Here is a 56,025-nt window from a genome sequence, read left to right as displayed (position 1 = left end):
GCCGAAACCCGCCATCATGATTGCTTCAGGCAGCGCGGCTTCGCCGGGCCCGAACACATAGCCGCCGCCATGGACGTGGACCAAAAGCCGTTGCCGGTTCTCGGACGGAATCTTGTTCGGCGTGACGATGAAGCAATGCACGCCGGCGATTTTGGTCTCCTCGACCTTGACGCCGAGCTTTTCCTTCATCGCCGGAATGCCTGATATCGACAGTTTTGCGCGGCGATCGATCAGCTCCTTCCACTCGACAGGGGTCTTCGGATCAGCATTGAAGTGCGGCGGAAACGGCGCGCCGATCATGGCCTGCATGTCGGAGCTGACGTCACCAGAGGGATTGGCGATCGACTTGACTGGCGCGACCCGCTTGCCGTTTTCGGCATTGGCGGCCGCCTCGTTCCTGGCGAGTTCGTCATAGGATAGCGCGGCCTGGGCGCCGGCGGCGGCGGGTAGCGTAATGGCGGCAAGTGTGATGATTGCGATCGAAACGATCGCATGATGCGGTTTGCGCATGCGTTCTTCCCTTGGATCCGTTTCGTTATTGTTGGACCGGGATCCTGCGGTGTGCCGCTAGGCTAGACCAGCGTGCAGAGCGCGTGAAGTGCCACCTGCGACGCGAGGGGGCGCCGCTATTCCTCGGCCTTGAACGGCCGTGTCAGCAGCCCTTCGATCGCGGCGTCAATCGTCAACCTGCCATCCAGGATGGCCGCCACCGCCTGCGAGACCGGCATGTCGACATTCCCGGCGGCTGCGATCTCGACCAGCACCGGTGCAGTGAATGCACCTTCCGCAAGCTTGCCGGCCGGTGCGGCCTCGCCGCGACCGAGCGCGATCCCGAGCGCAAAATTGCGCGATTGCGCGGTCGAGCAGCTCAGGAGAAGGTCGCCGAGGCCGGAGAGACCTGAGAGTGTCTCCGTGCGCGCGCCGCTGGCTCGGCCGAACCGTGCCAGCTCACTGAAGCCGCGTGTGGTCAGCGCGGCGAGCGCGGAAGCGCCGAGATTGCGGCCGACCACGATGCCGGCGGCGATCGCCAGCACGTTCTTGGCCGCGCCGCCGATCTCGACGCCGCGGACATCCGTCGTGTGATAGGGCCGGAAGGTCGCCGAGCCCAGCGCCTGCACCAGTTGGCTCGCCAGCGCTTCTTCCCTCGCCGCCAGCGTTACCGCAGTCGGCAGGCCACGCGCGACATCGTCGGCAAAGCTTGGGCCCGACAGGATCGCCGGCTGCGCGTGAGGCGCGGCCTCGGCGATCACGTCGGTCATGAATTTGTGGGTGCCGTGCTCGATGCCCTTGGCGCAGGCGACGATTGGCATCGTTCCTGTCAGATGCGAGGCCAGCATGTTGACGGCGCCGCGCAGATGCTGCGCCGGCGTTGCGATCAGCAGTACATCCGCGCGTGCCGCCATGGCGAGATCGCTCGTCACCACGATCTCCGGCGCAAGCCGCACACCCGGCAGCCGCGGATTGTCGCGGGTCGATGCGATCCGCGTCGCGTGCTCGGCATTGCGCGCCCACAGCGTCACGTTCCGTCCGGCCCGCGCCGCCACCGTCGCCAGCGCCGTGCCCCAGGCGCCGGCTCCAATCACCGCAACGGATTGGAACGCTGTCATTGCTAGTATCCCGCCCGCGTCTTGCCGTACCCGGCCGGTGCCGTCGCGTTTGCATCGAGCGACCAGCGCGCGCGGGGCTGCGCTTCCATCGTGTCGGTCATGCCGAGCGCGAGACGTTCGGCGCCGGCCCAGGCGATCATCGCGCCGTTGTCGGTGCAGAGCGCCGGCGGAGGCATGATCAGTTGCGTTCCGGCTTTCCTCGCAACGTCATGCAGAGCGCCGCGGATCGCCTGATTGGCAGCCACGCCGCCGGCCGCCACCAGCGCACGCGGCGCACCGAACTGCTCGCGGAAAAGTTTGAGACCGACGCTCAGCCGGTCGGTGGTGGAATCGAGCACGGCGGCCTGAAAGCTCGCGCAGAGATCGCTGACGTCCTGCGGCGTGATCTCAGCTAACCGGCTCGCTTCGTTGCGCACCGCCGTCTTCAATCCCGATAGCGAGAAGTTGGCGTCGGGGCGTCCCTGCATCGGCCGCGGAAACGCAAATCGCGCAGGATCGCCGCTTGCTGCCGCGCGTTCGACCTGCGGCCCGCCCGGATAGGGCAGTCCCAGCATTTTCGCGACCTTGTCGAAGGCCTCGCCGATCGCATCGTCGACGGTGGTGCCGAGCCGTACATACTGGCCGACGCCGGTGACGGCGACGATCTGGGTATGGCCGCCCGAGGCGAGAAACAGGCAATAGGGAAATTCGAGTGCGTCGGTCAGGCGCGGCGTCAGCGCATGCGCTTCCAGATGGTTCACCGCGACCAGCGGCGTATCGTGCACCATCGCGATCGCCTTCGCGGTGGTGAGCCCGACGATGACGCCGCCGATCAGCCCCGGCCCCGCCGCGGCCGCGACACCGTTGAGCTGGGCGAAGTCGATGCCGGCCTCGTGCATGGCGCGGTCGATGATGCCGTCGAGCAGGTCGACATGGGCGCGGGCCGCGATCTCCGGCACCACGCCGCCGAAACGGGCATGCTCCTCGACCTGCGACCGTACGATATTGGACAGGATCTTGCCTGTGCCGTCAGGCGCACGCTCGATCACCGCCGCGGCGGTCTCGTCGCAGGTGGTTTCGATGCCCAGTACCAGCATTGGCGAATTGTTATCCAATTTGCGCCCTTCTCACCCCCCTTGCGCTCATCCGCAAAGCAGAGTTCTGGTACGTCCGGTAGCATTCCGGGGTCGGCTAACGCAATCGTCACGCACGGCCATCCCTCGTGAAAGCGCTACCGCCACGTGGTTCGGGAACACAAGCGATGTCCATTCTTGTCACACGGCCGTATCCCGACAATGAGGCGACGTCGGAAAGCCTGCGTGCACGGGGTCATGTGGTGCTGCTCGCACCGGTGCTCAAGTTCGAGCCGGTCGCTTTCCATGACGAGAGTGAAACAAGCTACAGCGCCGTCATTGTCACGTCCGCCAATGCGATTCGTGCCGTCGAGCCGCAATTGCGGGACCTTGGTCTCCTGGAGCTGCCGTTGTTCGCGGTCGGCGAGCACACGGCCGCCGCCGCGCGCGATGCCGGCTTTGCCGAGGTGATCGTCGCCGGCGGCGATGCCGCGGCCTTGCGCGACAAGGTGATGCAGAGCGCGCGCGACAAGCGGCTGAAGAAAAAGAGCACGTTACTCTATCTCGCGGGCGCGGATTTGTCGCGCGACCTCGGCGGAGAGCTGGGCGCCGAAGGATTTAGCGTCGTCACGCAGACCACCTATCGCATGGCCCCGGTCAAGCTGTTGCCGCGCGATGTCTGTGAGGGCTTTGCCGCCCATGGGATCGAGGCGGTGCTGCATTACTCCCGGCGCAGCGCGCGGGCTTTCCTGGAGGCGGCGCGGGACGAAGGTGTCGAAATCTCGGCTCTGGCGATCCCGCAATGCTGCCTGTCGGAGACGGTCGCAGGCGTGCTGCGCGAGGCCGGTGCCTCGCAGGTTCTGGTGGCCGCGAGGCCGGACGAAAATACCTTATTTGACACCTTGGAGCGTGCTTTGCGCACCCGTTTGGCGTAAGAGGTCGGGCCGAATCCGACGCAATCGGGTCCGTTCGTTTAGGGCATGTAAGTGTGAGGAACCGTCACGATGGCCGACGACAAGCCTGAAGACGCAGGATTGGCTCCCGAGTCCAGCCGTGCCAAGCGCACCCCGCCCACCATCGACCTCGAGGCAACCGAAGTCTCGACCCAGCCGCAGGAGGTGGCAGGCGAGCCTGCGGCTGCGCCAGCGACCGAACAGGCCGCGCATGAGCAGGCCAAGTCCGAAGAGGCCAAGTCCGAAGAGGCCAAGTCTGAAGAGGGCAAGCCTCAAGAGCCCAAGTTCGAACAAGCTAATGCCGGGCCGCAGCCCGAACCTGCCGAGGAGGGGCCTTCCGTTGCGTCCGCGTCGGTATCGCCGTCGATTTCACCTTGGATTATCGCTCCGTTCTCCGGCGCTGTCGCAGCCGCAATTGTGATCGCGGTCGGCTGGATGCTGGGCTGGCCTGCGGTGCAGGCGCCGCCGGCTGCTCCGCAAGTGACAGGCGCAACCGTCGACGCGCTGAGCGGGCGCGTTGCCGCGGTAGAAGCCAAGGCGGGCAAGCCGGCCGCCGATCCGGCCATGGTGGCGCGGATCGATGCGCTGGAGAAATCCGCAACGAGCCTGCGCAGCGACATCGCCAATCTGCGCACGCAGTCCGACAAGACCGCGGGCGCCCTGAACGACGCGAAATCGGCGCCGCGCGCTGCCGCGCCCGATCTTGCCGCTCTCAACGACCGCCTCGCGCAGCTTGAGCGTGCCACCAAGACCGAACGTGCGGAACTCGCGCAGCAGGGCGAGAAGATCGCCGACGCCAGGACCATGGACGACAAGCCGCTGCGCCATGTGGTGGCGGCGGCCCTGCTTGATGTCGCCGTTCGCCACAGCGACGCTTACGCGTCGCAACTTGCCGCAGCGCGGTCGCTGGCAGCAAAGCCGGATATGCTGAAGCCGCTCGATATCTTTGCATCGTCAGGCATTCCGACGCCGGTCGCGTTGAGTCGCGAGCTCCTCAACATCGTGCCAAAATTGTCGCCGCCGGCGGAAGCCCCGGCCAGCGGCACGGGCATCGTCGAGCGCCTTCAGGCGGGGGCGTCAAAACTCGTTCGCATCGAGCGTACCGATGGGGTCGGCAACGATCGCGGCGCCATCGTCGCGCGGGTGACGGCGGCTGCGTTGCGCAACGATTTCGTCGAAGCACGGCGCGAGCTGAAGACGCTGCCCGAGGCCGATCGTGCACCGGCGCAGGCCTGGCTCGACAAGGCCGATGCCCGTGACGCCGCGCTCGCCGCCTCACGCAAATTCGCCGACGACGCCATGGCGGATCTCGTCAAGCCTGGTCAATAAAGGTTCGCGCAATCATCAGCGCGTATAGGGATCGTCATGCTTCGCATCGTCCTCTTCCTCGTCCTGATCGCGCTGGCGGCGGCCGGCGCGGCCTGGGTTGCCGACCAGCCCGGCGACCTCGTCCTGACCGCGGGCGGCTTTCGCGCCACAACGACGCTTCCCAGATTCGTGTTCTTGCTTGGCCTCTTTGCCGCGGCAGTCGTGCTCGTCTGGAGCCTCCTGACGATGACCTGGCGCGCTCCGGGGCGTCTGCGCCGCCGTCGTCACGAAAAGCGTCATGCGCGCGGCCGCCACGCCATCACCCACGGCCTGCTTGCAATCGGCCATGGCGACACCGCGCTTGCTCGTCGCCATGCCGATACCGCGCGGCGGCTGGCCGCAAACGATCCGCTCGCACTTCTCCTGCATGCGCAATCCGCGCAGCTCGAGGGCAATCGCGACGAGGCCCAGCGCGTCTTCCGTGCCATGGCCGAGCGCGAGGACACGCGCCTGCTCGGCCTGCGCGGCCTGTTCATCGAGGCGCAGCGCGCCGACGATGCGGTCGGCGCGGTGATGATCGCTGAGGAAGCGATCAAGCTGTCGCCGTCCTCGACCTGGGCCTCGCATGCAGTGCTCGGCTTCCGCTGCGCGCGCGGTGACTGGAGCGGCGCGCTCGCGATCCTCGATTCGAATCTGTCCGCGGGCCTGATCGACAAGCAGGCCTATCGCCGCCAGCGCGGCGTGCTGCTCGCCGCACGCGCGCTGGAATTGGAAACGATGGACCGCGACGTCGCGCGCGAGAGCGTCATGCAGGCGGTCAAGCTCGCGCCGACCCTGGTTCCGGCCGCGGTGCTCGCTGCAAAATTCGAGAGCGAGGCGCATCAGGTGCGCCGCGCCATGAAGCTGGTGGAAGCCGCCTGGCTCGCCAATCCGCATCCTGATCTTGCGGATGCCTATGCGCATGTGAAGCTCGGCGATTCCGCGCGGCAGCGCTTGCAGCGGGTCGAGACGCTTGCCGCCAAGGTTCCTGCCGACAGGGCCGGCCATGTCGAGGGCCAGCTGGCGATCGCGCGCGCCGCGATCGATGCGTCCGAGTTCGCCCGTGCGCGCGAGGTGCTGTCGCCCTACGTCAACGATCCGACCCAGCGCGTTGCGCTGCTGATGGCTGAAGTCGAGCGCACCGAGCATGGTGACAGCGGCCGGGCCCGCGCCTGGACCTTGCGCGCGGTGCGCGCCCGCCATGATCCGGCCTGGACCGCGGACGGTTATGTCAGCGACCGCTGGCATCCGGTCTCCCCGGTCACCGGCCGTCTTGACGCGTTCCAGTGGCAGACGCCGGTCGCTAACCTTCCTTCCGGCAAGGGCGACATGATCGAATCCTCGGCGTTCGAGGAAGCCATGCTGGCGGCTCCACCGCCGAAGCGGGTGACGGCGGCCCCGATCGAAAGCCCGGCGGAACCGCCCGTAACGGCGCCGGATCCGGTGCCGGCCGCGCAGGACAATTCGCCGCCCCTTGAGGCCAAGGAAATCTTAGGGGAAACCACCAAGGAAACTGTCAAGGAGGCCGTCAAGGAAGAGCCGGTCGACACGCCCGCCGAGCCGATCAAACCGACCTCTGAGATCGCCGAATCATCACCGGCGGCGGCAACGCCGGTGTTCCGGACCCGCGCCGACCTCGGCAAGCCCGCACCAGCACTTATTCCCGCCGTCATCCCGATCGTCCGCGCCCCGGACGATCCCGGGATCGATGACGAGGGTCCGAGCGATGAATTTGCGGAACAAATCGGCACGCCCAGGGACCATGCAAAGGCCCAGGCCGGCGGCTGGCGCGGATTCTGGTCTCGCTGGGGCGGATGAGCGGCATTTCGGAGCCGGCGCCACCTTGCCAATTCGGGCCATGCCCGATATCAGGAGCGCGCGTATCGGGACCGGCCTCGCGCGGGCCCCGGCAGAGTTCGCCGCAATAGCTCAGTTGGTAGAGCACGTCATTCGTAATGACGGGGTCGGGGGTTCGAATCCCTCTTGCGGCACCAGCGCCTTGAACCCAAGCAATGATAGCCCCTGAGACGGCTTGCGCCCGCGATTTCGCTGTACCTCGGGTGCCTCGCTTCGCGCCCGCGTGCCGCGCGCTTTGGTCACTTGCCTTGGATTGACAGTGCGTCCGGACAGCCGCAACTACAGGCAACGCGGCGGCGCGAGGCAGCATGCACGATATCCTGGTGGTTGGGCTCGTCGCGCTGACGTGTGGCGCCATTGGTCTTCCGTTCTCCCTGCTGCTGCCGTCGGACCATTTTGCTGTGCGCTGGGCGCTCGCGCCACCGCTCGGCTTCGGCCTCCTCGCCGCCGGAACCGCGGTCCTGTACCTCGCCGGCGTCGCTCCGTGGGTGACCCTGCCTGCGATGGCAATCGCCGGTCTTGTCATCGCGGCTGCAATGCGCTTCCCGGCACTGCGTCGGCGCTCCAAACCATCGTCCGGACGATGGCTTGCGATGGCGATAGCGGTCGCGGCCATTGCGATGGTTTGTCTTGCTCCCGCCTGGACCGGAGGCGCACGCTTTCGCGTTTTCCAGGCCAACGTCTACGATCACATGTTGTACGTGGGCTCTTCGGTTTCGTATCGCGTACTCGACTACGCGACGCTTGCCGTCCAGGGCGCGGACGAGGCGAAGTCCAATCCAATTTCAGCGATGGCGCTGAAATTCGTCGACTCTCGCGGCGCCGTGTCGATGATACATGCGGCAATCGCCGCCATCAGTCGCGGCGATGTCGTCGACTGCACCTATCCGTATATGGCCGGCATGCAGCTCAACATGCTGTTTGCGGCGCTGTTCGTCTTTGTCAATGCGCTCTCGATGCGGCGCTGGCTGGCGTTTGCGTGCGCCGCCGCGCTTACGATCGGATTCTTCGAACAATACGTATTCGATATCAACGCCTGGTCGCAACTTGCGACGCAGCCAATCTTCCTGCTTCTCCTCGCATTCGTGACGTTCGCCTTCGATCACAATCGCTTTGGGCAGGCGCCCGGTTCGATCATGCGGTTGGGAGCGGTCTTTGCGGCGCTGATGACCGGCGCGTTCTTTCTCTATCCGGAATCGCTGACGATCTACGGTCCCGCCGCGGCCGTCGCGGCCGCGATGGGTTGCTGGCATCGCGCCTCGCGCAAGGCCTTGCCGGTGGCTGCGGCAGGCTTGGCAGCAGGTGTGGGACTATCGCTGCTCGCGTGCATTCTCCTCTGGTCCGGCACGGTTGCCTATGTCGTCCGCCAGTTGAGCCATGCAGCCGCCAACCCGCCCGACTGGTGGAAGTACTATCAGCGTTACCTGTTCGGCAGTGACGCGAACTTTCTCGAGGTCATCGCCAGTCCCGAAAGTCGTTTCGGAGAATTGGCGAACGCCTGGTTCTCATTGCCTGTCGAATCTGCGCTTGCCGGTCTCGGCCTTTATGCGGTGCTGCCGTCCGCGGGTTGGCCTGCCGCGGTGGCGGTCGCATGGAAATTGCTGCTCTATGGCTTTCTATTCGTGCTGTTGAGAGGCATCGCAAGGACGGCGTGGGCGGTCTGGCGCGCGGAGCCGGACGGAAGCGCCGCGCGGCTCGTGGCCGGCAGCCTTGTCGGATGCCTCGTGCCCATTGCCATCCTCGCGGCCGGTCATGGCTGGGCAGCAGGCAAGGGCCAGGCCATGGCGACGCCGATGCTCTTCACCCTTGTCATTGCGCCCTTGGCTCCCTTGGCTGCAAAGCGGTGGAATCCAGGCGCTGTTGCCGCCGTTGTCGTCGTGGCTGTTCACCTCGGCCTTGGCATGTTGCGGCCGCTGCTGGTGATGCAAGCGGTGGGCGCGGGTATTCCGGGTCTTCCGACCGCCGCCGCACAGGTCAACGCGCAAAAGGCGACGTCTCTCGACTGGGACTACAATCGCTTGTCCGCCGACATCAGGAGCTGCAGCGGACTCGTCATCGAGGTTGCCAATCCGATGATGGACAATTTGCTGCGCCGGCTTGCAGCGGATCTTCGGGTGCCCTGGGCGGCGCCGCGAAGCATATCCTGGCCCGACCGGACGGGGCGGCCATATTTTCCCGAAGGCTTTGAAAAGTTCGACTGTCTGGTGGCGTCCGGGCGGCTCACGGCCGATCCGGGGCAGCGGCTGATATCCGTGGCCACAGACCGGTCTTCGCGCGAATTCATGGATGGGCAGCGCAATGTGCTCGAGGTCGGCACGGAAGCCCCGCCAGGGATCGCAACGCGCGGTCTTTTCGGCAGGGAAATCACCCCAGGGGGTGCGCTTCAATGGGCATCACCGAACGCGCGTCTCGAGATTCCGAACAAGCTTGTGATGCCGGCGCGCATGTTGAAGCTCGAATTGTGGCCCATGCCGATCTCCGGCAACGAATTCCTGGTCAGGATCAATGGGCGCGAGATCTACAAAGGTGTCGTGCCTGCGGGCCCCTTGTCATTTCCGTTGGATCAGTTCGCAAGCGACGAGACGCTCGTGGTCGAGTTGGACACCAATGCCGTCACGCATTTCCCGGGCGATCCTCGCGACCTCGGTTTTGCGATCCGGGAGCTGAGCGTTCGCCGGTAGCCAATGAACAGATGCGGGGGGACGCCGCCGGCGTGATTCGCATCACATTACCCGGAGCGCGGTTACCCTAGTGTCCGGCTCACGCCAAACACGGGGAGACTTCATATGCGCAAGATCATTCTGGTGGCCGCCGCCATGGTGCTGGCCTCTGCATCTGCCCAGGCCGACGGCCCGCGCAGCTTGTCGCTGGCCTCGACCAACCAGCAGGCTGCGGCTCCGCAAACGACGGCGACAACGAGCGCGCCGACGCAGGTGAGCGAAGCAGCGCCAGCCGCCGAAGCTCCGAAATATCTCGATCGCCCGCCGGCGGTTTCGCTCACGCCGCCTGCGGCGACTGCTACACCCACGCCCACGACGACCTCAGCGCCGGCGACGACGACCCAACCCGCCGCGAAGACCACCGCCAAGGCGGACAAGCCGAAGCACAAGCGCAGCTGGACCGAAGGCCGCATCATCAGCGAGCTGCATCGCCACGGCATCTATTGGTAAGGACTCGGTGGTCCCAAAAAGCATATGGCCGGGACAGGCCCGGCCATGACGCAAGAGTTTTGGATCGGATCGGGCGCGTTACTGCGAAACCGTCTGCACCACGCTCCCGATTGGACGCGCGCTCGAGGTCGGCACCTTCAGGTCCTTCAGCAGCGCCTCGTCATATTCCGGCAGCGTCTGGAAGGTCGTCTTGGCCTTCATCTGCACGATCTTGTAGCCGCCGGCCTTCAACCGCGCGAGCAGCGCCGGCATGGCTTCGCCTGTGTGCTTCTGGAAGTCGTGCATCAGGATGATGCCCTTGCCGAGCTTGTCGAGCCTGGTCATCACGGTCTCGATGATCTTCTCCGGCGTCGCGCCCTTCCTGAAGTCGAAGGAGTCGATGTCCGTCGAGAACATCGCGACGTTGCGGGTGCCGAAATAGCTCACGATCGCCGGGTTGTGCTGAAGCTGCGGGAAGCGGAAGAACGGTGCGGGATTGGTGCCGAGCGCGAATTTCACTGCGCTGAAGCCCTTCTCGACCTCGTCCTTGGCCATTTGCTCCGTCATCTTCTTGCCGTTCAGGTTGACGTGCGACCAAGTGTGCGCGCCGACCGTATGGCCCTGGGCCAGCACCTGGCGCAGGATTTCCGGATGGTAGGTCGCATGCTTGCCGACCGAGAAGAACAGGCCCTTGGTGCATTCATCCGCGAGCGCCTTCAGCACGGCGGGCGTGTTGACCGGCCAGGGGCCGTCGTCGAAGGTCAGCACGACCTCTTTGTCGGTGAGGAAGTCGAACTGCTTGAAATGATCGAAGCCGAAGCCCGGACCGCCTGTGGTGTCGATCTCGACCACGCGGGAGACTCCCAGCGCATTCGGATTGGCGCAGGTCGATTTCTGCTGAACCGGCATGGGCGCAGGTGCAGGCGCCGCTGCCTGAGCAAGTGCTGCCGGCTTGCCGGCGATGGTCGCGGTGGTCGCGACATCGTCCTTGGCGGCGAGCTTCGCCTGTGCCGGCAATGGATCGGCGGCACGGGCGGCAATTGTCTTGGGAGCGGCCTGGTCGGCGCGCGAGGAATAATAAAACCAACCGCCGGCGGCAATCACGACCGCCGCAAACACACTGGCCAGCATCAGGCCCAACGCATTACGCATCGCTATTCTTTCCAATTACGCAACCAAACCGGCGGAATTTCCCGCTCGCCAAGCCATTAATGCGAAGGAACAGTTAACGTGACACCAACACGACAGCGGATACGGAGGAATTTCAGTGAGGTGCGCCAAAGTGACCGAGGTCACGGAGGGCGGCCCTCCCGTGACCGTCATCACAGTAGAAACTGTTTTGCTGGAGCATCGTAGTTCCCATCAACAACGGGCCCGCTTCCAGCGGTGCCAATGGGAGCTTCAAATGACCAAGTCTCTGAGCAAGTCTTTCTCCGCCAAGTCCCTGACTAGCAAGATCCGCGACACCAGCCTGGCTCTGGGCTTTGCCGCCATCGTCTCGATCGCCTCGACCGGCTCGAGCTTCGCCTTCTCGTCCGAAGCGCAGCAGCAGTGCACCGGCGACGCCTTCCGTCTGTGCTCGTCGGAAATCCCGAATATCCCGAAGATCACGGCGTGCATGATGAAGCATCGTTCGGATCTGAGCGCCGGTTGCCGCGCGGTGATGGACAAGGACCTCGCCAAGGGCGGCGCGTCACGCAAGGTTGCTGACGCCCAGGACAGCCAGTAAGAGACAGCCAGTAAGCGCAACCATCGTTGCGTCGGTTAGCTCCCCTCGCGATGTGCCCCGGCGTCAGGCCGGGGCCACGCGGCGGCGAAGATGCCTCCTGCCAATAAAGCCGTTGCGGCTGAGAGATCGTCGCACTAGCTTCGCCCGCACTTTCTTCCGGGTAAGAGGCATTACGCGATGACCAGATTTCTTTTCATTGTTTCCTTGGTTCTGTGCGCATCGGGCGCGTCCGCGCAACAGCAGCCCGGACACGACGCCTGCGCACGCGACGTCACGCGCTTCTGCCGTCCGGTGATGAACAATGGCGATGGCGCCGTGCTGGCCTGCCTCAAGCAGAACCGTACCCGCCTCAGCAAAGGCTGCGAGAAGGTGCTGACGGATCACGGGCAGTAATCGCCCGCGCCGGGACGACGGCGGAGTGGTTGACAGACCTACGTGCTGCTTCCCGCCGCGCTCGCAACCACGGGCAGCACCTCACTTGCGGCCTGGTCCGGCGTCTCCTCCTTCCAGCGCACCGAGCCGAACGGACGCTCCAGCATGCGGCGGATCCGCACCGGATCGGGGCCGATGTGGAAGGCGATCGCCTCCTGATGCAGCGCGCGTTCGGACTGGGTCGAGCGGTTGCGCTGGCGCAGATAGTCGAGCCAGGTCGGGCAATGATAGCGCTCGGTCCACAATTCGGGATCGGCGATGTCGCGCGCGATCGACCAGCCATAGGCACCGTTGCGCTGGCGAGAGAGCTGCACGTCCTGCATCACGTTGTGAAAGGCGCGCGCGTTCTCCTGGCTGACGCGGTATTCGATCTCGACCACCAGCGGCCCGCTGCGCGCCGTGAGCGACAGCTTGACTTCCGGATCGGCTAGCAAGTCGGCGTCTTCGTTGCGGGCGCCGACGCGCGGCATCGTGAGCCAGATCCCCAGCACCGGCGAGATCAGCATCAGGCCGGCGGCCGTCAGCAGCGCGACCTCGACGCCGGCATAGTCGGTGAGATGGCCCCAGCCCCAGGCGCCGATCGCGATGCCGCCGGAAATCGAGGCCTGGAACGCCGCGAGCGAGCGGCCGGCGACCCAGCGCGGCGCCGAGAGCTGCACGCCGATATTGAACAGGGCGACGGCGGCCATCCAGACCGCGCCTGCGAGCACCAGGGCGGCCGCGGTCAGCACCGGCTCGGTGCTCACCGCGAGAGCAGCCATCGCAAACGCCATCGAGATGGTGCAGGCGCGGATCGCGGCTTCGCCGCTCATGCGCTTGCGCAATTCGTGGATGTTGAGCGCACCGACCACGGCGCCCATGCCGAAGGCGCCGAGCATGATGCCGTAGGTCTGCGCGCCGCCATGCAGCAGATCGCGCGCGACCAGTGGCATCAGCGCCATGATGGCACCGCCAATCAGGCCCATCACCAGCGTGCGCAACAGCACGATCTTGATCGGCGGCGAATTGGTGATGTAGCGGAAGCCCGACACCATGGCGCGGTTGAGCTTCTCCCGCGGCAGGCGCGAGGGCTCGGTGTTGCGCCGCCAGAGCAGCAGCACCACCAGCAACGGCAAATAGAGGATCGCGTTACACGCAAACGCCGCCACCGCGCCGAGCGAGGCGACGATGACGCCGCCAACCGCGGGACCGAAGCTGCGCGCAATGTTGTAGCTGATGCCGTTCAGCGCGACGGCCGACGGCAGCGCATCCGGCGGCACCTGCTCGCTGACCGAGGACTGCCAGGCCGGACCGAACAGTGCGTTGCCGCTGCCGACGACGAAGCAGAAGGCGAGCAGCAATTCCGGGGTGATGAGGTTCAGCCAGGCTAGCACGGTCAGCGCAGTCGCGCCGGTCAGCGCGATCGCGAGCGAGACCAGGGTGACGATGCGGCGGTCGTACATGTCGGCGATGGCGCCCGCCGGCATCGAAATCAGCATGATCGGCAGCATCAGGGCGGTCTGCACCAGCGCCACCTTGTCCGCCGAGGCCGCCATCTGCGTCATTGCCCAGGCGGCGCCCACGCCCTGGATCAGCAGGCCGAGATTGGAGAGCAGGCTGGCGAGCCAGATGCGCCGGAACACGGTGTACCGCAGCGGCGCGGTGATGCCGTCGGCCGCAATTCTCTGACGGTTCGTCTGCTCGGTCATATCCCCTTCCAATTGGGCTGGCAGAAGTGGTCTTGAAGTTATCTTGGAGTGGTTTTTGGGCGATTCCGGCAAGTTCAGTGATGCCCGCGAAAGTCCTTCGCTGTCCAGTGGTTAGGCCGGTATAAGCGGTGCAAAGAGATGGTTTTGCCGGGGAGGAACATATGAAGCTGTCGCGACGGATGATCTTGCAAGGGGCCGGCAGCCTGCCTTTCGCAATTGCGAGCTTGCGGGCGGGCGCGTTGGCCCAACCCGCACCCGCCGCGCCGAGCGAGGTGCCGCCGATCCTGTTCGTCCACGGCAATGGCGATTACGACGCGCTCTGGATGACGACCTTGTGGCGGATGGAATCCAACGGCGTCGCGCGCGACCGCATGGCGGCGATCAATTTCACCGATCCGTTGGCGCGGAGCGATGACAAGGTCGAGCAGGCGGGCCGCTCCTCGACCGAGGACCAGCGCCGCGAGCTCGCCGCCGCCATCGTTGAATTGAAGCGTCGGACCGGGGCATCCCGCGTGGCGCTGGTCGGCAGCTCGCGCGCCGGCTATGCGATCCGCAACGTGATCAAAAGCGGCGGCGCCGGCGATATCAGCCACGCCGTCCTGTGCGGCACGCCCAATCACGGCGTGTTCGCGACCGACGACCAGCCCAACAGCGAGTTCAACGGCCGCGGCGCGTTCCTGCGCGGCCTGAACGCGGGCGAGAGCGAGGTGACGCCGGGTGTCGCCTTCCTCACCTTGCGCAGCGACGGCATGGACAAATACGCGCAGGCCGACGGCCGCTTCATCGGCAAGCCCGGTACGCCGACAGGCGTCAACGTTGAAGGTCCGGAGTTGAAGGGGGCCACCAACCTCGTGCTCGGCACACTCGATCATCGCGAGGTGGCGTTTCACCCTCGAGCCTTCCGCGAGATCTACAGATTCATCGCCGCCCGCGAGCCCGCGCGTATCGCGATTGTGCCGGAACAGAGCGTGAGGTTGAGCGGCCTCGTGACAGGCACACCGGGCGGCTCGCCGACCAATCGGCCGGTGGCCGGCGCAACCGTCGATATCTTTTGCGTCGATCCTGAAACCGGAGAGCGCAAGGGCAGCGCCGTGTACAGCGCGAAGACCGGCGCCGACGGCCGCTGGGGACCGGCGCAGGTCGAGCCTTCCTGGTCGCTCGAATTCGCCCTCGCATCGCCGGATGCGCCGACGACGCACATCTACCGCTCGCCCTTCCCGCGCTCGTCCGAAATGGTGCATCTGCGCGCCGCGCGTCCGCTCGGGCCCGCCGACAAGGACGCCGGGGCTGTTGTGATCATGTCGCGTCCGCGCGGTTATTTCGGCCTGCCGCGGGACGTGGTGCTGCTCGACGGCAAGGAGCCGGCCGACGTCAAATCGGGTGTGCCCACGGATTCGACAGCAACACTGCGCCTTCCGGCCGGCGACGTCGGGCGTAACATCGTGGCTCAATTCAACGAAGAACGAATTGTGGCACGCACCTGGCCTGCCTCCGAGAACAGGATTGCGATTGCCGAGCTGACTTACTAGCTATTTGCCTGCGTCACCTCTGCGGGAGAGAGCCATGAACATCGCCAGCGTGCGTCGGCCCATCGTCCCTCCGACACCGCCGCGTGCGCCCGACGACATGTCGTTCCTCGGCCGGCTTGCAGTGATCAAGCGGAACATGATCGCGACCTGGGGGCAACGCGCCTATGAGGAAGACGTCATCAAGGGCCGCTTCTTCTTCCGCAACAGTTTCATCCTGAACCAGCCGGATGCGATCCGGCATGTCCTGCTCAGCAATTACGAGAATTATTCGCGCACCCCGGCGGGCATCCGCATGCTTCGTCCCGTGCTCGGCGACGGTCTTCTGATTGCGGAGGGCCATTCGTGGACGTTTCAGCGCCGCACCCTCGCGCCGGCGTTCACGCCGCGTGCGACTGCAAATCTCGTCCCGCACATGACGGCGGTGCTCGACGAGACCATCGCGAAGCTCGACGCGCAAACAAGCGAGCCGGTCGATCTGCGCGAGATCATGCAGCGCATGACGCTGGAGATCGCCGGACGCACGATGTTCTCGTTCGGCATGGACCGGCACGGCCCGACCTTGCGCAACTTCGTCATGGAATATGGAGCCCGACTCGGCCGACCCTACTTCCTCGACATGGTGCTGCCCGTGTCCTGGCCGACCCCGATGGACCGTGCCCGGGCGCGCTTCCGCAAGCGCTGGACCGAATTCGTCGCGATGCTGATTGCCGAGCGGCGTGAGATGGGCAAGAAGGACGGCGCGCCGCCGCGCGATCTTTTCGATCTCATGGACGAGGCGCGCGACCCCGAAACCGGCAACGGTTTTTCGGACGAGCAGCTCGTCGACGAGGTCGCAACCATGATCCTCGCCGGTCACGAGACCACCGCAACTGCGTTGTTCTGGGCGCTCTATCTGCTCGCGCTCGATCCGGATACGCAGGAGGAGGTCGCCTCCGAGACCCGCGGCGAGCATCTCGACAGCATGGCCGATATCGATCGCCAGAAGTTCACTCGCGCGGTAATCGAGGAGACCATGCGGCTTTATCCGCCTGCCTTCCTGATCGCCCGGGCCGCGCGCGAGAAGGACAACGCGGCGGGTGTCGCCATCGGCAAGGGCGACATCATCATGATCGCGCCCTGGCTGCTGCATCGGCACGAGAAGCTGTGGGATCAGCCGAACGCGTTCATTCCAAAACGCTTCATGTCGACGGACGCGCCCGATCGGTTTGCCTATCTGCCCTTCGGCGCGGGTCCGCGCGTCTGCATCGGCGCACCATTCGCGCAAGCCGAATCCGTGCTGGCGCTGGCCCGGCTGATAGGTGCATTCCGCGTCGAGCTGACCGATACGACCAATCCCGTGATCCCGCTCGGCGTCGTCACGACCCAGCCGGACCGTTCACCACTGTTCCGCATCACGCGTCGGTGACAGGCGTTCGCTTGGCCGACGGCGTGATCCACACCAGATAGAGTTGCGCCATGAGCGATATCCAGGCCCAGTTTTCCGTTCTGAAGCAGACCTCCGATGCGAAAGTGGTCGACGCGATCGCGCGCCTCATCGAGGACGGCGAAGATCACGAGCTCAACCGCGTCAATGTCCTCGATTTCGCGAGGCAGCACGCTCTCGATGAAGAGCACGCGATCTCGGCATTCCTGCATTCGGCGCGGCTCGGCCTGTTCGATCTGGGCTGGAATGTGCTGTGCCCGGGCTGCGGCGGCGTGTTGGGCGCGCACACGACCCTGAAGGCGCTCAAGCCCGACGATTATCACTGCGCGCTTTGCGCCTGCGGCTACAAGGCCTCCGTCGATGATCAGGTCGAAGTGTCCTTCACCGTGAACCCGCGCGTGCGGCGCATCGCGGCGCACGACCCTGATACGCTTCCGGTGTGGGAGTACTTCAAGCAGGTGTTCTGGAGCTCCGGCGTCGACTTCAACAAGGAATCGTTTGCGACGCTCGCCAATGAGGTGACGCTGGATACGATGGAGCTGCCGGCCGGCGAGAAGGCGACCATGTCGCTGCAACTGCCGAACGACTTCATCATCATCTTCGAACCGGTGACGCACGCGGCCCATTTCATCGACGTGCAGGGCGAGCCGACCAGGGACCGTCAGCAGCTCGCCATCATGTACAACAAGGTGCAGGCGCCGACGGGAACCACGACCATGCGGCCGGGTCCGCTGCGGCTGTCGCTGGAGAACCAGGCCGGCGTACGCGTGCTGCCGTCGGTGTTCATCGCGGCCGAGGCGCTCCATCACCTCATCGGCAAGCGCAAGCCGTTCCTCACCGCCAAGCGGATGCTGTCGAACCAGACGTTTCGCGATGTGTTCAAGGCGGACAATCTCAGTCTCGACCAGCGGCTCCAGATCACCTCGCTGACCTTCCTGTTCACCGATCTGAAGGGGTCAACCGCGCTCTATGAGCGCGTCGGCGATCTTGCCGCCTTCGATCTCGTGCGCGCGCATTTCCACGCGCTGCTCGAGATCATCTCGTCGGAGAAAGGCGCGGTGGTGAAGACCATCGGCGACGCCGTGATGGCAACCTTCGTCCGTCCCGAGCATGCGATCGCGGCGGGTTTGCGGATGCGCGCGGCGATGGACGAGCTCAACAAGAAGCGCGGCACCGCCGACCTCGTCGTCAAGATCGGCATCCACGAAGGTCCGTGCCTCGCGGTGATGCTCAACGAGCGGCAGGATTATTTCGGCCAGACCGTCAACATCGCCGCTCGCGTGCAGAGCCTCTCGACCGCGCAGGAGATCCACATCACCAGCCCGGTGCTGGATGCACCGGCAGTCGCCGAAGTTCTTAAGCAGCGCGAAATCAGGCCGATCCAGAAGCAGGCCGCACTGCGCGGCATCGCCGACAAGATGGTGGTGTACGAGATACCGTGAGGGACGTGGGACGATGCTGCCACATTCTCCGTTTGCGAGCGCAGCACTACGCCTCTCCGAGTGGAGATTGCCGAAACGTAATGCGGCGCGCGGAACTGACGCACGTTGCGCCGGTTGAGTTTCCCACTCATATAATGCTGGTAGCGGCCGCGCTCCCGCGGCTTCATCGATTTCGGTAGGACCTTATGCTCGACGGCCTGCGCCAATTCATCGCCGACATTGTTGCTCCCCATGCCGAGGACCGCGCGTTCGGCGACAGCGACTACCGGCTGGCGGCGACCGCGTTGCTGGTTCACGTGATCTCGCTGGACGGCCAGCCGACGGCTGTCGAGCAGCGCAAGTTGCACAGCCTGATCGAAAGCCATTTTGGGCTCGATCGCGGCACCGCGGATCGTCTGATAGCGGATGCGACGGAGGTCGAGGGCGATGCGGTCGACCTCTATCACTTCACCAGCGTCATCATGCGCTCGCTCGACGAAGAGGGCCGCAAGCGGGTCGTCCAGATGATGTGGGAGCTGGTCTACGCCGACGGCCAAGTCACCGAGTTCGAGGACAATGTGGTCTGGCGCGCCTCCGACCTGCTCGGGATTTCGCAGCGCGACCGCATCGACCTGAAGCACGCGGTCGCAGACCGTGCCGGTGGTCAGGTCAAGGACAGCCCTGTCGGTGGGTGATCTGTGCCAACACGGCCAATTGGCGGTTGTGCAGACCACATGACGAAACTTTAATGTAGCCCCGGCCGTCTCGGCTCCAGATTCGTCCGTAGAATCCCGGGTTTTTTGCTCTCCTTGTCACCCGCTCAAGCGGCCATGCCGTCAGTGCCGCTTGCCTGTCGCGCACGGCCTATGCTCTCGTTCCGGCATTGCGAGGCCAAAAACTTCAATCAAGAGACTTCGATCGTGACTGAGCGGGTAACGTTGATCACCGGTGCCTCGGCGGGCATCGGCACGGAGTTGGCGCGTGTGTTCGCCGCGAACGGACACCGTCTTGCGCTGACGGCGCGACGGGCGGATCGGCTCGAGGCGCTCGCGAACGAGCTCGCGGCCAAGGGCGGCAAGAGACCGATCGTGATCGCCTGCGATCTCCAGGAGGCGGATGCCGGCGAGAAGATCGCCGCCGCGCTCGCTGCCGAAGGCGTCGAGCTCGACAATCTCGTCAACAATGCCGGCTTCGGCGTATTCGGCGACGCAATCGAGCGCGACCGCGTCGAGCAGGTCGGCATCGTCGATGTGAATGTCAGGGCTCTGACGGATCTGTCGCTGCGCTTTGCCGATCAGCTCATCAGGAACAAGGGGGGTCTTCTCAACGTCGGATCGGTCGCCGGCTTTCTGCCCGGCCCCGGCATGGCCGTCTACTACGCGTCCAAGGCCTATGTCATTTCCCTCACCGAGGCCTTGCGGGCGGAGCTTGCACCGCACGGCGTTCGCGTCACCGTACTTTGCCCGGGCCCGGTGCCCACCGAATTCCAGGCCCGCGCCGGCGTTGGGTCCGGACATGATACGGCCCTTCTCAATGTTCCTGCCGCCGATGTCGCACGGCAGGCCTATCGCGGCCTGATGGCCAACAAACGTGCAGTGCTTCCCGGTCTGGGCATCAAGATTGTGCCATTCGCGCTGCGGTTCTTCCCGCGCGGCTTCATCCTGTCCGCCACGAGCCGGTTTCAGAGGCAAAGACACTAAAGAGAGCTCTCGGTCCGTAGTGGCCCGGAGCTTGCTTTCTATCGGGCGTGTGTGTGCGCAAACTCACACGAAATTAACGATCGCTTAGTTATGCTGGCGGTCTGAACCGATAGCACTCGCAGAGACCATGTCGTTCCGGACGGACAGGTTTGGTGGCGCAGAAGTGGTGCCCTTCCCCAGAAGGACGCCGAACGTCGCCGCCTCCGAAACCCGATTGCCGGTTCTGATTGTCCTGCATCAGGAATCCTCGACGCCCGGCCGCGTCGGCAATGCGCTGCGCGCGCTCGGCCATCGTCTCGACATCCGCCGTCCCCGCTTCGGCGATCCCCTGCCCGAGACGCTCGACCAGCATGCCGGCGCGGTGGTCTTCGGCGGTCCCATGAGCGCCAACGATCCCGACGACTACATCCGCCGCGAGATCGACTGGATCGAAATTCCGCTCCGCGAACAGCGGCCGTTCCTCGGCATCTGCCTCGGCGCGCAGATGCTGGCGAAGCAGTTAGGGGCCCGCGTCGCGCCGCATGCGGATGCGCTGACCCAGATCGGCTACTACCCGATCCGCCCGACAGCCGCGGGACACGGGCTCTGCCCGCACTGGCCGGCGCAGGTCTATCACTGGCATCGCGAAGGCTTCGAGCTGCCGGTCGGCGCTGACCTGCTTGCGGAAGGGGATGATTTTCCGGTGCAGGCGTTCCGCACCGGAAACGCTTTCGGCGTGCAGTTTCATCCTGACGTGACCTACGCGATGATGCATTGCTGGACGACGCGCGGCTATGACGGCTTCAGCGCGCCGGGCGCGCGGCAGCGGCATCATCATTTCGCGGACCGTGCCGTCTACGATGCCGCGGAGCGTGCCTGGCTCGATCATTTCATCGACGGCTGGCTGGTGCGCCGGCCGGTTCTGGCGCAAGCCGCCGAGTGATCGCGCCTTCCCAGATCCTTGGCGCAAGCCCTTGCCTCTTCCCTTGATATGCTAAGCTCGCCGCCAACGAGCGCGCGCGAAATTGCGCCGGCAAACAAAGGGAGAGCGCCATGTTCTATGAACATATTCTCTATGACGTCAGCGACAAGGTCGCGACCATCACGCTCAACCGTCCCGACCGCATGAATGCGTGGACGCCCATCATGGAGCGGGACGTGCGCCATGCGATGGAAGCATCGAGCGCCGACGACAATGTCCGTGTCATTGTGATCACCGGCGCGGGCCGCGCCTTCTGCGCCGGTGCCGACATGGATGCACTGAAGGGGCTCGATCCTGATGATGTCAGGCGCGTGTCGAACCTGCCGCCCTTCGACATGAACCGGCGGCCCGACTGGCAGACGCGCTATGGCTTCTATCCGTCGATCGGAAAGCCCGTCATCGCCATGCTCAACGGCGCAACCGCCGGCATCGGCCTCGTCCACGCGCTCTATTGCGACCTGCGCTTTGCCGCCGACAACACCGTGTTCACCACCGCCTTCGCGCGGCGTGGCCTGATTGCCGAGCACGGCATCAGCTGGATGCTGCCGCGCATCGTCGGCCACGCCAATGCGATGGATCTGTTGCTTTCGGCGAGGCGGGTTTCGAGCGACGAGGCATTGCGGATCGGTTTGGTGAATCGGCTTTGCTCGCCAGAGAAGCTGCGCGAGGAGACCTACGCCTATGCGCGCGACCTCGCCAATTTCGTCTCGCCGAGCGCGATGGCCGTGATCAAGCGGCAGCTCTACGAGGTGCCGTTCCAGACGCTGGCGGAGGCGACGATCGAGGCCAACCGGGACATGATGGTGGCGCTGAACGGCAGCGATTTCCGGGAGGGAGTCGCGAGTTTCATGGAGAAGCGGCCGCCGCGGTTTACCGGGAAGTAGGGGGAGAATTTCGGCGACAGTCCGTCTTCGCCCTGCGGGCTCGCCGGACACCACGCTTCGCCCCTCCGGCTCGGCGCGGCCACGCCACGCGTAGCCCGAAGGGCGAAGCGTGGTGGAGCCAGGCGGGATCGAACCGCCGACCTCGTCATTGCGAACGACGCGCTCTCCCAGCTGAGCTATGGCCCCTTTTGTAGGCCGCTCTGGTCAATGCGGCCGACAACCGGGCGCCATTTAAGTCCCCGCCAAGGTCAAGTCAAGGACGGCTGTCACCCGGTTTTAGCCATCCCGGCACCGACTTCCCTTGTTTGGACCGGGGGGAACCGATATCTAGCAAAAGGCGTCAATCCCGACCGAAGCCAGAGTTTTTAAAAGCCAGAGTTTCAAAAGCCATGCGTGCCGTTCTCGACATCGTCATCATCGTGCTCGACCTCTACGTCTGGCTGCTGATCGCGTCTGCGATCCTGTCCTGGCTGATCGCCTTCAACGTCGTGAACACCCGCAACCAGTTCGTTTCGGCGGTTGCAGAGTTCCTGTACCGAATCACGGAGCCGGTCCTGGCGCCGATTCGCAATTTTCTGCCCAGCCTCGGCGGCCTCGACATCTCGCCGATCATCCTGATCCTGCTCATCATGTTCATCGAGCGGGTGATCCTGTACTACATCTACCCGAACGTGATCTGAGCAGGCTGGAGCGCCCAAGGTTGCCAAAGAACCTTGTTATCAAGGAACCTTGGCGTTACTCGGCCGCAGGAATCAGTATAGCGCTGCGGGTAACGCCGCGTGGCGGCCGCGACGACATCGACGGGATCGAGCAGCTGGCCGATGGCCGCAGCGTGCTCAAGGTGCGTGTGCGTGCCATCGCCGATGGCGGCGAGGCCAACAAGGCCGTTCTGGTGCTGCTGGCGAAATCGCTTGGCGTGCCCAAGGCCAGCGTAAAACTCCTGTCGGGAGCGACCTCGCGGCTGAAGCAGATCGCGGTCGACGGTGATCCAGCGCGGCTCGGCGAAGCCCTGCGCCAGCTCGCATCAGCCAAATCGACAGACTGAGGGAACTGACATGACCGCCAAGATCATCGACGGAAAAGTCATCGCCGCGGAACTCCGCGCCCGCGTCGCGGACGAGGTCGCACGCGTTAAACGCGAGCACAATCTGGTGCCGGGCCTTGCGGTGGTCCTGGTCGGAAGCGATCCGGCGAGCGAGGTCTATGTCCGCTCCAAACACACCCAGACCCAGGCCGCCGGCATGGCCTCGTTCGAGCACAAGCTGCCGGCCGACGTCTCGCGAGCAGATCTCCTGGCGCTGGTCGCAAAACTCAACCGCGATCCCGCCGTGCACGGTATTCTGGTGCAACTGCCGCTCCCCAAGGGCCTCAACACCGAGGCCGTCGTCAATGCCATCGACCCCGCCAAGGATGTCGACGGGCTGCATCCGAACAATGCCGGCCGCCTCGCCGGCGGTTTCGAGGCGCTGTCGCCCTGCACGCCGCTCGGTTGCATCATTTTGACCAAGAGCGTGCATGCTTCGCTCGAAGGCATGAACGCCATCGTCATCGGCCGCTCCAACCTCGTCGGCCGCCCGCTGGTGCAGCTGTTGCTGAACGAGAACGCCACGGTGACCATCGCGCATTCGCGCTCGCGCGACCTGCCCGGGCTCGTGAAGCGCGCCGACCTCGTCTACGCCGCGGTCGGAAAGTCCGAGATGGTGCGCGGTGACTGGTTGAAGCCGGGGGCGACCGTGATCGACGTCGGCATCAACCGGATTCCGAAGGACGACGGCAAGACGCGCCTCGTCGGCGATGTTGCCTATCAGGAAGCGCTCGCAGTGGCTGGCGCCATCACGCCGGTGCCGGGCGGCGTCGGCCAGATGACGGTCGCGTGCCTGCTCGTGAACACGTTGCGTGCGGCCTGCGCGATTGCAGGGCTGCCGAAGCCGGCGGTGTAACGTGACTCTCGTGTCCCGGACGCGGCGCGGCATTAAATGACGCGACGCTGAACCGGGACCCATGGCACCGCTGTACTGCGCCCCGGCTCAGCAGCGCATCGTTTCACGCTGCGCTGCTGAGCCGGGGCACGAAACTCACCCGTTCTTCTTCTTCTCGCGATCGATGCCCTCGAGGATCAGCTTGTGCGCATCCTCGGGGCCGCCCCAGCGCAGGATCTTCACCCACTTGCCGGGTTCGAGATCCTTGTAGTGTTCGAAGAAGTGCTGGATCTGCTGCAGCGTGATGTCCGGCAGGTCGGAATAAGACTTCACCTTGTCGTAGCGCTGGGTGAGCTTGGACGAGGGCACCGCCAGAATCTTCTCGTCGCCGCCGGCTTCGTCTTCCATGAACAGCACGCCGACCGGGCGCACGCTCATGACCGCGCCGGGGATGATGGCGCGGGTGTTGATGATGAGGACGTCGCAGGGGTCGCCGTCATCGGACAGCGTGTGCGGGATGAAGCCGTAGTTACCGGGGTAACGCATCGGCGTGTAGAGGAAGCGGTCGACCACCAGCGTGCCGGCTTCCTTGTCCATCTCGTATTTGATCGGTTCGCCGCCCACGGGGACTTCGATGATGACGTTGACGTCGTGTGGTACGTTTTTCCCGATCGAGACCGCATCGATACGCATTCAAGGCTCCGTTGTTGCCGAGGTTAAATCGCGCCCGGCAGCGATTTTGGCACTGTCATACGCGGGCTTGACCCGCCTATCCATCGTGTTTTTGTGAAAAAATGAATCCAGCGATCACCGGCTCAAATGGCAACGGTATCGACGGAAGGGAAACGCTGCCGACTGGACTTCAGCAGCTCAATTGGTCCAAGCGAAGGCAACCTTGTCGAGCGACTTCGGCCCGAAACGCTCCGAGGAGCGTGCCACCATGCGGCCGCCCAGGGCACGGTAGAACTCGGTGGCCGGATCGTTGTCCGAGAGCGCCCACACCACCATGCTCTTCAGGCCGCTCTGCATCAGGTCGCGGCGGGCCGCGGTGAACAGGCGGCGGCCAAAGCCCAGGCCCTGGAATTCGGGACGCAAATAAAGCTCGTAGACCTCGCCGTCGAAATGCAGGCTGCGGGCGCGATTGCGACCGTAATTGGCGTAGCCCGCGATCTTGTCGCCGAACACCAGAACGCTGACGCGGCTGCCCTTGCGGATCGCGCTGTCCCACCATTGCGGACCGCGGCGGTTGATCAGCTTCTCCAGTTCGGCGCCGGGAATGATGCCCTGATAGGCGGAGCGCCAGGCTTCGTCATGGGTGGACGCTACCGCAGTTGCATCTGCGGCTTTGGCCGGCCGGACCTCGATCAGGGTTGTGCTCATGGACGTGATCAAACCAAGTCGCCGCGCCGGCGGCAAGACCTATCGTTAATTATCGGTTAACGTGTGGACTTTCTGCATCAGTATTTTAGCCGTGTTGTACCGAAAAAACACAAGACGCCAATGCGAACGGCACCGGAGTGCCATGCGTCGGTGCAAAACTGCTTTGCGGCAACGAATGAACGGTGATGGCAACGCAGAAAGTCTGCCGATATTGATTCGTTCCTACTAGTGTGACTGTCGCTGTTCTCGCCTCCGGCAATTCATGCGGCTCCTCAACATCCTCGTGCTTCTGCCTCTATTGGCCTTGCTGACTGCGCCGCCTGTGTGCGCTCAGGTCACGTTTGGATCGTCCGGAGCGGAGGGCGATCCGTTTCGCCGGCAGCAATGGCGCGTGCCATCGCCGGATACCGACATCGTCGCTCATTCTCTGCTGTTTCGTCCGCCGGGTGCTGGCCCGTTCCGACTTGCGGTGATCGCGCATGCTTCGACGCAAAATGGCTTGCGGCGCGCGCAAACGCCACAGCCGGAATACCGCGCACTCACTGCGTTCCTCATCGCACGCGGCTTCGCCGTGCTGGTGCCGGAACGGCTCGGCCATGGCGCGACCGGCGGCCGCTATGTCGAGGACCAGGGTGGCTGTGACGAGGCGGACTATGTGCGCTCGGGCCGCGCAACGGCCGATGAAATCTCGCGCGCGCTGGACTATCTGCGAAAGCAGGATTTCATCCGCAAGGAGGCCGCGGTCGTGATCGGCCATTCCGCCGGCGGTTGGGGCGCGCTGGCGCTCGCGAATGCCGATCCGAACGCGATCTCTGCCATCATCGCCTTTGCGCCGGGCCGCGGTGGCCATGCCAACGACGAACCGAACAAGGTCTGCGCGCCACACACGCTGCTTGCGGCCGCGGCGGAGTTCGGGAAAGCAGCGCGCATTCCCGTCACATGGCTCGTTGCGGCCAATGACAGCTACTTTGCGCCGAAATTTTCGCTGGGCTTGGCGGATGCGTTTCGCGGCAGCGGCGGCAAGGTCGACTTCCGCACCCTGCCGGCCGCGGGCGGCGAAGGCCATTGGATGGTCGAAGGCGAGGCCGGCGTCAAAGCCGCGAGCGGCGAACTTGCGCGAGGGCTGAACCTGCCCAGGTCCGTGGCGACCAAGAAGCCATGACGCTGTATTTCCTCATCAAATATCTGCACGTGCTCGGCGCTATCGTCATTCTCGGCACCGGAACCGGTATCGCCTTCTTCATGCTGATGGCGCATCGCACTGACAACGCGGAGTTCATCGCGCGCACCGCTTCGGTCGTCGTGATCGCGGACGCGATCTTTACGTTGTCCGCCGTGATCCTCCAGCCGATCACGGGCGGCCTGCTGATGATGCTCTCGGCAACGTCGATCGCCGAGCGCTGGCTGCTCGCCTCGCTTGCGCTTTATGTGATTGCTGGCTTGTTCTGGGTCCCCGTGATCTTCATGCAGATCGAGATGCGCGATCTCGCGCGCAAGGCGGCCGAGCAGCGTATCGCGCTTCCGGAGCGCTATTTCGTCCTGTTCCGCCGCTGGTTCGGGTTCGGTTTCCCCGGCTTCGGTGCGACGATGCTGATTCTCTGGTTGATGATCGCAAAACCGTTTTGAGCAAGATCATGAGCCAGCGAACCATTCTCGTGCTCGGCGCCTCCGGTCTGATCGGTCGCTTCGTCACCGACGATATTCGCGCGCGAGGATTTCGCGTCGTCGGCGTGGCGCGCAGCCTGTCGCCGGCACAGAAGATGAGCGCGTTGGACATTGAGCGGCCGATCGTCTCGCTCGATGGAGCCGCGCTGACGCACCTCCTCAGCGAGCACGCGGTAGATGTCGTCGTGAACTGCCTCGGCGTGCTCCAGGACGGTCCCGGCAGCGACACCAACGCGGTGCATCGCGATCTCGTCGCGCGCCTGCTTCAGGCCATCGGCGGCAGCGGCCGTGCGATCCGGCTGGTGCACATCTCGATTCCCGGGGCCGCGGGCGAGGATCGAACCGCGTTCGCAACGACGAAGCGCGAGGCCGAACGTTTGATCGCGGCGTCCGGCATTCCTCACGCCATCTTGCGGCCTGGCTTCGTGGTCGCGCCGTCAGCCTATGGCGGCAGCGCGATGCTCCGCGCGCTTGCGGCGTTTCCGCTCGACTTGCCGGAGAAGGAGATGGCGACGCCGTTCCAGCCCGTTGCGGTCGAGGATATCTCGGCCACCATTGCCTGGCTTGCCGCGCGTGATAGCGACGACGCATCGGTGAAGGCTGTGAACTGGGACCTGATGCAGATCGAACCGATCACGATGGCCGGGGTCATCAAGCAGTTTCGTATCGCGTTCGGTACGGCGGGCTGGTTGCGCGTCGCGATGCCGTCCTTCATGCTCGATCTCGGCGCGAAAGGCGGCGATTTCGCCAATTATCTCGGCTGGATGCCGCCGATGCGCTCCACGGCCATCGCCGAGCTGCGCCGCGGCGTGAGCGGTGATCCCTCGGCGTGGATCGCCGCCACGGGCATCGTGCCGAAGTCGTTGGCTCAGACGGTCGGGCGCCACCCTGCAACGATCCAGGACAAATGGTTCGCGCGGCTGTTCCTGGTCAAGACGCTGATCTTCGCCAGCCTTGTCGCGTTCTGGTCCGTCTCCGGCTTCATCGCACTGTTCGTGTCCTATCGCGCCGCCGCCGGCATCCTGACTGCGCACAACTTTCCGCCGGCGCTGGTCGATCCCGTCACCATCGGCACCAGCCTGATGGACATGAGCATCGGCGCGCTGATCGCCTTCCGCCGCACCGCAGTGATCGGACTCGTTGCGGGCATCCTGGCTTCGCTCGGTTATATGTTTGGCGCGGCGATCCTTACGCCCGACCTCTGGGTCGAACCGCTCGGCGCACTGGTGAAGACGGGGCCGGCCATAGTGCTGAGCTTGTTGCATTGCTCATGCTGGATAATCGCTGATGCCCAAATGGCCCGACGATGACATCATCCTGTTCGACGGCGTCTGCATCTTCTGCTCGCGCTGGGTGCGGTTCGTCGCCAAACGTGATACGGCGAAGCGATTTCGCTTCACGCCGATCCAGTCGGACTATGGCGCCCAGCTCGCGCGCACGTTCGGCATCGATCCGGATGATCCCGACACCAATGCGGTGGTCTACGGCGGCGAGGTGTTCATGAAATCGGACGCTGCGCTGACGGTGCTGTCCCGACTGCCAGGATGGGGCTGGGTCAACGCGCTATTCGCCGTGCCGAAAGCGTTGCGCGACCCGCTCTACAACCTCGTCGCGCGCAACCGCTACCGCATCTTCGGCAAGTACGATACGTGTTTCGTGCCGGATGCTGACTTGCGAGCACGGGTGGTCGAGTAATTCGTCATTGCGAGCGTAGCGAAGCAATCCAGGCTGCCGCTGCGGAAAGATTCTGGATTGCTTCGCTGCGCTCGCAATGACGGAGTGTGTGGTTACGGTTTGCCCAGAACCCCCAGCACTTCCCTCGCCGCCCGCTCCCCTGAGTCCCTCGCTCCATGCGCCGTCGTGAAGAAGTTCGGCGACGTCGCTTCTCCCGCAAAGAACAGCCGCCCGTCGACCGGTGCGGCCAGCACGGCGCGGTCACCGGCGTGGCCCGGCAGCGCGTGCGAATATGAGCCTCGCGCGAAGGGATCGTGGGCCCAGCGGGACTCGTAGAGCGGCTTCAGCTTTTTCCTGATGTCGTTGCCGAGGAAGCCTGCGATCTCGTCGATGCCTTGGGCTGCGAATGCGCCTTCCCCGGCATCCTCCAATTCACGTGCAAATCGGCCGCCGAAAAAGCCTTCGATGCAGGGCTGGCCGAACGGGCGGATATGATAGGTGCCCATGTCGGTGCGCATGGTGGCGCCGCGCAGGTTTCCTTCCCTGGGGAAGGCCTCGGCATCGCTAAGCGCCAGCGTCAGCTTGTCATCGACGCCGAGCGGCAGGCCGGCTGCGGCATCGACCTTGGCGCGCAAGGCAGGTAAGAACCGGATTGCTTCGTCGGCGATCAAATTGGTCGGCACGGTGACGATCACCTTGTCCGCGACCAGCGTGCCCTGCGATGTCTCGATGCGGATGCGCTTGTCCGAATGATCGATCAGCGTGACGTTGCAGTTCAGCGTCATCGGGCAGGGCGCGCCATAGGCCGCGATGAGCGCGCCATAGCCGCGGCGGACGCGCCAGTTGAGGTCGCTGTCCTCATAGGCGTCCCAGTCCAGCGTCGACATGTCCTTCAGTTCGCAGCCGTTGATGTAGGTCGAGACCGCGTCGATCATGGGGTTCCAGCGATTGCCGGGCTCCAGGCCCGAGCTCGCGGGTTCGTCCTTGCCGTTCTGCGCGACTTTCCAGAGCCGCTGATAGAACGCGTCCATCGCGCGCATGAAATCATCGCGCTCGGCTTTCGGAAACGCGTTGCCATAGGCGCGCTCGCGCCAGGGCGGCAGGTCCTGGTTGACCTCGAAACCGAGCTGTTTCGCAATCGCGACGAAGGAGTTGTTGTCCGCCGAATGCAGCCAGCCGCAGCCGACGTCGAACGTGACCTCAGGCGAGGCCTGCACGGTCCAGGCGCGGCCGCCGAGCCGGTCGCGCGCCTCCAGCACGATCGCGGAGAGGCCGGAGCCCGCCAGCGCATGCGCCGCGCCGAGGCCGGCGGCGCCCGCGCCGATGATCGCGACGTCGACTGAGGAGGGGAGGGAAGGCATTGGCTGGCTCTAGCACGTTCGCTGGGTGTGCTGAAGCTGGACGGATCTGCTGCTCTCGTGTCCCGGACGCGCTGCAGCGCGCTTGCGCTGCTGCGCAGAGCCGGGACCCATGAGAGCGATTGAATGCGGTAAGAGATCTGGGCCCCGGCCCAGCAGCGCACCACTGCGTGCTGCGCTGCGTCCGGGGCACGAGAGCAGTGGCCTTAGGCCACCGCTTCCTTGGATTTTTCCGCGCGCTTGCGCTCGTTCGGGTCGAGGTGCCGCTTGCGCAGGCGGATCGACTTCGGCGTGATCTCGACCAACTCGTCGTCCTCGATATAGGCCAGCGCCTTTTCCAGAGTCATGCGGATCGGCGGGGTCAGGCGCACCGCTTCATCCTTCGACGTGGTTCGGATGTTGGTGAGCTGCTTGCCCTTGAGCACGTTGATCTCGAGGTCGTTGTCGCGGGTATGCTCGCCGACGATCATGCCCTTGTAGACCTTCCAGCCCGGCTCGATCATCATCGGGCCGCGATCTTCCAGCTTGAACATGGCATAGGCCACCGCGTCGCCCTGGTCGTTGGAGATCAGCACGCCGTTGCGGCGGCCCTGGATCTCGCCCTTGTAGGGCGCGTAGCCGTGGAACAGGCGGTTCATGATCGCGGTGCCGCGCGTGTCGGTGAGCAGTTCGCCCTGGTAGCCGATCAGGCCGCGGGTCGGCGCGTAGAACACCAGCCGCAGGCGGTTGCCGCCGGACGGCTTCATCTCGATCAGCTCGGACTTACGCTCGCTCATCTTCTGCACGACGACGCCGGAATGCTCCTCGTCGACGTCGATGACGACTTCCTCAATCGGCTCCAGCGTGGCGCCGGTGGCCTCGTCCTTCTGCAGCACGACGCGCGGACGCGACACCGAAAGCTCGAAGCCTTCACGGCGCATGGTCTCGATCAGGATCGCGAGCTGCAATTCGCCGCGGCCCGAGACTTCCATCGCGTCTTTGTCCGATGCTTCGACGACCCGCAGCGCGACGTTTCCTTCGGACTCGCGCAGCAGGCGGTCGCGGATCATGCGGCTGGTCACCTTGTCGCCTTCGGTGCCGGCGAGCGGCGAGTTGTTGACGATGAAGGACATCGACACGGTCGGCGGGTCGATCGGCTGCGCCACGAGCGGGGTGTCGACCGACGGATCGCAGAAGGTGTCGGCGACGGTGCCCTTGGTCAGGCCGGCGATCGCGACGATGTCGCCTGCCTCGGCCTCGTCGAGCGGGGTGCGCTCGATGCCGCGGAAGGCGAGGATCTTGGTGATGCGGCCGGTTTCGATCGTCTTGCCGTCGGCGCCCAGCACCTTCACGGCCTGGTTCGGCTTGATCGAGCCTGAGGAGATACGGCCGGTGATGATGCGGCCGAGATAGGGGTTGGCTTCCAGAATGGTGCCGATCATGCGGAACGGCCCTTCCTCGACGGTCGGCGGCGCGACATGGCGCACGATCAGGTCGAACAGCGGCTGCATACCGGCTTCGTGCGACCCATCCGGGCTATCGGCCATCCAGCCTTGCTTGGCCGACCCGTAGAGGATCGGGAAGTCGAGCTGCTCCTCGCTGGCGTCGAGCGCCGCGAACAGGTCGAACACCTCGTTGATGACTTCGGTCGCCCGCGCGTCGGGACGGTCAACCTTGTTGATCACGACGATCGGCTTCAAACCGACTTTGAGCGCCTTGGAGACCACGAATTTGGTCTGCGGCAGCGGGCCTTCGGCGGCGTCGACCAGCACCAGCGCGCCGTCCACCATATTGAGGATGCGCTCGACCTCACCGCCGAAATCGGCGTGGCCTGGGGTGTCGACGATGTTGATGCGGGTGTCTTTCCACTGCACCGAGGCCGCTTTGGCCAGAATGGTGATGCCGCGCTCGCGCTCCAGATCGTTGGAGTCCATGGCGCGCTCGGTCACCTTCTGGTTCTCGCGATAGGTGCCGGATTGCTGAAGGAGGCGGTCGACGAGTGTCGTCTTGCCGTGGTCGACGTGGGCGATGATGGCGATGTTGCGAAGGTTCATGAGTGGGCTTCTTTGCGGTCGGACAATGGGTTAAGCGCGATCTCGCCGGTCAGACCGGGACCTCTTCTCGAAACAACGCTTGAAGACTGGAAACGGGGCGCTTTCCGCCCAAAAAGGGACGCCCGGCATATCGACCGGGCACCCTACGCGTTGCGGCGCAATATATGCAAAAACGGCCAAAAAACAATGTGTTCTTTGGCCGTTGGTTGATTGAATTTTGCCCGGGAATCCCCGGGGGTTAGGCGAAAAAGCAGGGCTTAGACGCGTCGGCCCTTGATTGCCGCCCAGATCAGGGCGACCCCGCCCAGCCCCACGACCAGGCCCAGGAAGACCAGGGGCGCGACGTCGGAATCGATCCGGCCTCTGTCGGATATCGAGATTCCGCCGAACAGGAGTGCACAGGCGCCGGGCAGCAGCAGGATGATCCCGAAGATCGCCATGAGCGCGGTCAGGCAGCCGCTGCGCTGGTTCGGCGGTGGCCGCGAAGGCGAGGGAGGGGGTGACGGGTTATCAGTGCTGGTCATCCCTGCAAAGCTCCTTCCGGCACAACCTTCATTGCTAGTTCGGCGCGGATGCCGTCGATCTTCCCGTTTCGGTAGAACAAATTGTAGGTGTCGAACGGGATGATCGCGCCGCTCTCGGTGACGAAATGGATGCAGCTGCGCTTGACGTTGCCGACGCAGAAATTGAAGCGGTCGAGAAACTGCACGATGGTGACGCGGAATACGTTCTCGTAAGTGATTCCCTGCGGTACCTCGAAGCTCGGCAGGCAGCACAGCAATTCGCAGACGCGCTCGCTGGTGTTCAGCGGTCCCGAGGACAACGAAAACAGATCGATGAATTTCTCCCGCAGTGCCGGGTGCTTCTCCGGGCTTATCGTGTTGGGCAACAATGCGACGAGTTGCTCCTGCGGGATCAGCGAGGTCAGCGGCAGCACTTTCTCGCCGTTGCGCAGGCCGTAACCGATCGAGATGCTTTCGGGATTGCAGGGCAGCGGGATCATGTCCTTGTCGCCGAACACGCCGGTTTCGACCACGCGCTTGCGGATCTCCGACAGCATGATGCGGTCGGTGTTCTTGTCGAAATTCTCGTTGCGGCCGGCATCCTGCACCGGCTGAAGCGTGACGCCGCGAACGCACTTCCAGCTCAGGGCATGGCGGACGATGTCGCCTATCTCGGCATCGTTGACGCCGCGCTTGATGGTCGCCACCAGCGTGGTCGACACGCCATAATGCTCGAGATTCTCCAGCGCCTGCTGGCGGATCTTGCGCAAATCCGCCCCGCGCAGATTGATCAACGCGTCGCGTTCGAGCGAGTCGAACTGGAGATAGACCTCGAGCCCGCGCTTGTTCTCGGCGAGCCGCGCCACGAAATCCTTTTCGCGGGCGATGCGCAGGCCGTTGGTGTTGATCATGACGTGGCGGATCGGGCGGGCGCGCACCGCATCGAGGATCGCGAAGAAGTCCGGATGCAGCGTCGGCTCCCCGCCGGAGATCTGCACCAGGTCGGGCTCGCCCTCGCTCGCGACCAGAGCATCCAGCATTCGCTCGATCTTGGCCAGCGGCGTGAAGCTGGTCCGCGCCGGCGAGGAATCGGCAAAGCACACCGGGCAGGTCAGATTGCAATGCTCGGTGATCTCGATCAGCGCCAGGCAGGAATGCTGCTCGTGGTCGGGGCACAGGCCGCAATCGTAGGGGCAGCCGAATTCGGTATGCCGTTGAAAGGCGAGCGGCCGGTCGCCCGGCTTGATGAAATCCTTGCACAGCCGCCAATAGGCGGCGTCCGTCGACACCAGCGTGGACTGGACGCCATGCTCCTTGCAGCGCTTCTCGTACCAGACCTCGTTGTCGAGGATCTGGATCTTGGCCGGCACCAGCTTCAGGCAGGTCTCGCAGAGAGATTGGGTCTGGCCCCAGAAGATATAGGGACGCGACTTACGCAACGGCGCGTTCATGCATGGGTCTCGCTTTGGGCGCCCTCGCCAGCATGACGACGGCGTAGAGCAGGATGGACAGCGACAGCAGGTGAAACAGCGTGAAGGGGCCGATCAGCGTGCCGTAGGGCTTGAGGAATTCCCACAGGAAACGCTGTGCTCCATAATAGACGAGGACGAGGTAGAAACCATTGGTGATCACAAACGCGCTCCGGTTCAAGACCGCCAGCACGTAGAGAAGCGCGAATACGCCCATCGCGGCGCTTTCGTAGAGCTGCACGGGATGGCGCGGGACGCCGTCGCCGAAATCATGGCCCCAGGGCCATGCCGTCGGCGTGCCGTAGGTGAAATCGTCGAGGCCCGCGAAATAGCAGCCGAGCCGGCCGATCGCGATGCCGAGCGCCAGCGGAAGCGCAAAACGGGCGCCTGTTCGCACCGTGATCCCTGCGGACCATTTGTAGAGCTCGATCGCCACGACGCCCCCCGCGAGCGCCCCCTCGACCGAGCGCGCAATGCCGCTCTGGCCCGACAACCACAGATTGGCGGAGCCGAACAAATAGGCGCCGAGGCCCGCGCCGAACACCAGCGCGGCGATATAGGACATCTCGAAGGATTGCGCCGGAAACCGCAAATCCTGTCGCGACAGCCAGTAGACGGCGGCTGCCGCCGCCAGCCACGCTGCGATGTCGAAGAGAGTGTGAAGGAAAGCCCCGCTCATGCGGGGATATTAGCCCAGGTCCAGGCAACGCGGGATAGTGCTCCTGCCCTTCTCCACGCCGGAAGAGCGAAGCGGGCGGGCTACCCGGCTTCCCGCTCCTCGGTCGGATAGACCCCGCGCAGCACCTCCTCGAAGTGCATCTTGACGGCCTCGTTGCACAGGCAGGCGCGCAAGCGCAGGCCCTCGCGGTTGCGGACCAGGATCGATCCGCGCCGTGTGTCGAGCACGCCTTCCGCCTTGAACGACTGGAGCACGCGACTGGCATAGCTGCGGCCGACGCCGAGCAGCGTCGCGAGCTGTTCGTGGGTCAGCGGCACGCTGCTCTCGTCGCCGGTCCGTTCCATCGCCGCCAGCATCCATTTGGCGGTGCGCTGCTCGATCGAGTGAATGGCGTTGCAGGCGGTGGACTGGAAGATCTGCGCCAGCATGCAGTCGGCGTAGCGAGCGAAGACATGGCGTAACGAGGGCGAGCGCTGCTTGGCGGCCTCCAGCTTGCTGACGTGAATTCGCGCAAACGGCCCGCCGAATTTCACGCAGATCCGGGTATAGGCCGGCAGATAGCCCTCGCTGACGATGCCACCCACCGCGCCTTCGCGGCCGACCAGGATGGTCTCGACATCGCGGCCGTCCTCATTGGGAACGAGGAACGTCGCAAGCGACGGTCCGCAGGGGAAGTGGACGACCTGGACGTCGTCGCCGGGGCTGTAGAGCAGCTCATTCGCCGCGGTGCTTTCGACCATGACATGCGGCGCAAGCAGGGCGAAGTCGGCCGCGCTCAAGCGCCGTAGCAGATTGTTGATCGGCCGGCTGTCGATCTCGGTGGCGTTGCTGGTCCGCGCGTCCATCTTAAACTCCCATCCGCCTCCACATTAGCGAGTTCCGTCGAGGTCCTGTGTGCACAAGTGGACAGACCTGACAACTGTGATGTGGTGGGTTTCGTTCCGGGAACCCTCCGCGCTGGGTGCAGGCGTCGTGACCCGGTATCCCAGTCAGAGAAACCTCATGCTCCAAGTTGCGATGATGGCACCCGCTGTTTCCGATGGTTCAAACTGTCCCGCCGATGTCCTCATCGTCGAGGACGATCCGATCATCGCGATCGACTTCGAGGATCGCTTGCTCGGATTTGGCGTGAAGAGCGTGCGCACGGTAGGTTCAGTGGCGCAGGCGCTGGCCGCAATCGCGGCGCGCGCCCCTGAATTCGCCCTGCTTGACGTCGGATTGAGTCGCGAGAACAGCTTTGCGGTCGCCGAACGGCTCGCGGCCCTGAAAATTCCGTTCGTCTTCGTCACCGGCTACGGCGCTGACGCGCGCATCCCGCCGGAATTCGTCAGCCAGCCGCGTCTGCAGAAGCCGTGTTCGAGCGACGCGCTGGAGGCGGCGCTCCAGGTACGCGCGGCGGACTAGCGATACGGCTTCACGCCTGCTTCGGATCGAGCGTGGTCGACCACAGCGCCACGTCGGCTCGGTCGCGCAAGGTCACCGTCATCTGGCCGGAAGCGCCGTCGATCTTGACGTGACCGAAGAACTGCATGCCGGCGGACGGCGGCAGGTTCTGGTTGTCTTTCCCCGGCGCCTTGACGAAACGCACCTCCGGCCCAAACGTATTGTCGAGCGCGTTCGGACCGAACGTGCCCGCGTGAAGCGGGCCCGACACGAACTCCCAGAACGGCTCGAAATCCTGGAACTGCGCCTTGTTCGGATCGTAATAGTGCGCGGCGGCGTAATGCACGTCCGCCGTCAGCCACACGGTGTTGCTGATCGGCGCCATCTTGATGAAACGCAGGATGTCGGCGATCTCGAACTCGCGGCCACGCACCGGGCCGTCGCCCTGCGCAATGGCTTCCGATCCACCCTTCGGCGTGTCCGACACGACGAGGCTGAGCGGCATGTCGGAGGCGATCACCTTCCAGGTCGCGCGCGAATTCAAGAGGCCGCGCTTGAGCCAGGCGATCTGGTCCGGGCCGAGGAAATAGCTGGCCGGGCCGTAAGCGGTTTCGAGATTGGGGCCGTTCGGGCCGCGATAGCTGCGTTCGTCGAGCACGAACACGTCGAGATGCGGGCCGTAGGAGATCTGGCGATAGACGCGGCCGGGCTCAACGATCCTCTCGCGCATCGGATACATCTCGTGGAAGGCACGGCCTGCGCGGGCCGCAAGCAGCGCGATGTCGCGCTCCTTGTCGCCGGCAGTTCCTTCGAAAGCGACCAGTTGTTGGTCACCTCATGGTCGTCCCACTGCACGAAGATCGGCACTTCGGCATTGAAGGCGCGAACGTTGTCGTCAGTGAAATTGTATTTGTGCGCGGCGCGGTACTCGTCCAGCGTCTCGGCGACCTTGGCCTTCTCGGGGATCGTGACGTTCTTCCAGGTCTTGCCGTCGGCGAGCTTCACCTCGGACTGGATAGGACCGTCGGCATAGATGGTGTCGCCGGAGTGCAGGAAGAAGTCCGGACGGTGCTTGCGCATCGCCGAGAAGGTGAACATGCCGCCGTCATCAGGGTTGATGCCCCAGCCCTGTCCTGCGACGTCGCCGCCCCAGACGAAGCTGACGTCGCGGCGGTCGGCCGGCGCGGTGCGGAAGCGGCCGGTCACCGGTTCGCCCTCCACCGCGGTGTGCGAAAGATCGCGGAAGCGGACGCGATAAAAGATGTCCTGCCCGCCTGGCAGGTTTTCGATCAGCATCTTTGCGGTGAAGTCGCTCTCGGGCAGCGCCGCGATCGGCGGCAGTGCGCGGGCATCCCTGAATGACTCCGTCGTCGCCACCTCGACCAGCATCTGCGCGGGCCGGTCGGTGCGCGCCCACACCACGCCACTGTCGACGGTGACGTCGCCCGACTGCACGCCATGGGTCACCGCCGGCCGGTCGGCCGCGCGGGACAGATGGGGCATTGCGACCGCGCCGAGCGCGCCGGCACTGGTCGTCAGGAAACGGCGGCGGGAGAATTTGACGTTCATGGGACGGTCTCGATATCGCGTGAGGCGGCCGCCCAAGGCGGTCGCCACGGTGAAGTCCGACGCTATATTGAGACAATGTGACGCAGCGATTACGCGCGCAAGCGTCTACGCGTTGCCGGCAGCCCGGAATTGCGCGCCGGTGCGCTGCAGGTTCTGCGGCAGGCTGAACAGCACCGCCTTGCGGTCGGCAACCGCCGCGTGGAACTGGTCGAGCGCGATGTTGAAGGCGGTGAGCGCCCCTTCCTCGATCGCGCCGTGGTCGTAGCAGCGCAGCGTGTCGCGCAGGATCCCGTCGGCCTCGGTCTGCATTTGATCGAGATCTTCGGTCGTCTCGCTCTTTCGTGCGGCGGTGATCATGTCGAGCAGCCGCTCGCGCAAATGGCTGTTGTTGTCGCGCTCGTCCTTCTTCAGATAGCCCGCAAACCAGGCGCCGATCGAGCCCATGGCCGAGAGCGCCATCAGGGTCCACCAGATGTAATCGCTGTATTTGTCGAGGAAGGTCTTTTCTTCGCCGTCGACGAAGGCGGCCGCGCCCGGATGCACGGGGATCACCGCATCCTTGTCGGTGTCGGGCGTTTCGATCTTCGCCGCCAGCGGGAATTCCGTCACCAGTTGCTGGCGTACGGCGAAAAGCTGGCGCGTGAATGCCGCGATGGTGGTTTCGGACACAGTTTTGCGCGCCACGATGTGGTGCGAGAAGCTGATGGTCTTGACCTCGTCATCGGGACGATCGGGCGAGCCGCCGTAAGTGCCCGCGGGAATCTCGGCCGCTTCGTAGACCGGATGATTTTGCGCAATCGCATCCGCGGAATCGATCGCGAGGAAGGTTGGCGTGCCGAAATCCTTGGTGGAAACGGCGATCGCCTCGGACGTGATCTTGCTGTTGACGGGACCGGCCGCGAGATAGGCATCAGCCCTCTGGGCCTTGATCGCCTCGGCGGCTTCGCTTGCCGGGTATTGCACGATCTCGACCTTGGCGGGATCGACGCCGTATTGCTGGAGGATCACCTTGAGCAGATTGACGTTGGCCTGGGTGCGGCCGACCACGCCGACGCGATGGCCGGCGAGCTGCGCGACCTTGGTGATCTTCGCGCCCTTCTTCTTGCCCTTGCCGGGCACCGACCACAGCACCACGACGTTCTTGCGCAGGGTTGCAACCGCTTGCGCGTTCTTCGGTACGTCGACGTCGCCGCGCACGATGGCGAGGTCGGCCTTGCCCTCCGCCAGCAGATCGGCGCTGGCGGTGGCGCCGTCGGTCTGGATCGGACGCAACCGCACATAGCTCTTGTGCTGCGCGAAGGCCTGGGTCAGCGCCTGCACGACCTTGACGTCATCGCTGTTGGCGGGGCCGACCGCGATCTTCAGCGTCACCGGCCGCATGGCGAAGTAGTAGCCGCCGACGAGCGCACCAACGATCGCGAGCACCAGCGCGAGAGTCACGAGCGCCGTCTTCCGCGCCGATGATCGCGGCGAGGGCGGGGTGGGCGCTTCGGCCAGGTCCAATCCCCCGGTCATCGATCTCCCGAACAGTCGCTTGAGGCTCAGTTTCATCTTGGCCGCGATTTACGCCCGCAAGTGTAGCAAATTTCTTGTCCGGCAGGGTTACATCTCCGTCATGGTTAGCGGATGGGTCAAATCCCATATGAACCCGGGGCGTCAGTGCGGTGTTAGGGTAAAGTTCCCCTGAAAGGACGGAGGCGGCGATGGCAGAACGGCTCTCGGCGGAGGCGCGCAGGCAGGCGCTGGTCGGACTACCTGATTGGACCGAGGTTCAAGGACGGGACGCGATCGGGAAAACCTTTGTCTTCAAGGATTTCAACGAGGCGTTCGGCTTCATGACCCGCGCGGCGCTGGTCGCCGAGAAGATGGATCACCACCCCGAATGGCGCAACGTCTACAAGACCGTGGAGGTGGTGCTGTCGACCCATGACGCCGGCGGCGTCACAACGCTCGACATCGAGCTCGCCAAGGCGATGAATGCCATCGCCAAGCCGACGCCAGGCTGACATCTTGCGGGGACTGGTGGCATCCCCATCTTGTGATCAGCACGGGATGCGGCGATCTGCCACCCCCGGCTGAACGGGGATTTGTCGAACATGGCTGCCGAACACAGCGTCGGTTTCGAGCCGGCCGACCGGCTCGCGGAAGATCGTGAGAGCGTGCGCCGCCGCTTCTGGCGCAAGCTGAAGCGTGTCGCCGCGCAACTGCCGTTCGCGGAGGATCTGCTCGCCGCCTATTACTGCGCCTTCGACCGGCAGACGCCGCGCCATGTCCAGGCGTCGCTGCTCGGGGCGATCGCCTACTTCATCCTGCCGTTCGACTTCGTTCCCGACGTGATGCCGATCCTCGGCTTCACCGATGACGCCGCCGTGCTCGCCACTGCGATCCGCATGGTCGCCAGCCACATCACGAATGAGCATCGCGAAGCCGCCCGCGCCGCGCTGAAGCGCGGGGTGGATGAGGGCGAGGAGCAGGACTGAACCACCAATGTCGTCCTGGCGAAAGCCAGGACCCATTACCCCAGGAAGTCCTTTGGCGAAGACTCGTCGTTCGGTATTGCGACCGAACGCTACCGATAGATTCCGCGGTATGGGTCCTGGCTTTCGCCAGGACGACGCGTGGAGGGAGTCTTCGCTATCGCATCACCTCACGGATGCAAAATCACCTTGCCCATGGCCTGACGTCCGGCGAGCACCTTCAGGGCGTCGGCGGTCTGCGCCAGCGGGAAGATGCGGTCGACATGCGAGGAGATCTTCCCCTCCGCTGTCCACTTCACGAGCTTCTCGAGATTGGCGCGGTTCTTTTCCGGGTTGAGCCGGGTCCAGGCGCCCCAGAACACGCCGCGGATGTCGCAGCCCTTCAGCAGTGCGAGGTTCAGCGGCATCTTCGGAATGTCGCCGGCGGCAAAGCCGATCACGAGGAAGCGGCCTTCCCAGGCAATCGAGCGCAGTGCCTGCTCGGCATAGGTGCCGCCTACGGGATCGAAGATGATGTCGACGCCCTTGCCGCCGGTGAGCTTTCGCAAGCCTTCCTTCAAATCTTCCTTGCCGTAATTGAGCGTGAGTTCTGCGCCGTGCGCCTTCGCGAATTCGAGCTTCTCGTCCGACGAGGCGCAGGCGATCACCTTCAGGCCCATCAGCTTGCCGAGCTCGCAAGCGGCAAGTCCGGTGCCGCCGGCGGCGCCGAGCACCGCGAGCGTCTCGCCCGGCTTCGGGCTCGCGCGATCTTCCAGCGCATGCAGCGCGGTGCCGTAGATGATGATGATGCCGGCCGCGCGGTCATAATCGAGATTGTCGGGGATCTTCACGATCGACGCCGCAGGCAGCGCGATCTTCTCGCGCGCGCCGTTGTGGCCGCAGGAGGCGACGACGCGATCGCCGACCTTCAGATCGGTCACGCCGGGACCGATGCTCTCGATCATGCCCGCGACTTCGGCGGCCGGCGAGAACGGGAACGGCGGCTTGATCTGGTACTTGCCCTGGATCATCAGGATATCGAAGAAGTTCAGCGCCGCAGCCTTGATCGCGATCACGGCTTCGCCGGGACCGGCCACCGGATCCGGCACGTCGGCCAGAACGAGATCGTCGGGCTGGCAATATTGCGAGCAGAGGATGGCTTTCATGGCGGCACCTTGGGCGTTTCGAGTGGAATTATAGTTTGCCCGTTTCTGCCGGATTTAGGCACGGGCGACAATCCGGTTTCTTTGTCTATTGGAACGCACCAGCCTATCCTCTCATCATTGCGAGCGCAGCGAAGCAATCCAGAATCCGTGCCGCGGAAATAGCCTGGATTGCTCGCTGCGCTCGCAATGACGGGAAGAAAGAAAGGGAGGATTCAAACGATGTTTGAAACGGGCCTGCTCAAGAACAAGCGCATCCTCGTCACTGGCGGCGGTTCGGGTCTCGGTGCTGCGATGGCTCATCGCTTCCTCGCGCTCGGCGCCGAGCTCGTGATCTGCGGGCGCAAGCTCGATCGGCTGGAAGCAACAGCGAGCGAGATGCGCGCGCAGACCGGCGGCAAGGTCACGACGATCGCCTGCGATATCCGCGACGGCGCCGCCGTCGAGAGCATGATGGACGCCATCTGGCGCGAGGCGCCGCTCGATATTCTCGTCAACAACGCCGCGGCGACTTTCATCGCGCAGAGCGAGCATCTGTCGTTCCGCGCCGCGGATGCGATCCTCGCGCCGACGCTGCATGGTGCGATGTATTGCACGCTTGCCGTCGGCAAGCGCTGGATCGACGGCAAGCATGGCGGCGTCGTGCTCTCGATCCTCTCGACCTCGACCATCACCGGCCGCGCCTTCACCGTTCCCTCGGCGATGGCGAAGTCGGCGGTGCTGGCGATGACCAGGAGTCTCGCGGTCGAGTGGGGGCCCAAGGGCATCCGTACCGTGGCGATCGCGCCGGGACCGTTTCCGACCGCCGGCGCCTCGGGACAACTCCGCCCCGAGGGTCGCGACGAGGGATGGGGCGCGCGCAACCCGATGGGGCGCGCCGGCGAGCACAGCGAGCTTGCCGATCTTGCCAGCTTTCTGGTCTCCGACCGTGCCGGCTATATCAACGGCGAGATGGTGGTGATCGACGGTGGCGCGCATTTGCGCAGCTCCGGCGCGGAGGATTTGTTGCGCTGGACCGATGCGCAATGGTCGGAGCAGCGCGCGGCGCGATCCAGGGCCTAGTCGCCGCGACCTTCGCTAACTGCCTTCCCAAATTGGACTTTCCCGGTTATCCCTGCCGCGGGGACAACGCGCGGCCGGGCCATCTTCCAGTCACAATATTGAGGGAACCACTCCAGCATGTGGCGGGCGCTGATCTTAGCTTTGATGACGGGCGTGGTGGCCTGTGGAATCACCGATTCCGCGCGGGCGCAGACGGCGCAACCGGCGCCCAAAACTGCACCGAAAGAGGCCGCGCCGAAATCGGCTGCGCCGGCGGCCAATACGACTGGAAAGACGGCTGCAAAGCCCGAGAGCAAGCCGACCGCCCCTCCCGCGGCGGTTGCGGGCGGCGCCGAGCCAACCCTGATCGGACAGTTCGGCACCTGGGGCGCCTATTCGGCTGCGCCCAACGGCAAAAAGGTCTGCTTCGCGCTGGCCAAGCCGTCGTCGTCGAAGACCAACCCGCCGAATCGGCCGCGCGATCCTGCCTATGCCTTCGTCTCCACCCGCCCGGCGGAGAAGGTCAACAACGAAGTCTCGGTCATGATCGGCTACGCGCTGAAGCCGGGCTCTGAATCCTCGGTGGAGGTCGGCGGCGCCGCTTTCGCCATGTACTCGCAGGGCGACGGTCTCTGGATCAAGAACGCGGCCGAGGAGGAGCGGATGGTCGAGGCCATGCGCAAATCCGCCGATCTCGTGGTCAAGGGCATCTCGTCCAAGGGGACCGAGACGACCGACACCTTTTCGCTGAAGGGCCTCGCCCAGGCGCTTGACCGGATCTCCCAGGATTGCCGGCGATAAGATTGCAGGCGTTAAGCCTGCGGTCGATAAGGTCGCAATCGGCAATTCCGGTTGCTATATAGGGGCGGTTCCAAGTTTTTCCGTCATTCCGGGGCGATGCGCAGCATCGAACCCGGAATCTCGAGGTTCCGGGTCCGGTCCTTCGGACCATCCCGGAACGACCACCTAATCAGGTCCATTCAATGCAACCGACTGCCGAGCCGCACAACGCAACACTGGTGGAGAAGACTCCGCTCGAAACCTATGTGCCGCCGGCCAAGCCGTCGCTGATCGGCCTGTCGCGTACCGAGCTTGCCGATTGCCTCGGCGAGATCGGCGTCGCGCCCGCGCAGCGCAAGATGCGCGTGCAGCAGCTGTGGCATTGGCTTTATTTCCGCGGCGCCCGGAGCTTCGACGATATGACGTCGATCTCGAAGGGCATTCGAACCGATCTCGCCGAGCGCTTCACCGTCGACCGGCCTGAAGTCGTGGCCGAGCAGATCTCCAACGACGGTACCCGCAAATGGCTGCTGCGGCTGCCGAGCGGCGACAATGTCGAGCGGGCGCATGAAGTCGAGTGCGTCTACATCCCCGAGACCGATCGCGGCACGCTTTGCGTCTCTTCGCAGGTCGGCTGCACGCTGAACTGCTCGTTCTGCCACACCGGCACGCAGCGCCTAGTGCGCAACCTCACCGCCGGCGAGATCGTTGGCCAGGTGATGGTCGCGCGGGACCGTCTGAATGATTGGGCCGATCGCGAGGACGGCACGCGTCGTGTCACCAACATCGTGATGATGGGCATGGGCGAGCCGCTCTACAATTTCGACGCCGTGCGCGACGCCCTGCTCATCGTCGGCGACAACGAAGGCATCGGCATCTCCCGCCGTCGCATCACGCTGTCGACTTCGGGCGTGGTGCCGAACATCGTGCGCGCGGGCGAGGAAATCGGCGTGATGCTCGCAATTTCGCTGCATGCGGTGCGCGACGAGCTGCGTAACGAGCTGGTGCCCCTCAACCGCAAATATCCGATTGCTGAGCTGCTGCAGGCCTGCCGCGATTATCCCGGCGCCTCGAACGCGCGCCGCATCACCTTCGAATATGTGATGCTCAAGGGCGTCAACGATTCGCTCGACGATGCAAAGCTGCTGGTAAAGATGCTCAAGGGCGTTCACGCCAAGATCAATCTGATCCCGTTCAATCCCTGGCCCGGTACGGCCTATGAATGTTCGGACTGGGACCAGATCGAAAAATTCTCCGAATACATCTTCAACGCCGGCTATTCCTCGCCGGTGCGTACCCCGCGCGGCCGCGACATCCTCGCGGCCTGCGGCCAGCTGAAGTCGGAGACGGAAAAGCTTTCCGCCCGCGAGCGCCAGACGCTGCGCGCCATGGCGATGACGGATTGAGTTGATGCGCGCACGTGCTCTCGCATCCTCGTCATTGCGAGCGCAGCGAAGCAATCCAGAGTCTTTCCGCAGAGGCAGACTGGATTGCTTCGCGGAGCCTGTCATCGGGCCGCGCTTCCCGCGGACCCGGTTGCTCGCAATGACGGCGGGGGTGGCGTCATGTCGCTGATCGGCCGCCTCATCGTCATCTTCATCGGCTTTCTCGCCGCCTGTTTCATCGGCGGCATGATCGTCGTGGTCGCGCTGTTGTTTCCGGAGTTCGCCGATCTCGGCGCAGGTCCCGTCGATCAGGGCACGTTCGATATCCTGCTCGGGTTCGGCTTCATCTTCGTCTCCGGCTTTGCGCTGGTGCCGGCGGCGGTGATCGTCGCGATCACCGAGGCGCTCTACATCCGCAGTGCGCTCGCTTATGCCGTGGGCGGAGGCGTCGTGGGGCTCGCCTGCTATCTCGGCCTCGTCCCCTTTCACTCCGACACCTTGCGGTTCGAAGGCATCGTGCGGCGGCACCTGGAGATCATGACCGGCGCCGGCATTGTCGCCGGTGTCGTCTACTGGCTGATCGCGGGCCGCAACGCCGGGGCCTGGCGCAATCCACCGCCACTGCGAAAGCCGCCCCCGCCGTTGCCGTCGAATTCGCGACCGGATGCGCGGTGACTTTCTGACTTGCCACGGGGTTTTCATCCCCTTCCCACTCGGCTAAACCGCGCGCCATGAACCGGACTGGACTCTTCATCGCCCTGGCGCTGTGGCTCGTGATCGGCGTCGTTTTCGGCCTCTATCCCGAGCTTGATCTCAAGCTCGCCGCGCTGTTCTTCGACCCTGATACGAAGTCGTTCCCGCTCAAGCTGAACGACTGGGCCGGCTTCGCGCGCGATGCCGCGATGTGGGGCGCCTGGGCGTTCGTGCTGCCGCCGCTGATCGCGCTCGTGGTCAAGATGGTCCGGCCCGATCGGCCGCTGATGGTGTCGGGGCGCGCGATCGTGTTCCTGCTGGTCACGATCATCATGTCGGCCGGCATCCTCACCAATCTCACCTTCAAGACCTATTGGGGTCGGCCGCGCCCCGTGGTGGTGACGCAGTTTGCCGGCGACCAGCAATTCGTGCCGTGGTGGGATCCGCGCGGCGGCTGCGCGCGCAACTGCTCGTTCTTCTCGGGCGAGGGCGCGACCGCGTTCTGGACGCTGGCGCCGGCCGCACTGGCACCGCCGGCGTGGCGGCCGCTCGCTTATGCCGGGGCCGTGGTGTTCGGCCTCGTGACCAGCGGGCTGCGGATGGCCTTCGGCGGCCACTTCTTCACCGATGTCTCGATCGCCGGCCTCGTCACCTTCGTCGTGATCTGGTTTGCCTACGCGCTGATTTACCGCTGGCCACGTACCCGGTTCTCGGACGAGGCGGTCGATGCCGCCCTGACCCGGCTGAACATGCCCGCCTACCGGCTGCGCCAGCGCCTGTTCGGCCGCAAGACCGGTGCCGAGCCCTCAGTTTGAGCCATTAAATGGGTGCCGAGACCCGCGAAATTTGATAATCGCGCGGTCAACCCGCCCGCACATCAGCCCTTTGAGACCCGATTGGAAGCGCCATGACCACGATCCTGAAAAGCCTGCCCAAGGGTGAAAAAGTCGGTATCGCTTTTTCCGGCGGCCTCGACACCAGCGCGGCGCTGCTCTGGATGAAGCAGAAGGGCGCGCGCTGCTACGCCTATACCGCCAATCTCGGTCAGCCCGACGAAGCCGACTACAACGAGATCCCGCGCAAGGCGATGGAGTTCGGCGCCGAGAAAGCGCTGCTGGTCGATTGCCGCACGCAGCTCGTCCACGAGGGCATCGCCGCGATCCAGTCCAGCGCCTTCCACATCTCGACCGGCGGCATCACCTATTTCAACACCACCCCGCTGGGGCGCGCCGTCACCGGCACGATGCTGGTCGCGGCGATGAGGGAGGACGGCGTCAACATCTGGGGCGACGGCTCGACCTTCAAGGGCAACGACATCGAGCGCTTCTATCGCTACGGCCTGCTGACCAACCCGGGCCTGCGCATCTACAAGCCCTGGCTCGATCAGCAATTCATCGACGAGCTCGGCGGCCGCGCCGAGATGTCGGCATTCATGACCGCGCAGGGCTTTGCCTACAAGATGAGCGCCGAGAAGGCGTATTCGACCGACAGCAATCTCCTCGGCGCCACGCATGAAGCCAAGGATCTCGAGAGCCTCGACAGCGGCATCAAGATCGTCAACCCGATCATGGGCGTGCCGTTCTGGCGTGACGACTGCAACGTCAAGGCCGAGAAGGTCGTGGTGCGTTTCGAGGAAGGCCAGCCGGTCGCGCTGAACGGTCGGACTTTTGCCGATCCCGTTGCACTGTTCCTCGAAGCCAATGCGATCGGCGGCCGCCATGGCCTCGGCATGAGCGACCAGATCGAGAACCGCATCATCGAGGCCAAGAGCCGCGGCATCTATGAAGCGCCCGGCATGGCGCTGCTGCACATCGCCTATGAGCGCCTCGTCACCGGCATCCACAACGAGGACACCATCGAACAGTACCGCATCAGCGGCATGCGTCTCGGCCGTCTGCTCTATCAGGGCCGCTGGTTCGACTCGCAGGCGCTGATGCTGCGCGAGACCGCGCGCTGGGTCGCCCGCGCCGTCACCGGCGAGGTGACGCTCGAGCTGCGCCGCGGCAACGACTACTCGATCCTCAACACCGAGAGCCCCAACCTCACCTATGCGCCGGAGCGGCTCAGCATGGAGAAGGTCGAGGACGCAGCGTTTACACCGGCCGATCGCATCGGTCAGCTCACCATGCGCAACCTCGACATCAACGATACCCGCGCCAAGCTGAAGCTCTACAGCGACACAGGCCTGCTCTCGGGCAGTGAAGGCTCGCAGATCTTCCGGCTGGAGAGCGACAAGGGCTGATGATGCCGAGGATTGCTGCCTCATTCGTCATTGCGAGCGAAGCGAAGCAATCCAGAATCTTTCCGCAGCGACAGTCTGGATTGCTTCGTCGCTTCGCTCCTCGCAATGACGAAACAAAAATGGCCGGGATTGCTCCCGGCCATTTTGCATTTGTGTGTCGCCTCAGCGCGGCGGCGCGGTGCCGGGCGGGGGCGGCGGCAGCGAGGCCTGGCCACCGTTGAGCAGCGGCGTGATGTTGCGGACGGTGACGCGCCGGTTGATTGCGCTCGGCCCTTGCGTCTGCTCCTTCAGGTACTGCTCGCCGTAGCCCTGCGACGTCAGGTTCTCGGACGGCACACCGAATTGCTGGGTCAGCAATTCGGCCGCGGACTGCGCACGACGGTCCGACAATGACAAATTGTCGACGTCGTTGCCGACCGCGTCGGTGTGACCTTCGATCAGGAACACCACGCGCGGGTTGGCCTGAATCGCACGGTTGAGACCGTCGGCGATCGACTGCAGCTTCGCCGCCTGGTCCGGTGGGATGGTCCACGATCCCGTCTCGAAGTTGATCGTGTTGAGGTCGATGCTCGGCATTTGCATGCGAACATTGGGGCTGTAGCGGATCTCGTCGAGCGTGTAGCGACGATCGACCCGTTGCACCGGCGGCGCCACCATCGTCTCGTAGATCACGTCCGGCGACGCCTCCTGGGCGTCGACGATATAGCGATCGTAGGGCATGTTGACGACCGGAGGCGGCGCGTCGACATAGAAGCCGCCGACCGACCGCGGATCGCGGTAGCTGTTGTCGATGATGACGAGCTCGCGGCCGGCCGGGTCCCTGCGGATTCGCCGCAGCAGCCGACCGTCCGGACCGACAACAGTAATGATCTCGCTGCCGTCGGGACGGATCACCACGGTGCGGGTATCGGCGCCGACAGTCTCGGTGCGGATGTCGCGGGCGCCATAGCGGAAGCGATAGAGATCATTGCCGCGGACGTATGTCTGCCCACCCGGATCGCGAATGATGATGCGGTCCGGCTCGGTGTAGACGGTGCGGCCGCCTTCGACGGACTCGCGTCGCTGGTTGCGGTAGTCGGCGATGGTGGCGCCGATCACGGCACCGGCGACGACACCTGCACCGATCGCGATCGGCGTCAGGTCACGCTGTGGCGGACGCGGCGGCGGCGGCAGGGGCGTGGTCGTCGTGGGCGCGGCGCGGAAGGCCGGCGCAACCGTGGGCGCTGCGTATTGCGCCCTGTTGGGCGGCGGGGTCGCAGCCGCCGAGCCCGGGACGGTGCCCGGTGCCGCGACGCCGGCGGGGGGAGCCGGCGGCCGGGGTGGGGCACCTGCCTGCGGCTGGGTCGGCGGAGCTCCCGCAGCGGGCGCGCCAGCAGCGGGTGCGCCAGCAGGAGGCGCACCACCCTGGCGACCCGGGGGCGGTGTCACGGCGCCACCGGGGGCCGGCGTCGTTGTCGGGGCCGGGGTTGCGCCGGGCGCGGGCGGCGAACCTGGACGTCCGGGCGGCGGCGTCGGAGCGCCACCGGGGGTCGGCGTGGCCGTCGGTGCGGGGGTGGCGCCTGGAGCCGGTGATCCCGCAGCCGGGGGCGCACCAGGACGTCCGCCGGGGGGCGGCGTACCGGGGCGGCCAGCCGGCGGCGTGCTGCCTGGAGCCGGCGTCGCGGTCGGCGCAGGAGTCGCTGTCGGTGAAGGTGTTGTTGCAGGTGCAGGCGTGGCCGGAGCGGGCGCACCCGGTCTCGCCGTCGGCGCCGCAGGTGCCGGCGACGGTGTCGCCGTGGGCGCAGGCGCGGGCCGTCCCGCAGGACCCGCTGCAGGCGGCGGCGGTGGCGTCGGGTGAGCCGCAGGCGGCGGTGGTGTGGGCGCGTGCTGCTGCGGAGCCGCGGCGGGCGGCGTGGGAGCCGGGCGCGCCGCGGGCGGTGCAGGAGGCGGCGCATGCTGTTGCGGAGCCGCAGCCGGGGGCGGCGAAGGCGGCTTCGGGGCGGCAGGCGGCGGTGGGGGCGGCGGCGGTGCCGGACGGGCCGCAGGTGGCGGCGGAGGCGGTGGCGGCGCTGCCGGGCGCGGCGGTGCGGCAGCCGGCGGAGGCGCCGCGGGCGGATGGGGTGGTGCAGCTGCGGGCGGCGGTGCGGCCGGGCGCGCGGGCGCCGCAGGCGGCGCGGCCGCTGGCGGTCCCTTCGGTGGCTGCTTCGGTTTTCCGTCAGGGCCGGTTTCTTGTGGCGCCTGGGCGACGACGAGCGGCGACGCGCCTTGCGCATGCGATGCGGAGCTTGCGAATTGCATCGCGGTCAGAGCCGTGGTGGCAAGCAGCACGAAACGAAAATTAGTCATGATGGTGAACTTCCCCGGAAGGTTCTTTGACGAAGTGTTGGGATGAACAGCTACGCGTTAGGCCGGATTGTGGCGGACGAAGCGGTCTCGGCCGGATTTATTTCTGCACGCAAATCACCTTACTATGGTGACGTTCATTGCGCATTCAGGCGCGGGTTGCAATTGCCTCGGATGTGATGCGTCGCTTCATGCGTGATGATCCCGCGGCGGATTTGCATCCGTCGCAGGATTCGGCGTGAGCGGTCCGTTCGGCCCGCGTGATGGAATCTCTTCAGGCATGCGGCCCGGCAATTCATCGGGCGGCGGTGGCGAGCCGGGCTCGCGCACCGGCGGCGCGATTTCGGGCTGCGGATTGCCCGGCGGAATCCCCGGCGGCGGCTCGGTGGGCGTGCCGGGTGTCGACGGCGGAATCTCGGGCGGTTCGATCGGCATCGGCATCATCGAGATCAGTTGTCGGGAAAACGACAACGATGATGTCGCGCCGATGTTCCGTCTCGCGTCGCCGTCTTATTCAGGCGCGTGGCAGACGGCCTCGATGTTGTGTCCATCGGGGTCGAGCACGAACGCGCCGTAATAGGTGGGATGATAATGCGCCCGAATGCCGGGCGGCCCGTTGTCGCGCCCGCCCGCTGCAATCGCCGCCTTGTAAAACGCATCCACCGTGGCGCGGTCCTTCGCCAGGATCGCCACATGCACCGGCTTGTTCAGCGCACCCTCGCCGCCGATCCAGAAATCCGGCTTGCCGTCGGCGCCGAAGCCGGCGGCCGGATCGTGTCCGGTCTGCTCCTGCGTGACCTCCATGATCAGGCTGTAGCCGAGCGGCGCCAATGCCTTGGCGTAGAACGCCTTGGCGCGCTCATAGTCGGAGACCGGGAAGCCCATATGGTCGATCATCGCAACCTCCGTCGTTCGTTGTCAGCGCGACAGGAACGTATTGCTCCGCGTCTTGCGCGCAACGGCAAAGCCGCGCGCGACCATGTCAGCGATACAATCTTCCCGCCATTCCTTTTGTGACAAATGCTCGATCACCACCGCGCGCGGCCATAGTGATTGCGGCGCGTCGCGGAAGAAGCCGATCAGCACGCGGTCCTCAAAGCCCTCGACGTCGATCTTCAACGCGTCCACCTTCGCGACGCCGGCTTCGTCGAGAATGCGCGTCAACCGCAGCGAGGGCACCTTGATGGCCTCGCTGCTGGCCGTGCCGGTAACGACATGCGTGGCGCCGAGATTGCCGCCGCCGCTCTCGATCAGGAGCTCGCCGTCGCTGTCGCCGGCGGCGGCCTGCACCAGGCGCACCTGCGTCACTTTCGATGCGGCCTGGTTGAACGAGAGCCGTCCAAACGTCATTGGATGAGGTTCGATCGCGACCACTTTTCCCGATGGCCCGACCTGTCGTGCCATCACCAGCGCAAAGGTGCCGACATTGGCGCCGATGTCGACGAACACACCGGCCTCCGGGGTGTGCTGGCGCAGGAAGTCGAGCTCGTCGAGATTGTAGTCGGGATTGAACAGCGCGCCGCGCTCGGTCGCGCTGCCCTGGTGATAGAAGCGGAACGATGCACCCTGGTACTGCACGTCGACGGGACCACCGCGCAGCAGGTTCACCAATCGCGACAGCCAGGGCCGGAACGCGCCGCGCTTCAGCCCCGATTGTGTCGCGAGGCGAATGATCGCGGCCTGCGCCGCGTTCGGCGCGAACGCGCCGAACGGCGCGGACGAAGGTGCATTGTCGATCGTCAAGTCAAAGTCCTCGTTGCAAGCGGCGCATGCATAGCCGGTTTTGCCGGGGACTCCAACGCTCGATCCGGGCAACAATCTCCGGGTCGTCCCGGCGAAGGCCGGGACCCATATCCCCAGGGAGGAGTTTGGCGAAGACCAGCAGTTAAGTGGTTTGCCGCGATACGTGCGCCGCATTCCACAGATGCCGCACGCGGTATGGGTCCCGGCCTTCGCCGGGACGACAAGAAAAGAGACCGCCCCTCACGCCGCCTTCTTCGGCGGCGCCTTCCGCTGCCTCAGAAATCGTCCGAGCAGCTTGCGCTTGCCCTTGCGCGGGATCAGGTCGATGTCGCTGACGAGTTTTGCGCCGCCCTTGCGGCGCTCCAGCACGATCTTGCGGCTGTGGAAGGCCTCCAGCTCGACGCGGTGCGCGACGCTGACGATGGTGGCCTTCGGCAGCTCGTCGGTGACCATCTTCATCATCTTGTCCTGGCTCTTCTCGTCGAGCGCCGAGGTCGCCTCATCGAGCACGACGATATCCGGGCTGTGCAGCAGGAGCCGCGCGAAGGCGAGACGCTGCTTCTCGCCGCCGGACAGCGTCTGGTCCCACGGTCCATCTTCCTCGATCTTCTCCTTGAGATGGTCGAGACCGACCTTGTGCAAGACCTCGCCGATCTCCTCGACGGTCCAGTCGTCTTCCGCGCCGGGATAGGCGACCGCGCGGCGCAAGGAGCCGGACGGCACGTAGGGTCGCTGCGGCAGCATGAACAGCCGCCGGTCGGGATGGAAATTGACGCTGCCGCCACCCCATGGCCAGAGCCCGGCGATGGCCCGCACCAGCGTGCTCTTGCCGGTGCCGGATTCGCCGGCGACCAGCAGCCGCTCGCCCGGCTCGATCACCACCTCGGTCTCGCCGACCACGGCAGTGCCGTCGTCGAGCGTGACGGAGAGGTCGTTCAGCTCCAGCACGGCGTCGTTGCTGGTCTCGCCGCGCTTGATGCGGCCGAGGCCGTCGCCCTGCTCGGCGCGCTCGAGGCCGTCGAGCGACATCATCAGCGATGCGATGCGGCGAGCGCAGGCATTCCAGTCGGCGAGCCGCGGATAATTGTCGACCAGCCAGCCGAACGCACTCTGCACGATGGTGAAGGCAGAAGCCGCCTGCATCACCTGCCCCAGCGTCATGCTGCCGTCGAGGAATTTTGGCGCGCAGAGCAGCAGCGGCACGACCGGCGCAACGAGACTCGATCCCTGCGACACCAGCGTGGTGCGCATGTGCTGACCCGCGAGCCGCGCCCATTGCCGCAACACATTGGTAAAATTGCGGTCGATGCCGTCGCGCTCCTCTTCCTCGCCGCCGAGCAACGCGATGCTTTCGCCGTTTTCGCGCACCCGCGTCAGCGTGTATCGGAAATCGGCCTCGGCCTGGTTCTTGTCCTCGGAGACCTGCACGAAGCGGCGGCCGATCACCAGGATCGAGCCGGAGGCGATCGCGGCGTAGAGCACTGCGGCGATCACGAGGAAGCCCGGGATGGTGATCGCCGACCCGCCGAGCGTGACCGTGAGTGCGCCGCCGATGGTCCAGAGCACGACGATGAAGGTCGCGGCCGACAGCAGCGCGGAAGTCACGCCGGCGAGAAAATCCACCGGCGAATCGGTCGCGACGCGCAGATCCTCCGCGATCCGGTATTCCGGATTCTTGTGGTCACCACCGACGAGATTGAGCTGGTAATAGCGACCGTGGCCGAGCCAGCGCGTCAGCACGCTTGCCGTCAGCCAGGCCCGCCAGCGCCGCTGGATGCCCATGCGCGCAAACACTTGCGCCACGCCGAGCACGATGCTGCCGATCGCAAGCGGGAAGAACACCGCGGTGAGATGGAAGACGGTGGACGCCTCGCGCTTCTCGATCGCGTCGAAGATCGCCCGATTCCAGACATTGATGCCGTACTGGAAGCCGACGGTCAGGACGATCAGCACGCCGAGGCCGATGGAGTAGAGCCACGCCAGCCGGTCGCCATTGCGGCCCCAGAACCCGCGCGCGCTGATCCAGAAGCGGGTGAGGAGGTAGTCCTTGCGGGCTTGTTCGGCCTCTTCGGGCGACAGCTCCGGGTCGGGCTCGACCAGCTCGGGTGGCGGCGGCGCCACTTCCTCGCCGTTCTCGCCGACGATTTCGACAATGGGCGGCTTCTTGCCCGGTTCGCGCTTTCCGGCCGGCTTTTGCATGACCGGATAACGCGAGAGAAATCAAACGGTTCCCAACGGTTCCGAGTGTCGGATCATTCGGCGGCGCCGTTGCGCACCCGGCGCAGCCGTGCGACCCGGTGCAGGACGCGCGACAGCTGATCGATCGCATAGGGCTTCTGCACGAGCTCGAAATCGAGGTTGCCGTCCTGGGCCAGCGTCGCTTGGGACAGCGCCTCGCTGTAGCCGGTGGTCAGCACGACCGGCACGCCGATGCCGCGCTCGCGCACCGCCTGTGCGAGATCGAGCCCGGTCATATCAGGCATCACGACGTCCGAGAAAACGACATCGAAGCGATCGACGTCCATGACCAGCTCGGCGAGTGCATCGGTTGCATTGTCGACCAGCGTGACGCTGTAGCCGAGCTCGGTGAGGCCGTCGGCAGCGAAATTGGCGAGTTCGATATTGTCCTCGACCAGCAGCACCGACATGCCGCTGCCGGCCATTGCCGGGGCCGTGTTCGGTGCCTGCCGCTGCGGCAGCAGGTGCGGCGGCACCCGCGGCAGATAGAGCGAGAAGGTGCTGCCGTGTCCCACCTCGCTCGTGACCGTCACCTCGCCGCCGGACTGCCGGGCGAAGCCGAACACCTGCGACAGGCCGAGACCGGTGCCGTGGCCGACCTGCTTGGTGGTGAAGAACGGCTCGAAGATGCGCTCGAGCCGCGCAGCCGGAATGCCGATGCCGGTGTCGCTGACGGCAATGCCGACGAAGCCATGTTTGCCGGGCAGGTCTTGTTTGCCAGGCAGGTCTTGTTTGCCAGGAAGGTCTTGTTTGCCTGAAAGGCCGTGGTCGCCCGAGACGGGAGCCTGCGTGTCCGCAATGGTCGTCGCGGCCTCGACCTTGAAAACGATCCTGCCCTTGCCGTGCATGGCATCGCGCGCATTGGTCGCCATGTTGATCAACGCCGTCTCGAACTGGCTTGCATCGGCATTGACGAGGCAGGGCTCAGCCGGCAGCCGCATCGCGATTTCGATCGCGGGTCCGAGCAGCGTCGCGAGCATGTCGTGCAGCGACTGCATCCGCGCGCCGACGTCGAACACCTCCGGCTTCAAGGTCTGGCGCCGTGCAAAGGCGAGCAGCTGCGAGGTCAGCTTGGCCGCGCGCGCGACCGCGTCCGCGATGGCAGTGATGTAGCGCTGGCGCCGCTCCTCGCTCAGTTGCGGCCGGTTCAGCAGGTCGACGGAGGCGCGAATCACGGTCAGGAGGTTGTTGAAGTCGTGCGCGACGCCCCCGGTGAGCTGCCCGAGCGCCTCCAGGCGCTGGCTGTGCTTGAGCGCCTCCTCGGCCTCGCGCCGCGCGGCGGCCTCGGCCTGGAGATGCTGGGTACGCCGGAAGGCCAACGCCAGCAGCAGGAAGAGCAGCGCGGTGGCGGGAATGCCGAACACCAGGTGTTGGCCCATGGTGGCGAACCAGCGCGCGCGGATGGCCGAGGTCTCCAGCCCCGCGCTGACATAGATCGGGTATTCGGCGATGCGCCGGTAACCGATGCGGCGCTCGATCCCGTCCGAGGGCCACGCGACGGTGATGAGGCCATGCTCGGGGTGAGCTGCAATACTCTGGCCGACCGGCCCGCTGGCATCGAGCCTGATGTCGCGGTCCAGCCGCGGAAGATGCGCCAGCACCACGCCGTCGGTGCGACCCATCGCGAAGAAGCTGCCGCGATCGGTGCCGATCCTGGCATAGAAGCTTTCGAAATATTCCGGCAGCACGGAAGCCTGGATCACGCCGATGAACCGGCCGTCGTCGGTCTCGCGGCGGCGGCTGACCCCGAAGAAGCGGGCACCCTGATAGGGCTGGCGCGGCGTCAGCGAGGTGCCGATGAACGTGCCGATGGTCTGGTCGACATGGGTATAGAAATAGTCGCGGTCCGCAAAACTCTGCTCCGGTGGCGGCGAGGCGAGGCTGTTGACCAGCGACTTTCCATCCGCATCGAAGATCCAGGCCGATTTGAGCTGCGGCAGCGAATCGGCCAGCCGCTTCAGGCGGCGGTGCAGCGCCGGCTCGCGGGCGCGGATGACGGCGTCGGGAAGGCCGCGCACCACCTCGTTGATCTCGGCGAGGCTGCGGTCGATCGTCTCGAACACCTTGAGGGCGTGCTCATGCGCGACGTCGAGGGTGCGCTCGATCTCGCGGTCGGCGATGTCTTTTGTCGAGGTGTAGGAGATCGAGGCGGCGATCGCGAACAGCGCAATCGGGAGCGCCAGGGATGCAGCCATCATCCACTGCAACAGTCTCAGCGAATTGCGTTGCGCGCCCTGCACGGTCGCTCCGGTCCCACACCGGAGAGCTTACTTGAATTTCGCGCCGGGAAGGAAGCGGCTTGTGGCGGGAACCGGAGGTTGCAATCTGCCGGCTCGCCCGCGCAGGGGGCGGAGGCAAAATCTACTCGAACACGCGCCCACCGTAGAATGCCCCGGCCGTTCCGGCCGGGGATTGCAGCATGAACGACGCCTAGATCTGGCGCTCGACCATCTTGAGCTTGAGCTCGGCGATGGCTTCCGCCGGGTTGAGGCCCTTCGGGCAGGCCTTTGCGCAGTTCATGATGGTGTGGCAGCGGTAGAGCCGGAACGGATCCTCGAGATCGTCGAGCCGCTCGCCGGTCGCTTCATCCCGCGAATC

51 protein-coding genes, 2 tRNA genes and 2 pseudogenes (2 of these 55 cut by a window edge) are annotated in these 56,025 nt (G+C 65.1%); 31 read left to right on the top strand and 24 right to left on the bottom strand.

Going from position 1 to position 56,025, the window contains the following annotated elements; all coding sequences use genetic code 11:
* The 3 genes from JQ591_RS05105 to tsaD form a co-directional block, all read right to left on the bottom strand.
* Positions 1 to 510: the start of an alpha/beta hydrolase gene (locus JQ591_RS05105; protein WP_211394954.1), read on the bottom strand. Its footprint begins 603 nt before the window's first position; 510 of the gene's 1,113 nt are visible here — the first part of the coding sequence; it begins with the start codon at positions 508 to 510; the stop codon falls past the left edge of the window.
* A gap of 116 nt (positions 511 to 626) precedes the next feature.
* Complete coding sequence (locus JQ591_RS05100) at positions 627 to 1,607, bottom strand: NAD(P)H-dependent glycerol-3-phosphate dehydrogenase (RefSeq protein WP_211394953.1); 981 nt, start codon at positions 1,605 to 1,607, stop codon at positions 627 to 629.
* Between the two features lie 2 nt (positions 1,608 to 1,609).
* Positions 1,610 to 2,683 (bottom strand): tRNA (adenosine(37)-N6)-threonylcarbamoyltransferase complex transferase subunit TsaD, encoded by a 1,074-nt coding sequence (gene tsaD / locus JQ591_RS05095; RefSeq protein WP_211394952.1) that lies wholly within the window; start codon positions 2,681 to 2,683, stop codon positions 1,610 to 1,612.
* 164 nt (positions 2,684 to 2,847) lie between these two features.
* On the opposite strand from tsaD, the gene JQ591_RS05090 reads away from it, so the two are divergent.
* From JQ591_RS05090 to JQ591_RS05065, 6 genes are all read left to right on the top strand, one after another.
* Positions 2,848 to 3,594: a uroporphyrinogen-III synthase gene (locus JQ591_RS05090; RefSeq protein WP_211395583.1), complete on the top strand. Its 747-nt coding sequence runs from the start codon at positions 2,848 to 2,850 to the stop codon at positions 3,592 to 3,594.
* Between the two features lie 69 nt (positions 3,595 to 3,663).
* Positions 3,664 to 4,941 (top strand): COG4223 family protein, encoded by a 1,278-nt coding sequence (locus tag JQ591_RS05085; RefSeq protein WP_211394951.1) that lies wholly within the window; start codon positions 3,664 to 3,666, stop codon positions 4,939 to 4,941.
* Between the two features lie 36 nt (positions 4,942 to 4,977).
* Positions 4,978 to 6,777 carry a heme biosynthesis HemY N-terminal domain-containing protein gene (locus JQ591_RS05080; RefSeq protein WP_211394950.1) on the top strand — a complete coding sequence of 600 codons (1,800 nt, stop codon included), beginning with the start codon at positions 4,978 to 4,980 and terminating at the stop codon, positions 6,775 to 6,777.
* 100 nt (positions 6,778 to 6,877) lie between these two features.
* Positions 6,878 to 6,953: transfer RNA gene (locus tag JQ591_RS05075), tRNA-Thr, on the top strand.
* A gap of 171 nt (positions 6,954 to 7,124) precedes the next feature.
* On the top strand, positions 7,125 to 9,497 hold the full coding sequence (locus JQ591_RS05070) for a hypothetical protein (RefSeq protein ID WP_211394949.1): 2,373 nt from the start codon (positions 7,125 to 7,127) through the stop codon (positions 9,495 to 9,497).
* 105 nt (positions 9,498 to 9,602) lie between these two features.
* Positions 9,603 to 9,986 carry a hypothetical protein gene (locus tag JQ591_RS05065; protein ID WP_211394948.1) on the top strand — a complete coding sequence of 128 codons (384 nt, stop codon included), beginning with the start codon at positions 9,603 to 9,605 and terminating at the stop codon, positions 9,984 to 9,986.
* A gap of 78 nt (positions 9,987 to 10,064) precedes the next feature.
* On the opposite strand, the gene JQ591_RS05060 is transcribed toward JQ591_RS05065, so the two are convergent.
* On the bottom strand, positions 10,065 to 11,117 hold the full coding sequence (locus JQ591_RS05060; protein ID WP_211394947.1) for a polysaccharide deacetylase family protein: 1,053 nt from the start codon (positions 11,115 to 11,117) through the stop codon (positions 10,065 to 10,067).
* A 253-nt stretch (positions 11,118 to 11,370) separates the two neighbouring features.
* On the opposite strand from JQ591_RS05060, the gene JQ591_RS05055 reads away from it, so the two are divergent.
* Both JQ591_RS05055 and JQ591_RS05050 read left to right on the top strand, forming a co-directional pair.
* A complete protein-coding gene (locus tag JQ591_RS05055; RefSeq protein WP_211394946.1) occupies positions 11,371 to 11,694 on the top strand; it encodes a hypothetical protein in 324 nt (107 codons plus the stop codon).
* 177 nt (positions 11,695 to 11,871) lie between these two features.
* On the top strand, positions 11,872 to 12,087 hold the full coding sequence (locus tag JQ591_RS05050) for a hypothetical protein (RefSeq protein ID WP_211394945.1): 216 nt from the start codon (positions 11,872 to 11,874) through the stop codon (positions 12,085 to 12,087).
* 38 nt (positions 12,088 to 12,125) lie between these two features.
* Here JQ591_RS05050 and JQ591_RS05045 read toward each other — a convergent pair whose 3' ends face one another.
* A complete protein-coding gene (locus JQ591_RS05045; RefSeq protein ID WP_211394944.1) occupies positions 12,126 to 13,814 on the bottom strand; it encodes an MFS transporter in 1,689 nt (562 codons plus the stop codon).
* Between the two features lie 161 nt (positions 13,815 to 13,975).
* On the opposite strand from JQ591_RS05045, the gene JQ591_RS05040 reads away from it, so the two are divergent.
* The 7 genes from JQ591_RS05040 to JQ591_RS05010 all read left to right on the top strand — a co-directional run bounded on the left by JQ591_RS05040 (position 13,976) and on the right by JQ591_RS05010 (position 21,732).
* Complete coding sequence (locus JQ591_RS05040) at positions 13,976 to 15,343, top strand: hydrolase (RefSeq protein WP_211394943.1); 1,368 nt, start codon at positions 13,976 to 13,978, stop codon at positions 15,341 to 15,343.
* Positions 15,344 to 15,377: 34 nt separating this feature from the next.
* The gene (locus tag JQ591_RS05035) at positions 15,378 to 16,748 is read left to right on the top strand and encodes a cytochrome P450 (RefSeq protein WP_211394942.1); all 1,371 of its coding nucleotides are present in this window, start codon (positions 15,378 to 15,380) and stop codon (positions 16,746 to 16,748) included.
* Positions 16,749 to 16,798: 50 nt separating this feature from the next.
* Positions 16,799 to 18,208 carry an adenylate/guanylate cyclase domain-containing protein gene (locus tag JQ591_RS05030; protein WP_211394941.1) on the top strand — a complete coding sequence of 470 codons (1,410 nt, stop codon included), beginning with the start codon at positions 16,799 to 16,801 and terminating at the stop codon, positions 18,206 to 18,208.
* Positions 18,209 to 18,393: 185 nt separating this feature from the next.
* Positions 18,394 to 18,882, top strand: a complete 489-nt coding sequence (locus JQ591_RS05025; RefSeq protein WP_211394940.1) for a TerB family tellurite resistance protein — start codon at positions 18,394 to 18,396, stop codon at positions 18,880 to 18,882.
* A 225-nt stretch (positions 18,883 to 19,107) separates the two neighbouring features.
* The gene (locus JQ591_RS05020) at positions 19,108 to 19,887 is read left to right on the top strand and encodes an SDR family NAD(P)-dependent oxidoreductase (RefSeq protein ID WP_211394939.1); all 780 of its coding nucleotides are present in this window, start codon (positions 19,108 to 19,110) and stop codon (positions 19,885 to 19,887) included.
* A 127-nt stretch (positions 19,888 to 20,014) separates the two neighbouring features.
* Positions 20,015 to 20,809, top strand: a complete 795-nt coding sequence (locus JQ591_RS05015; protein WP_211394938.1) for a glutamine amidotransferase — start codon at positions 20,015 to 20,017, stop codon at positions 20,807 to 20,809.
* Between the two features lie 110 nt (positions 20,810 to 20,919).
* Entirely contained in the window at positions 20,920 to 21,732 is an 813-nt protein-coding gene (locus tag JQ591_RS05010) for an enoyl-CoA hydratase (protein WP_211394937.1), read from the top strand.
* Between the two features lie 110 nt (positions 21,733 to 21,842).
* On the opposite strand, the gene JQ591_RS05005 is transcribed toward JQ591_RS05010, so the two are convergent.
* Positions 21,843 to 21,918: transfer RNA gene (locus JQ591_RS05005), tRNA-Ala, on the bottom strand.
* Positions 21,919 to 22,121: 203 nt separating this feature from the next.
* On the opposite strand from JQ591_RS05005, the gene JQ591_RS05000 reads away from it, so the two are divergent.
* The 3 genes from JQ591_RS05000 to JQ591_RS04990 are packed head-to-tail and all read left to right on the top strand — an operon-like array spanning position 22,122 to position 23,672.
* The gene (locus JQ591_RS05000; protein ID WP_007598721.1) at positions 22,122 to 22,412 is read left to right on the top strand and encodes a YggT family protein; all 291 of its coding nucleotides are present in this window, start codon (positions 22,122 to 22,124) and stop codon (positions 22,410 to 22,412) included.
* Positions 22,413 to 22,432: 20 nt separating this feature from the next.
* Positions 22,433 to 22,777 (top strand): DUF167 domain-containing protein, encoded by a 345-nt coding sequence (locus JQ591_RS04995; protein ID WP_211394936.1) that lies wholly within the window; start codon positions 22,433 to 22,435, stop codon positions 22,775 to 22,777.
* 10 nt (positions 22,778 to 22,787) lie between these two features.
* Positions 22,788 to 23,672, top strand: a complete 885-nt coding sequence (locus JQ591_RS04990; protein WP_211394935.1) for a bifunctional methylenetetrahydrofolate dehydrogenase/methenyltetrahydrofolate cyclohydrolase — start codon at positions 22,788 to 22,790, stop codon at positions 23,670 to 23,672.
* A 135-nt stretch (positions 23,673 to 23,807) separates the two neighbouring features.
* Here JQ591_RS04990 and ppa read toward each other — a convergent pair whose 3' ends face one another.
* Together ppa and JQ591_RS04980 are read right to left on the bottom strand one after the other, a co-directional pair.
* Positions 23,808 to 24,344, bottom strand: coding sequence for an inorganic diphosphatase (ppa, locus tag JQ591_RS04985; protein WP_211394934.1), 537 nt, complete (start codon positions 24,342 to 24,344; stop codon positions 23,808 to 23,810).
* 177 nt (positions 24,345 to 24,521) lie between these two features.
* Entirely contained in the window at positions 24,522 to 25,031 is a 510-nt protein-coding gene (locus JQ591_RS04980) for a GNAT family N-acetyltransferase (protein WP_007598725.1), read from the bottom strand.
* A 262-nt stretch (positions 25,032 to 25,293) separates the two neighbouring features.
* On the opposite strand from JQ591_RS04980, the gene JQ591_RS04975 reads away from it, so the two are divergent.
* From JQ591_RS04975 to JQ591_RS04960, 4 genes and pseudogenes are all read left to right on the top strand, one after another.
* On the top strand, positions 25,294 to 26,193 hold the full coding sequence (locus JQ591_RS04975; protein ID WP_211394933.1) for an alpha/beta hydrolase family protein: 900 nt from the start codon (positions 25,294 to 25,296) through the stop codon (positions 26,191 to 26,193).
* A complete protein-coding gene (locus JQ591_RS04970) occupies positions 26,190 to 26,657 on the top strand; it encodes a DUF2269 family protein (protein WP_211394932.1) in 468 nt (155 codons plus the stop codon). The genes JQ591_RS04975 and JQ591_RS04970 overlap by 4 nt, the downstream gene beginning before the upstream one ends.
* Positions 26,658 to 26,665: 8 nt before the next feature.
* Positions 26,666 to 27,984 (top strand): annotated as a pseudogene (locus JQ591_RS04965) (SDR family oxidoreductase).
* The gene (locus tag JQ591_RS04960) at positions 27,984 to 28,391 is read left to right on the top strand and encodes a thiol-disulfide oxidoreductase DCC family protein (RefSeq protein WP_211394931.1); all 408 of its coding nucleotides are present in this window, start codon (positions 27,984 to 27,986) and stop codon (positions 28,389 to 28,391) included. Before JQ591_RS04965 ends, JQ591_RS04960 begins: the two are co-directional and overlap by 1 nt.
* 92 nt (positions 28,392 to 28,483) lie before the next feature.
* Here JQ591_RS04960 and JQ591_RS04955 read toward each other — a convergent pair whose 3' ends face one another.
* The 6 genes from JQ591_RS04955 to JQ591_RS04930 all read right to left on the bottom strand — a co-directional run bounded on the left by JQ591_RS04955 (position 28,484) and on the right by JQ591_RS04930 (position 35,257).
* The gene (locus JQ591_RS04955) at positions 28,484 to 29,731 is read right to left on the bottom strand and encodes a flavin monoamine oxidase family protein (RefSeq protein ID WP_211394930.1); all 1,248 of its coding nucleotides are present in this window, start codon (positions 29,729 to 29,731) and stop codon (positions 28,484 to 28,486) included.
* Between the two features lie 203 nt (positions 29,732 to 29,934).
* Positions 29,935 to 31,761 carry a translational GTPase TypA gene (gene typA, locus JQ591_RS04950; protein WP_211394929.1) on the bottom strand — a complete coding sequence of 609 codons (1,827 nt, stop codon included), beginning with the start codon at positions 31,759 to 31,761 and terminating at the stop codon, positions 29,935 to 29,937.
* Between the two features lie 257 nt (positions 31,762 to 32,018).
* Positions 32,019 to 32,285, bottom strand: a complete 267-nt coding sequence (locus JQ591_RS04945; protein ID WP_211394928.1) for a hypothetical protein — start codon at positions 32,283 to 32,285, stop codon at positions 32,019 to 32,021.
* Positions 32,282 to 33,715: a radical SAM protein gene (locus JQ591_RS04940; RefSeq protein WP_211394927.1), complete on the bottom strand. Its 1,434-nt coding sequence runs from the start codon at positions 33,713 to 33,715 to the stop codon at positions 32,282 to 32,284. The genes JQ591_RS04945 and JQ591_RS04940 overlap by 4 nt, the downstream gene beginning before the upstream one ends.
* Positions 33,696 to 34,412, bottom strand: a complete 717-nt coding sequence (locus JQ591_RS04935; RefSeq protein ID WP_211394926.1) for a prolipoprotein diacylglyceryl transferase — start codon at positions 34,410 to 34,412, stop codon at positions 33,696 to 33,698. Before JQ591_RS04935 ends, JQ591_RS04940 begins: the two co-directional genes overlap by 20 nt.
* A gap of 80 nt (positions 34,413 to 34,492) precedes the next feature.
* Positions 34,493 to 35,257, bottom strand: coding sequence for a Crp/Fnr family transcriptional regulator (locus JQ591_RS04930; protein WP_211394925.1), 765 nt, complete (start codon positions 35,255 to 35,257; stop codon positions 34,493 to 34,495).
* 157 nt (positions 35,258 to 35,414) lie between these two features.
* On the opposite strand from JQ591_RS04930, the gene JQ591_RS04925 reads away from it, so the two are divergent.
* On the top strand, positions 35,415 to 35,816 hold the full coding sequence (locus JQ591_RS04925) for a response regulator (protein WP_211395582.1): 402 nt from the start codon (positions 35,415 to 35,417) through the stop codon (positions 35,814 to 35,816).
* A 10-nt stretch (positions 35,817 to 35,826) separates the two neighbouring features.
* Here JQ591_RS04925 and JQ591_RS04920 read toward each other — a convergent pair.
* Positions 35,827 to 37,364: pseudogene (locus JQ591_RS04920) on the bottom strand (alkaline phosphatase D family protein).
* Positions 37,365 to 37,469: 105 nt separating this feature from the next.
* Complete coding sequence (locus tag JQ591_RS04915; protein ID WP_211394924.1) at positions 37,470 to 38,915, bottom strand: TAXI family TRAP transporter solute-binding subunit; 1,446 nt, start codon at positions 38,913 to 38,915, stop codon at positions 37,470 to 37,472.
* 152 nt (positions 38,916 to 39,067) lie between these two features.
* Between JQ591_RS04915 and JQ591_RS04910 the strand changes: the two genes are divergently transcribed.
* Positions 39,068 to 39,370, top strand: a complete 303-nt coding sequence (locus tag JQ591_RS04910) for a 4a-hydroxytetrahydrobiopterin dehydratase (protein ID WP_211394923.1) — start codon at positions 39,068 to 39,070, stop codon at positions 39,368 to 39,370.
* A gap of 90 nt (positions 39,371 to 39,460) precedes the next feature.
* Positions 39,461 to 39,844 (top strand): YkvA family protein, encoded by a 384-nt coding sequence (locus tag JQ591_RS04905; protein ID WP_211394922.1) that lies wholly within the window; start codon positions 39,461 to 39,463, stop codon positions 39,842 to 39,844.
* Positions 39,845 to 40,011: 167 nt separating this feature from the next.
* Here the strand turns inward: JQ591_RS04905 and JQ591_RS04900 are convergent, their stop codons facing one another.
* Positions 40,012 to 40,986, bottom strand: a complete 975-nt coding sequence (locus JQ591_RS04900; protein WP_211394921.1) for an NADPH:quinone oxidoreductase family protein — start codon at positions 40,984 to 40,986, stop codon at positions 40,012 to 40,014.
* A 219-nt stretch (positions 40,987 to 41,205) separates the two neighbouring features.
* Between JQ591_RS04900 and JQ591_RS04895 the strand changes: the two genes are divergently transcribed.
* The 6 genes from JQ591_RS04895 (at position 41,206) to argG (ending at position 47,124) form a co-directional block, all read left to right on the top strand.
* Positions 41,206 to 42,045: an SDR family oxidoreductase gene (locus tag JQ591_RS04895; RefSeq protein ID WP_211394920.1), complete on the top strand. Its 840-nt coding sequence runs from the start codon at positions 41,206 to 41,208 to the stop codon at positions 42,043 to 42,045.
* 117 nt (positions 42,046 to 42,162) lie between these two features.
* A complete protein-coding gene (locus tag JQ591_RS04890; protein ID WP_211394919.1) occupies positions 42,163 to 42,825 on the top strand; it encodes an invasion associated locus B family protein in 663 nt (220 codons plus the stop codon).
* Positions 42,826 to 43,007: 182 nt separating this feature from the next.
* Positions 43,008 to 44,210, top strand: coding sequence for a 23S rRNA (adenine(2503)-C(2))-methyltransferase RlmN (gene rlmN / locus JQ591_RS04885; protein WP_211394918.1), 1,203 nt, complete (start codon positions 43,008 to 43,010; stop codon positions 44,208 to 44,210).
* Positions 44,211 to 44,369: 159 nt separating this feature from the next.
* The gene (locus JQ591_RS04880; RefSeq protein WP_211394917.1) at positions 44,370 to 44,864 is read left to right on the top strand and encodes a hypothetical protein; all 495 of its coding nucleotides are present in this window, start codon (positions 44,370 to 44,372) and stop codon (positions 44,862 to 44,864) included.
* Between the two features lie 56 nt (positions 44,865 to 44,920).
* Positions 44,921 to 45,697: a phosphatase PAP2 family protein gene (locus tag JQ591_RS04875; RefSeq protein ID WP_211394916.1), complete on the top strand. Its 777-nt coding sequence runs from the start codon at positions 44,921 to 44,923 to the stop codon at positions 45,695 to 45,697.
* 92 nt (positions 45,698 to 45,789) lie between these two features.
* A complete protein-coding gene (gene argG / locus JQ591_RS04870) occupies positions 45,790 to 47,124 on the top strand; it encodes an argininosuccinate synthase (RefSeq protein ID WP_211394915.1) in 1,335 nt (444 codons plus the stop codon).
* 162 nt (positions 47,125 to 47,286) lie between these two features.
* Here the strand turns inward: argG and JQ591_RS04865 are convergent, their stop codons facing one another.
* The 7 genes from JQ591_RS04865 to JQ591_RS04835 all read right to left on the bottom strand — a co-directional run.
* Positions 47,287 to 49,449, bottom strand: a complete 2,163-nt coding sequence (locus JQ591_RS04865) for an OmpA family protein (protein WP_211394914.1) — start codon at positions 49,447 to 49,449, stop codon at positions 47,287 to 47,289.
* Between the two features lie 186 nt (positions 49,450 to 49,635).
* On the bottom strand, positions 49,636 to 49,881 hold the full coding sequence (locus JQ591_RS04860) for a hypothetical protein (protein WP_211394913.1): 246 nt from the start codon (positions 49,879 to 49,881) through the stop codon (positions 49,636 to 49,638).
* Positions 49,882 to 49,956: 75 nt separating this feature from the next.
* Positions 49,957 to 50,343 carry a VOC family protein gene (locus tag JQ591_RS04855; protein WP_007598770.1) on the bottom strand — a complete coding sequence of 129 codons (387 nt, stop codon included), beginning with the start codon at positions 50,341 to 50,343 and terminating at the stop codon, positions 49,957 to 49,959.
* 21 nt (positions 50,344 to 50,364) lie between these two features.
* Positions 50,365 to 51,189 carry an FkbM family methyltransferase gene (locus JQ591_RS04850; protein ID WP_211394912.1) on the bottom strand — a complete coding sequence of 275 codons (825 nt, stop codon included), beginning with the start codon at positions 51,187 to 51,189 and terminating at the stop codon, positions 50,365 to 50,367.
* 240 nt (positions 51,190 to 51,429) lie between these two features.
* Positions 51,430 to 53,388, bottom strand: coding sequence for an ABC transporter ATP-binding protein/permease (locus tag JQ591_RS04845; RefSeq protein ID WP_211394911.1), 1,959 nt, complete (start codon positions 53,386 to 53,388; stop codon positions 51,430 to 51,432).
* A 53-nt stretch (positions 53,389 to 53,441) separates the two neighbouring features.
* Positions 53,442 to 55,667 carry a hybrid sensor histidine kinase/response regulator gene (locus JQ591_RS04840; protein WP_211394910.1) on the bottom strand — a complete coding sequence of 742 codons (2,226 nt, stop codon included), beginning with the start codon at positions 55,665 to 55,667 and terminating at the stop codon, positions 53,442 to 53,444.
* A gap of 190 nt (positions 55,668 to 55,857) precedes the next feature.
* Positions 55,858 to 56,025, bottom strand: partial view of a succinate dehydrogenase iron-sulfur subunit gene (locus tag JQ591_RS04835; protein WP_211394909.1) — the 3' end only. 615 nt of this gene lie beyond the right edge of the window; 168 of the gene's 783 nt are visible here — the last part of the coding sequence; its start codon lies off the right edge, out of view; its stop codon occupies positions 55,858 to 55,860.

Origin of the sequence: Bradyrhizobium canariense (assembly GCF_018130465.1) — a bacterium.
Lineage (GTDB): Bacteria > Pseudomonadota > Alphaproteobacteria > Rhizobiales > Xanthobacteraceae > Bradyrhizobium > Bradyrhizobium canariense_C.
The sequence above is the reverse complement of the archived record's forward strand: the minus strand, read 5'-3'. Positions and strand labels throughout refer to the sequence as shown.

Excerpts from the sequence above, each read along its gene's own strand:
- JQ591_RS05080 (WP_211394950.1), top strand. The coding sequence starts at position 4,978 with ATGCTTCGCATCGTCCTCTTCCTCGTCCTGATCGCGCTGGCGGCGGCC.
- JQ591_RS04945 (WP_211394928.1), bottom strand. The coding sequence starts at position 32,285 with ATGACCAGCACTGATAACCCGTCACCCCCTCCCTCGCCTTCGCGGCCA.
- ppa (WP_211394934.1), bottom strand. The coding sequence starts at position 24,344 with ATGCGTATCGATGCGGTCTCGATCGGGAAAAACGTACCACACGACGTC.
- JQ591_RS04880 (WP_211394917.1), top strand. The coding sequence starts at position 44,370 with ATGTCGCTGATCGGCCGCCTCATCGTCATCTTCATCGGCTTTCTCGCC.
- JQ591_RS05030 (WP_211394941.1), top strand. The coding sequence starts at position 16,799 with ATGAGCGATATCCAGGCCCAGTTTTCCGTTCTGAAGCAGACCTCCGAT.
- JQ591_RS04940 (WP_211394927.1), bottom strand. The coding sequence starts at position 33,715 with ATGAACGCGCCGTTGCGTAAGTCGCGTCCCTATATCTTCTGGGGCCAG.
- JQ591_RS04970 (WP_211394932.1), top strand. The coding sequence starts at position 26,190 with ATGACGCTGTATTTCCTCATCAAATATCTGCACGTGCTCGGCGCTATC.
- JQ591_RS05055 (WP_211394946.1), top strand. The coding sequence starts at position 11,371 with ATGACCAAGTCTCTGAGCAAGTCTTTCTCCGCCAAGTCCCTGACTAGC.
- JQ591_RS05000 (WP_007598721.1), top strand. The coding sequence starts at position 22,122 with ATGCGTGCCGTTCTCGACATCGTCATCATCGTGCTCGACCTCTACGTC.
- JQ591_RS04980 (WP_007598725.1), bottom strand. The coding sequence starts at position 25,031 with ATGAGCACAACCCTGATCGAGGTCCGGCCGGCCAAAGCCGCAGATGCA.
- JQ591_RS05010 (WP_211394937.1), top strand. The coding sequence starts at position 20,920 with ATGTTCTATGAACATATTCTCTATGACGTCAGCGACAAGGTCGCGACC.
- JQ591_RS05035 (WP_211394942.1), top strand. The coding sequence starts at position 15,378 with ATGAACATCGCCAGCGTGCGTCGGCCCATCGTCCCTCCGACACCGCCG.
- tsaD (WP_211394952.1), bottom strand. The coding sequence starts at position 2,683 with ATGCTGGTACTGGGCATCGAAACCACCTGCGACGAGACCGCCGCGGCG.
- JQ591_RS04925 (WP_211395582.1), top strand. The coding sequence starts at position 35,415 with ATGCTCCAAGTTGCGATGATGGCACCCGCTGTTTCCGATGGTTCAAAC.
- JQ591_RS04905 (WP_211394922.1), top strand. The coding sequence starts at position 39,461 with ATGGCTGCCGAACACAGCGTCGGTTTCGAGCCGGCCGACCGGCTCGCG.
- JQ591_RS04890 (WP_211394919.1), top strand. The coding sequence starts at position 42,163 with ATGTGGCGGGCGCTGATCTTAGCTTTGATGACGGGCGTGGTGGCCTGT.
- JQ591_RS04975 (WP_211394933.1), top strand. The coding sequence starts at position 25,294 with ATGCGGCTCCTCAACATCCTCGTGCTTCTGCCTCTATTGGCCTTGCTG.
- argG (WP_211394915.1), top strand. The coding sequence starts at position 45,790 with ATGACCACGATCCTGAAAAGCCTGCCCAAGGGTGAAAAAGTCGGTATC.
- JQ591_RS05015 (WP_211394938.1), top strand. The coding sequence starts at position 20,015 with ATGTCGTTCCGGACGGACAGGTTTGGTGGCGCAGAAGTGGTGCCCTTC.
- JQ591_RS05085 (WP_211394951.1), top strand. The coding sequence starts at position 3,664 with ATGGCCGACGACAAGCCTGAAGACGCAGGATTGGCTCCCGAGTCCAGC.
- JQ591_RS04845 (WP_211394911.1), bottom strand. The coding sequence starts at position 53,388 with ATGCAAAAGCCGGCCGGAAAGCGCGAACCGGGCAAGAAGCCGCCCATT.
- JQ591_RS04910 (WP_211394923.1), top strand. The coding sequence starts at position 39,068 with ATGGCAGAACGGCTCTCGGCGGAGGCGCGCAGGCAGGCGCTGGTCGGA.
- JQ591_RS05070 (WP_211394949.1), top strand. The coding sequence starts at position 7,125 with ATGCACGATATCCTGGTGGTTGGGCTCGTCGCGCTGACGTGTGGCGCC.
- JQ591_RS04935 (WP_211394926.1), bottom strand. The coding sequence starts at position 34,412 with ATGAGCGGGGCTTTCCTTCACACTCTCTTCGACATCGCAGCGTGGCTG.
- JQ591_RS05090 (WP_211395583.1), top strand. The coding sequence starts at position 2,848 with ATGTCCATTCTTGTCACACGGCCGTATCCCGACAATGAGGCGACGTCG.
- JQ591_RS04900 (WP_211394921.1), bottom strand. The coding sequence starts at position 40,986 with ATGAAAGCCATCCTCTGCTCGCAATATTGCCAGCCCGACGATCTCGTT.
- JQ591_RS05045 (WP_211394944.1), bottom strand. The coding sequence starts at position 13,814 with ATGACCGAGCAGACGAACCGTCAGAGAATTGCGGCCGACGGCATCACC.
- JQ591_RS04855 (WP_007598770.1), bottom strand. The coding sequence starts at position 50,343 with ATGATCGACCATATGGGCTTCCCGGTCTCCGACTATGAGCGCGCCAAG.
- JQ591_RS04860 (WP_211394913.1), bottom strand. The coding sequence starts at position 49,881 with ATGCCGATCGAACCGCCCGAGATTCCGCCGTCGACACCCGGCACGCCC.
- JQ591_RS05065 (WP_211394948.1), top strand. The coding sequence starts at position 9,603 with ATGCGCAAGATCATTCTGGTGGCCGCCGCCATGGTGCTGGCCTCTGCA.
- JQ591_RS04955 (WP_211394930.1), bottom strand. The coding sequence starts at position 29,731 with ATGCCTTCCCTCCCCTCCTCAGTCGACGTCGCGATCATCGGCGCGGGC.
- JQ591_RS05050 (WP_211394945.1), top strand. The coding sequence starts at position 11,872 with ATGACCAGATTTCTTTTCATTGTTTCCTTGGTTCTGTGCGCATCGGGC.
- rlmN (WP_211394918.1), top strand. The coding sequence starts at position 43,008 with ATGCAACCGACTGCCGAGCCGCACAACGCAACACTGGTGGAGAAGACT.
- JQ591_RS04895 (WP_211394920.1), top strand. The coding sequence starts at position 41,206 with ATGTTTGAAACGGGCCTGCTCAAGAACAAGCGCATCCTCGTCACTGGC.
- JQ591_RS05040 (WP_211394943.1), top strand. The coding sequence starts at position 13,976 with ATGAAGCTGTCGCGACGGATGATCTTGCAAGGGGCCGGCAGCCTGCCT.
- JQ591_RS04960 (WP_211394931.1), top strand. The coding sequence starts at position 27,984 with ATGCCCAAATGGCCCGACGATGACATCATCCTGTTCGACGGCGTCTGC.
- JQ591_RS04875 (WP_211394916.1), top strand. The coding sequence starts at position 44,921 with ATGAACCGGACTGGACTCTTCATCGCCCTGGCGCTGTGGCTCGTGATC.
- JQ591_RS05060 (WP_211394947.1), bottom strand. The coding sequence starts at position 11,117 with ATGCGTAATGCGTTGGGCCTGATGCTGGCCAGTGTGTTTGCGGCGGTC.
- JQ591_RS05025 (WP_211394940.1), top strand. The coding sequence starts at position 18,394 with ATGCTCGACGGCCTGCGCCAATTCATCGCCGACATTGTTGCTCCCCAT.
- JQ591_RS04930 (WP_211394925.1), bottom strand. The coding sequence starts at position 35,257 with ATGGACGCGCGGACCAGCAACGCCACCGAGATCGACAGCCGGCCGATC.
- typA (WP_211394929.1), bottom strand. The coding sequence starts at position 31,761 with ATGAACCTTCGCAACATCGCCATCATCGCCCACGTCGACCACGGCAAG.
- JQ591_RS04990 (WP_211394935.1), top strand. The coding sequence starts at position 22,788 with ATGACCGCCAAGATCATCGACGGAAAAGTCATCGCCGCGGAACTCCGC.
- JQ591_RS05100 (WP_211394953.1), bottom strand. The coding sequence starts at position 1,607 with ATGACAGCGTTCCAATCCGTTGCGGTGATTGGAGCCGGCGCCTGGGGC.
- JQ591_RS04865 (WP_211394914.1), bottom strand. The coding sequence starts at position 49,449 with ATGACTAATTTTCGTTTCGTGCTGCTTGCCACCACGGCTCTGACCGCG.
- JQ591_RS04915 (WP_211394924.1), bottom strand. The coding sequence starts at position 38,915 with ATGAAACTGAGCCTCAAGCGACTGTTCGGGAGATCGATGACCGGGGGA.